This is a genomic window from Streptomyces sp. NPDC057616 (assembly GCF_042800575.1).
Taxonomy (GTDB): Bacteria; Actinomycetota; Actinomycetes; order Streptomycetales; family Streptomycetaceae; genus Streptomyces.
On record NZ_JBHVGU010000009.1, the window covers coordinates 109,178 to 163,865 of the forward strand.

General features: G+C 71.9%; 58 protein-coding genes, 1 tRNA gene and 1 pseudogene (2 of these 60 cut by a window edge). 25 read left to right on the top strand and 35 right to left on the bottom strand.

The window, feature by feature from the left end; translation table 11 throughout:
- Positions 1–48: the start of a TetR/AcrR family transcriptional regulator gene (locus ACFU97_RS13390; protein WP_384254993.1), read on the bottom strand. Its footprint begins 612 nt before the window's first position; 48 of the gene's 660 nt are visible here — the first part of the coding sequence; it begins with the start codon at positions 46–48; its stop codon lies off the left edge, out of view.
- Positions 49–155: 107 nt separating this feature from the next.
- On the opposite strand from ACFU97_RS13390, the gene ACFU97_RS13395 reads away from it, so the two are divergent.
- The 7 genes from ACFU97_RS13395 (at position 156) to ACFU97_RS13425 (ending at position 8,435) form a co-directional block, all read left to right on the top strand.
- A complete protein-coding gene (locus tag ACFU97_RS13395; protein WP_384254996.1) occupies positions 156–1,274 on the top strand; it encodes a serine hydrolase domain-containing protein in 1,119 nt (372 codons plus the stop codon).
- Positions 1,275–1,394: 120 nt separating this feature from the next.
- The gene (locus ACFU97_RS13400) at positions 1,395–3,275 is read left to right on the top strand and encodes a propionyl-CoA synthetase (RefSeq protein WP_384254999.1); all 1,881 of its coding nucleotides are present in this window, start codon (positions 1,395–1,397) and stop codon (positions 3,273–3,275) included.
- A 544-nt stretch (positions 3,276–3,819) separates the two neighbouring features.
- Positions 3,820–4,017: a hypothetical protein gene (locus ACFU97_RS13405; protein ID WP_384255001.1), complete on the top strand. Its 198-nt coding sequence runs from the start codon at positions 3,820–3,822 to the stop codon at positions 4,015–4,017.
- Positions 4,018–4,162: 145 nt separating this feature from the next.
- Positions 4,163–4,360, top strand: coding sequence for a hypothetical protein (locus ACFU97_RS13410; RefSeq protein WP_384255003.1), 198 nt, complete (start codon positions 4,163–4,165; stop codon positions 4,358–4,360).
- 119 nt (positions 4,361–4,479) lie between these two features.
- Positions 4,480–5,067: a hypothetical protein gene (locus ACFU97_RS13415; protein WP_384255006.1), complete on the top strand. Its 588-nt coding sequence runs from the start codon at positions 4,480–4,482 to the stop codon at positions 5,065–5,067.
- Positions 5,068–5,299: 232 nt separating this feature from the next.
- Complete coding sequence (locus tag ACFU97_RS13420; RefSeq protein ID WP_384255008.1) at positions 5,300–5,857, top strand: hypothetical protein; 558 nt, start codon at positions 5,300–5,302, stop codon at positions 5,855–5,857.
- Positions 5,858–6,020: 163 nt separating this feature from the next.
- Positions 6,021–8,435: a hypothetical protein gene (locus ACFU97_RS13425; RefSeq protein WP_384255010.1), complete on the top strand. Its 2,415-nt coding sequence runs from the start codon at positions 6,021–6,023 to the stop codon at positions 8,433–8,435.
- A 200-nt stretch (positions 8,436–8,635) separates the two neighbouring features.
- On the opposite strand, the gene ACFU97_RS13430 is transcribed toward ACFU97_RS13425, so the two are convergent.
- Positions 8,636–9,244 (bottom strand): hypothetical protein, encoded by a 609-nt coding sequence (locus ACFU97_RS13430; protein ID WP_384255012.1) that lies wholly within the window; start codon positions 9,242–9,244, stop codon positions 8,636–8,638.
- Positions 9,245–9,545: 301 nt separating this feature from the next.
- On the opposite strand from ACFU97_RS13430, the gene ACFU97_RS13435 reads away from it, so the two are divergent.
- On the top strand, positions 9,546–12,674 hold the full coding sequence (locus tag ACFU97_RS13435) for a hypothetical protein (RefSeq protein ID WP_384255014.1): 3,129 nt from the start codon (positions 9,546–9,548) through the stop codon (positions 12,672–12,674).
- 196 nt (positions 12,675–12,870) lie between these two features.
- On the opposite strand, the gene ACFU97_RS13440 is transcribed toward ACFU97_RS13435, so the two are convergent.
- Complete coding sequence (locus ACFU97_RS13440; RefSeq protein ID WP_384255017.1) at positions 12,871–13,401, bottom strand: winged helix-turn-helix transcriptional regulator; 531 nt, start codon at positions 13,399–13,401, stop codon at positions 12,871–12,873.
- Between the two features lie 117 nt (positions 13,402–13,518).
- Between ACFU97_RS13440 and ACFU97_RS13445 the strand changes: the two genes are divergently transcribed.
- The 3 genes from ACFU97_RS13445 (at position 13,519) to ACFU97_RS13455 (ending at position 16,270) form a co-directional block, all read left to right on the top strand.
- Positions 13,519–13,830, top strand: a complete 312-nt coding sequence (locus ACFU97_RS13445; RefSeq protein WP_384255019.1) for a putative quinol monooxygenase — start codon at positions 13,519–13,521, stop codon at positions 13,828–13,830.
- Positions 13,831–13,904: 74 nt separating this feature from the next.
- Positions 13,905–14,672, top strand: a complete 768-nt coding sequence (locus ACFU97_RS13450) for an SDR family oxidoreductase (protein ID WP_384255021.1) — start codon at positions 13,905–13,907, stop codon at positions 14,670–14,672.
- 2 nt (positions 14,673–14,674) lie between these two features.
- Entirely contained in the window at positions 14,675–16,270 is a 1,596-nt protein-coding gene (locus ACFU97_RS13455) for an MFS transporter (protein ID WP_384255024.1), read from the top strand.
- 55 nt (positions 16,271–16,325) lie between these two features.
- Here the strand turns inward: ACFU97_RS13455 and glpK are convergent, their stop codons facing one another.
- Together glpK and ACFU97_RS13465 are read right to left on the bottom strand one after the other, a co-directional pair.
- Positions 16,326–17,840 carry a glycerol kinase GlpK gene (glpK, locus tag ACFU97_RS13460; RefSeq protein ID WP_384255026.1) on the bottom strand — a complete coding sequence of 505 codons (1,515 nt, stop codon included), beginning with the start codon at positions 17,838–17,840 and terminating at the stop codon, positions 16,326–16,328.
- Positions 17,841–17,889: 49 nt separating this feature from the next.
- Complete coding sequence (locus tag ACFU97_RS13465; protein WP_384255028.1) at positions 17,890–18,657, bottom strand: IclR family transcriptional regulator; 768 nt, start codon at positions 18,655–18,657, stop codon at positions 17,890–17,892.
- A 142-nt stretch (positions 18,658–18,799) separates the two neighbouring features.
- Between ACFU97_RS13465 and ACFU97_RS13470 the strand changes: the two genes are divergently transcribed.
- Entirely contained in the window at positions 18,800–19,234 is a 435-nt protein-coding gene (locus ACFU97_RS13470) for an ATP-binding protein (RefSeq protein ID WP_384255031.1), read from the top strand.
- Between the two features lie 53 nt (positions 19,235–19,287).
- Here the strand turns inward: ACFU97_RS13470 and ACFU97_RS13475 are convergent, their stop codons facing one another.
- From ACFU97_RS13475 to ACFU97_RS13490, 4 genes are all read right to left on the bottom strand, one after another.
- Positions 19,288–20,523 (bottom strand): RNA polymerase sigma factor, encoded by a 1,236-nt coding sequence (locus ACFU97_RS13475; RefSeq protein WP_384255033.1) that lies wholly within the window; start codon positions 20,521–20,523, stop codon positions 19,288–19,290.
- A complete protein-coding gene (locus tag ACFU97_RS13480; protein WP_384255035.1) occupies positions 20,520–20,873 on the bottom strand; it encodes a YciI family protein in 354 nt (117 codons plus the stop codon). Before ACFU97_RS13480 ends, ACFU97_RS13475 begins: the two co-directional genes overlap by 4 nt.
- A complete protein-coding gene (locus ACFU97_RS13485) occupies positions 20,870–21,361 on the bottom strand; it encodes a VOC family protein (RefSeq protein WP_384255038.1) in 492 nt (163 codons plus the stop codon). Before ACFU97_RS13485 ends, ACFU97_RS13480 begins: the two co-directional genes overlap by 4 nt.
- Positions 21,362–21,521: 160 nt before the next feature.
- A complete protein-coding gene (locus ACFU97_RS13490; protein WP_384255040.1) occupies positions 21,522–21,932 on the bottom strand; it encodes an ATP-binding protein in 411 nt (136 codons plus the stop codon).
- Positions 21,933–22,414: 482 nt separating this feature from the next.
- Here ACFU97_RS13490 and ACFU97_RS13495 point away from each other — a divergent pair, with 482 nt between their 5' ends.
- Positions 22,415–23,611: a protein kinase gene (locus ACFU97_RS13495; protein ID WP_384255043.1), complete on the top strand. Its 1,197-nt coding sequence runs from the start codon at positions 22,415–22,417 to the stop codon at positions 23,609–23,611.
- A gap of 97 nt (positions 23,612–23,708) precedes the next feature.
- On the opposite strand, the gene ACFU97_RS13500 is transcribed toward ACFU97_RS13495, so the two are convergent.
- From ACFU97_RS13500 to ACFU97_RS13565, 14 genes are all read right to left on the bottom strand, one after another.
- A tRNA-Pro gene (locus tag ACFU97_RS13500) sits at positions 23,709–23,782 on the bottom strand.
- Positions 23,783–23,891: 109 nt separating this feature from the next.
- Entirely contained in the window at positions 23,892–25,196 is a 1,305-nt protein-coding gene (locus ACFU97_RS13505) for an MFS transporter (RefSeq protein WP_384255341.1), read from the bottom strand.
- A gap of 143 nt (positions 25,197–25,339) precedes the next feature.
- On the bottom strand, positions 25,340–25,696 hold the full coding sequence (locus ACFU97_RS13510) for an MmcQ/YjbR family DNA-binding protein (protein WP_384255045.1): 357 nt from the start codon (positions 25,694–25,696) through the stop codon (positions 25,340–25,342).
- Positions 25,697–25,726: 30 nt separating this feature from the next.
- Positions 25,727–26,272, bottom strand: a complete 546-nt coding sequence (locus tag ACFU97_RS13515) for a GNAT family N-acetyltransferase (protein ID WP_384255047.1) — start codon at positions 26,270–26,272, stop codon at positions 25,727–25,729.
- Positions 26,269–26,853, bottom strand: a complete 585-nt coding sequence (locus tag ACFU97_RS13520; protein ID WP_384255049.1) for a helix-turn-helix domain-containing protein — start codon at positions 26,851–26,853, stop codon at positions 26,269–26,271. The genes ACFU97_RS13515 and ACFU97_RS13520 overlap by 4 nt, the downstream gene beginning before the upstream one ends.
- Positions 26,854–26,901: 48 nt before the next feature.
- A complete protein-coding gene (locus tag ACFU97_RS13525) occupies positions 26,902–28,275 on the bottom strand; it encodes a B12-binding domain-containing radical SAM protein (protein WP_384255051.1) in 1,374 nt (457 codons plus the stop codon).
- A gap of 70 nt (positions 28,276–28,345) precedes the next feature.
- On the bottom strand, positions 28,346–29,263 hold the full coding sequence (locus tag ACFU97_RS13530; protein ID WP_384255053.1) for a LysR family transcriptional regulator: 918 nt from the start codon (positions 29,261–29,263) through the stop codon (positions 28,346–28,348).
- 221 nt (positions 29,264–29,484) lie between these two features.
- Positions 29,485–30,678: a glycine C-acetyltransferase gene (locus tag ACFU97_RS13535; RefSeq protein WP_384255055.1), complete on the bottom strand. Its 1,194-nt coding sequence runs from the start codon at positions 30,676–30,678 to the stop codon at positions 29,485–29,487.
- A gap of 36 nt (positions 30,679–30,714) precedes the next feature.
- Positions 30,715–31,743, bottom strand: a complete 1,029-nt coding sequence (tdh, locus tag ACFU97_RS13540) for an L-threonine 3-dehydrogenase (RefSeq protein ID WP_384255058.1) — start codon at positions 31,741–31,743, stop codon at positions 30,715–30,717.
- 201 nt (positions 31,744–31,944) lie between these two features.
- A complete protein-coding gene (locus ACFU97_RS13545; protein ID WP_384255060.1) occupies positions 31,945–33,126 on the bottom strand; it encodes a Gfo/Idh/MocA family protein in 1,182 nt (393 codons plus the stop codon).
- A 49-nt stretch (positions 33,127–33,175) separates the two neighbouring features.
- On the bottom strand, positions 33,176–33,547 hold the full coding sequence (locus ACFU97_RS13550) for a YybH family protein (RefSeq protein ID WP_384255062.1): 372 nt from the start codon (positions 33,545–33,547) through the stop codon (positions 33,176–33,178).
- A 32-nt stretch (positions 33,548–33,579) separates the two neighbouring features.
- Complete coding sequence (locus ACFU97_RS13555; RefSeq protein ID WP_384255065.1) at positions 33,580–34,293, bottom strand: SDR family NAD(P)-dependent oxidoreductase; 714 nt, start codon at positions 34,291–34,293, stop codon at positions 33,580–33,582.
- A gap of 170 nt (positions 34,294–34,463) precedes the next feature.
- Positions 34,464–35,450 carry an endonuclease/exonuclease/phosphatase family protein gene (locus ACFU97_RS13560; protein WP_384255344.1) on the bottom strand — a complete coding sequence of 329 codons (987 nt, stop codon included), beginning with the start codon at positions 35,448–35,450 and terminating at the stop codon, positions 34,464–34,466.
- Between the two features lie 86 nt (positions 35,451–35,536).
- Complete coding sequence (locus ACFU97_RS13565; RefSeq protein WP_384255067.1) at positions 35,537–36,139, bottom strand: M15 family metallopeptidase; 603 nt, start codon at positions 36,137–36,139, stop codon at positions 35,537–35,539.
- 86 nt (positions 36,140–36,225) lie between these two features.
- On the opposite strand from ACFU97_RS13565, the gene ACFU97_RS13570 reads away from it, so the two are divergent.
- Entirely contained in the window at positions 36,226–36,921 is a 696-nt protein-coding gene (locus ACFU97_RS13570) for a response regulator transcription factor (protein WP_384255069.1), read from the top strand.
- Positions 36,914–37,987, top strand: coding sequence for a sensor histidine kinase (locus ACFU97_RS13575; protein ID WP_384255072.1), 1,074 nt, complete (start codon positions 36,914–36,916; stop codon positions 37,985–37,987). The genes ACFU97_RS13570 and ACFU97_RS13575 overlap by 8 nt, the downstream gene beginning before the upstream one ends.
- On the opposite strand, the gene ACFU97_RS13580 is transcribed toward ACFU97_RS13575, so the two are convergent.
- A complete protein-coding gene (locus tag ACFU97_RS13580) occupies positions 37,976–38,917 on the bottom strand; it encodes a LysR family transcriptional regulator (protein ID WP_384255074.1) in 942 nt (313 codons plus the stop codon). The two genes, ACFU97_RS13575 and ACFU97_RS13580, sit on opposite strands and share 12 nt — an antisense overlap.
- A gap of 109 nt (positions 38,918–39,026) precedes the next feature.
- Here ACFU97_RS13580 and ACFU97_RS13585 point away from each other — a divergent pair.
- From ACFU97_RS13585 to ACFU97_RS13605, 5 genes and pseudogenes are all read left to right on the top strand, one after another.
- A pseudogene (locus ACFU97_RS13585) lies at positions 39,027–39,074 on the top strand (muconolactone delta-isomerase); the annotation flags it as partial.
- A gap of 172 nt (positions 39,075–39,246) precedes the next feature.
- The gene (locus ACFU97_RS13590; RefSeq protein ID WP_384255346.1) at positions 39,247–39,420 is read left to right on the top strand and encodes a muconolactone Delta-isomerase family protein; all 174 of its coding nucleotides are present in this window, start codon (positions 39,247–39,249) and stop codon (positions 39,418–39,420) included.
- Positions 39,421–39,482: 62 nt separating this feature from the next.
- Positions 39,483–40,628, top strand: a complete 1,146-nt coding sequence (locus ACFU97_RS13595; protein ID WP_384255349.1) for a YbfB/YjiJ family MFS transporter — start codon at positions 39,483–39,485, stop codon at positions 40,626–40,628.
- A gap of 248 nt (positions 40,629–40,876) precedes the next feature.
- The gene (locus ACFU97_RS13600; RefSeq protein ID WP_384255077.1) at positions 40,877–41,476 is read left to right on the top strand and encodes a GPP34 family phosphoprotein; all 600 of its coding nucleotides are present in this window, start codon (positions 40,877–40,879) and stop codon (positions 41,474–41,476) included.
- 40 nt (positions 41,477–41,516) lie between these two features.
- Positions 41,517–41,858, top strand: coding sequence for a DUF1801 domain-containing protein (locus ACFU97_RS13605; protein ID WP_384255079.1), 342 nt, complete (start codon positions 41,517–41,519; stop codon positions 41,856–41,858).
- A gap of 20 nt (positions 41,859–41,878) precedes the next feature.
- Here the strand turns inward: ACFU97_RS13605 and ACFU97_RS13610 are convergent, their stop codons facing one another.
- Entirely contained in the window at positions 41,879–43,039 is a 1,161-nt protein-coding gene (locus ACFU97_RS13610) for a metallophosphoesterase family protein (protein ID WP_384255082.1), read from the bottom strand.
- 217 nt (positions 43,040–43,256) lie between these two features.
- On the opposite strand from ACFU97_RS13610, the gene ACFU97_RS13615 reads away from it, so the two are divergent.
- A complete protein-coding gene (locus ACFU97_RS13615) occupies positions 43,257–43,460 on the top strand; it encodes a hypothetical protein (protein ID WP_384255084.1) in 204 nt (67 codons plus the stop codon).
- A gap of 299 nt (positions 43,461–43,759) precedes the next feature.
- Here the strand turns inward: ACFU97_RS13615 and ACFU97_RS13620 are convergent, their stop codons facing one another.
- Complete coding sequence (locus tag ACFU97_RS13620; RefSeq protein WP_384255086.1) at positions 43,760–44,050, bottom strand: HPr family phosphocarrier protein; 291 nt, start codon at positions 44,048–44,050, stop codon at positions 43,760–43,762.
- Positions 44,034–44,426 (bottom strand): dihydroxyacetone kinase phosphoryl donor subunit DhaM, encoded by a 393-nt coding sequence (gene dhaM / locus ACFU97_RS13625; protein WP_384255088.1) that lies wholly within the window; start codon positions 44,424–44,426, stop codon positions 44,034–44,036. The genes ACFU97_RS13620 and dhaM overlap by 17 nt, the downstream gene beginning before the upstream one ends.
- A 384-nt stretch (positions 44,427–44,810) precedes the next feature.
- Here dhaM and ACFU97_RS13630 point away from each other — a divergent pair, with 384 nt between their 5' ends.
- The 4 genes from ACFU97_RS13630 to ACFU97_RS13645 all read left to right on the top strand — a co-directional run bounded on the left by ACFU97_RS13630 (position 44,811) and on the right by ACFU97_RS13645 (position 49,049).
- Positions 44,811–45,587 (top strand): MIP/aquaporin family protein, encoded by a 777-nt coding sequence (locus ACFU97_RS13630; protein ID WP_384255091.1) that lies wholly within the window; start codon positions 44,811–44,813, stop codon positions 45,585–45,587.
- Positions 45,584–46,582 carry a dihydroxyacetone kinase subunit DhaK gene (gene dhaK / locus ACFU97_RS13635; protein WP_384255093.1) on the top strand — a complete coding sequence of 333 codons (999 nt, stop codon included), beginning with the start codon at positions 45,584–45,586 and terminating at the stop codon, positions 46,580–46,582. Before ACFU97_RS13630 ends, dhaK begins: the two co-directional genes overlap by 4 nt.
- 155 nt (positions 46,583–46,737) lie before the next feature.
- Positions 46,738–47,364 carry a dihydroxyacetone kinase subunit DhaL gene (gene dhaL / locus ACFU97_RS13640; RefSeq protein ID WP_384255096.1) on the top strand — a complete coding sequence of 209 codons (627 nt, stop codon included), beginning with the start codon at positions 46,738–46,740 and terminating at the stop codon, positions 47,362–47,364.
- Positions 47,361–49,049 (top strand): putative PEP-binding protein, encoded by a 1,689-nt coding sequence (locus tag ACFU97_RS13645; protein WP_384255098.1) that lies wholly within the window; start codon positions 47,361–47,363, stop codon positions 49,047–49,049. Before dhaL (ACFU97_RS13640) ends, ACFU97_RS13645 begins: the two co-directional genes overlap by 4 nt.
- Before the next feature lie 31 nt (positions 49,050–49,080).
- On the opposite strand, the gene dhaL (ACFU97_RS13650) is transcribed toward ACFU97_RS13645, so the two are convergent.
- From dhaL (ACFU97_RS13650) to ACFU97_RS13685, 8 genes are all read right to left on the bottom strand, one after another.
- The gene (dhaL, locus tag ACFU97_RS13650; RefSeq protein ID WP_384255101.1) at positions 49,081–49,707 is read right to left on the bottom strand and encodes a dihydroxyacetone kinase subunit DhaL; all 627 of its coding nucleotides are present in this window, start codon (positions 49,705–49,707) and stop codon (positions 49,081–49,083) included.
- 386 nt (positions 49,708–50,093) lie between these two features.
- Positions 50,094–50,876, bottom strand: a complete 783-nt coding sequence (locus tag ACFU97_RS13655) for an IclR family transcriptional regulator (protein WP_384255103.1) — start codon at positions 50,874–50,876, stop codon at positions 50,094–50,096.
- Between the two features lie 183 nt (positions 50,877–51,059).
- Positions 51,060–51,659, bottom strand: coding sequence for a TetR/AcrR family transcriptional regulator (locus ACFU97_RS13660; RefSeq protein ID WP_384255105.1), 600 nt, complete (start codon positions 51,657–51,659; stop codon positions 51,060–51,062).
- Between the two features lie 95 nt (positions 51,660–51,754).
- On the bottom strand, positions 51,755–52,336 hold the full coding sequence (locus ACFU97_RS13665) for a GAF domain-containing protein (protein ID WP_384255108.1): 582 nt from the start codon (positions 52,334–52,336) through the stop codon (positions 51,755–51,757).
- 60 nt (positions 52,337–52,396) lie between these two features.
- Entirely contained in the window at positions 52,397–52,996 is a 600-nt protein-coding gene (locus tag ACFU97_RS13670; protein WP_384255110.1) for an ATP/GTP-binding protein, read from the bottom strand.
- Positions 52,974–53,345, bottom strand: a complete 372-nt coding sequence (locus tag ACFU97_RS13675; protein WP_384255351.1) for a DUF742 domain-containing protein — start codon at positions 53,343–53,345, stop codon at positions 52,974–52,976. Before ACFU97_RS13675 ends, ACFU97_RS13670 begins: the two co-directional genes overlap by 23 nt.
- 2 nt (positions 53,346–53,347) lie before the next feature.
- The gene (locus ACFU97_RS13680) at positions 53,348–53,782 is read right to left on the bottom strand and encodes a roadblock/LC7 domain-containing protein (RefSeq protein WP_384255112.1); all 435 of its coding nucleotides are present in this window, start codon (positions 53,780–53,782) and stop codon (positions 53,348–53,350) included.
- Between the two features lie 62 nt (positions 53,783–53,844).
- Positions 53,845–54,688, bottom strand: the final stretch of a protein-coding gene (locus ACFU97_RS13685) for an ATP-binding protein (protein ID WP_384255115.1). The gene runs 1,355 nt beyond the window's last position; only the last 844 of its 2,199 coding nucleotides appear in the window; the start codon falls outside the window, past its right edge — the gene reads right to left on this strand; the stop codon is at positions 53,845–53,847.

A 54,688-nucleotide genomic window follows, 5' to 3' on the forward strand; every position in this document is an offset into this window, starting at 1 on the left:
CGCCGCATCCAGGATCTCCTCGGTCGACCAGCGCCTGCGACCTGCCATTTCGCTCCTCTCACCAACCTTCAGCGTACCCTATGCACTTGGTGTTGCACGCACTGCGTGCATAATGAGGACAAGAGCACCCCCGGAGATACGGAAGGACGCACGCCATGAAGAACCCACTGGATTCCGCGGGGCTGGATGCCGCCATCGAAAACGTCCACCGCGCCGGGATGCCGGGCCTGTTCGCGCAGGTGCGGGACGGTGACCAGGTCTGGCGCGGCGCCGCCGGAGTCGCCGACGTCACCACCGGCCGCCCCGTCACCGCCGACATGCGGCACCGCGTCGGCAGCATCACCAAGACCTTCACCGCCGCCGCGGTGCTGCAGCAGGTCGAGAGCGGTCGTATCGGTCTGGACACGCCGATCGGCCGGTACCTCCCGCAGCTGGTCCCCGGCGAACGCGGGGACACGATCACGGTCCGCATGCTGCTCAACCACACCAGCGGCCTCGCCGAGTACCTCCCCCACGCCTATCCGTCCCTCAAGGCGTTCCCCGCCCTGGCGGAGACCGGGCCGGAGAGCCTGGAAGACCACCGGTTCACGCACTTCCGCGCCACCGATCTGATCGGGCTGGGGGTCACCGCGCCGGCCGTCGGCGCTCCGGGCACCACCCCCGGGCTGTACTCCAACACCAACTACCTGCTCCTCGGCCTGCTCCTGGAACAGGTCACCGGCACCACGGCCGAGCACTGCATCACGCGCGACGTCATCGAGCGCGCCGGACTCCGGCACACCGGATTCCCCGCCACCCCGTACGTCGACGGACCGCACTCGCGGCTCTACGAGGCATGGTTCGGCATGATCGATCCGCCGCGCGACCACAGCGTCCACGACATGTCCTGGGTGGGACCGTCGGCCTCACTGATATCGACCGTCACGGACCTCAATCGCTTCTACGGCAAGCTCATGGCCGGCGAGATCGTCGGCCCCTCGACACTGGCGCAGATGCAGCGCACCGTCCCGGTCGTCTCACAGGAGGGAAAGGTGATCGACTACGGCCTCGGCCTGCACCCGATGCGGGACCCGGGCAAGGAGACCTTCTGGGGCCATGGGGGCACGGTCTGGGGCGGTGGTGCGCTCGCCATGATCCGCGCCGACGGCAGGCGGCGCCTGGCCGTCGCGGTGAACCTGCAGCGATGGAACGGGCTGGACTCCTCGGGCAGGCCGCGGCCGCATCCCATCGACGATGCACTCGCGACGCTGTTTCGGGTGGCCATGTACGGCTGACCGGGCTCGTGCCGGCCCGCTCGGCCGCAGCACACTGTTCGTGATCGCATCCGCGGCCGACACTGGTGGAGTGGGCGGTCCGTGGCGGCGGGCGTCCGGAGTCGTGGAAAGGATCTCACCGTGGGAGAACATGCGAGCCACTACGAGCGCAGCCTGGCGGATCCGGACGGTTACTGGCTCCGGACCGCCGAGCTGATCGACTGGGACGTCGAGCCGTCCCGCGCGCTCGACGAGACCCGGGCCCCCTTCTACCGGTGGTTCCCCGACGGCCGGCTGAACACCTGCGCCAACGCGCTCGACCGGCACGTGGCGCGCGGCCTCGGCGACCGCACGGCACTGATCTGGGACTCGGCGATGGTGCCCGCGAAGCGGTCGTACACCTACCGCGAGCTGCGCGACGAAGTAGCACGCGTGGCAGGGGCGTTGAAGGCGCTGGGGGTCGGCAAGGGCGATCGGGTCATCGTCTACATGCCGATGGTTCCCGAGGCCGCGATGACGATGCTGGCCTGCGCCCGTATCGGCGCCGTGCACTCGGTGGTGTTCGGCGGGTTCGCGCCGAAGGAGCTGGCGGCGCGCATCCAGGACGCGCGGCCCAAGGTCGTCGTGGCGGCGTCGTGCGGCATCGAGCCCACGCGGGTGGTGGCGTATCAGCCCATCCTCGACGAGGCGCTGGCGATGAGCGACCACCGCCCGGACCACACGCTGATGCTCCAACGCGACACCCTGCGGGCCGAGTTGGGACCCGGATACCTCGACTGGGACGACGTGGTCCCCGGAGCGGACCCGGCCGACCCCGTCTCGGTGGCGGCCACCGACCCGCTCTACATCCTCTACACCTCCGGCACGACCGGAAAGCCGAAGGGCGTCCTGCGGGACACCGGCGGCCACGCCGTCGCGCTCGCCTGGTCGATGGGCGCGATCTACGACGTCCACGAGGGCGACGTCTTCTGGACGATCTCGGACGTCGGCTGGGTCGTCGGCCACAGCTACATCGTGTACGCCCCGCTGCTGGTCGGCGCGACCACGGTCGTCTACGAGGGCAAGCCGGTCGGCACACCGGACGCGGGCGCGTTCTGGCGGATCGTGCAGGAGTACGGGGTCCGGACGATCTTCACGGCGCCGACCGCGATCAGGGCGATCAAGAAGGTCGACCCGAAGGCCGCCGAGGTCGCCGCCTACGACATCTCGTCCCTGGCCGCGCTGTTCCTCGCGGGTGAGCGGCTGGACCCGGAGACCCTCCAGTGGGCCTCGGAGGCGCTGGGTGTGCCGGTCACCGACCACTGGTGGCAGACCGAGACGGGCTGGCCGATCGCGGCGAACCCGCGCGGGCTGGAGCCGATGCCGACGAAGCCGGGGTCGGCCACACTGCCCGTGCCCGGATGGGACGTACGCGTGGTCGACGCGGAGGGCGGGCAGCGGGAGCCCGGTCACGAGGGCGAGATCGTCATCAAACTGCCGCTGCCGCCAGGCGCGTTGGCGACGCTGTGGGGCGACGACGACCGTTTCGTGGAGTCATACCTCAGCCGCTTCCCGGGCTACTACCACACCGGCGACTCCGGATACATCGACGACGACGGCTACCTGTTCGTCATGGGCCGCACCGACGACGTGATCAACGTGGCCGGGCACCGCCTGTCCACCGGGGCGATCGAAGCGGCCCTGGCCACCCACCCCGCGGTCGCCGAATGCGCGGTCATCGGCATCCCCGACCCCTTGAAGGGCCATGTCCCCTTCGGGCTGGTCGTCCTCAAGGCCGGCGCCGCACCGGACGACGACGAACTGCGCACCGAACTGATCGCGGCCGTACGGCGCGACGTCGGCCCGGTGGCGGCCTTCCACGACGTCGCGATCGTGCCGGCCCTGCCGAAGACCCGCTCGGGCAAGATCCTGCGCAGGACGATGAGGGGCATCGCCAACGGCCGCGACGAGGCCGTACCACCGACGATCGAGGACGCGTCGGTACTCGACACCCTGACCCCGATCCTGCGGGACCGGCCCTAGCAGGAACCTGCTCCAGCAGGACCTGACGGCGAGTCACGTGTGCTCCCGTGCGCCCGCCGTCAGGTCGACGAAGGCGACGCCCGTCCGGGCGTCGGCCGCGGACACATCGTCCAGGACTGCCGCCATCAGGTGCTCGGCGGACGGTGCAAGGCCGAGCCCGGGAAACCGAAGTTGCGGCGCCTCTCCGGCAACTCGGCGAAGTCCCCTACCGCCTCGATACGCCAGCCCGGCTAGCGCTGTCCGCCTCCTCCTCAAGAGGGAGGCCGGGCCTCGATCCTCCTGGGCTCCCAGTGCCAGGTCGATCCCGTGGGCGATCCGCGGCGGCGGCACCCGACCCTAGCCTCGAGATGCGAACCGGCCATACGTGAACGGTTCGTGAGCTGTTTCGTGTGCCTGGCACGCCAGCACGATGGTGCCGGAAAGGGCGCGCGGCATGCACACCGAGGCAGACCGCCCTCGACCGTGGTACTCGTGGCGGACGAGGAGTCCCGGCTCGAGCCTTCACAGCCGAGCCCACCAGCCCGTCATCGATCAAGGAGCACCAATGCGCCTGCGCAAGCGAGCAGTTGCCGCCGTGTTCGCGGCCACCGCAGCCTTCACCGCCCTCGCCCCTCAGGCCATGGCCGCCCCCATGCCCTGGGAGACCAGCAAGACCCCCACCACCACTCGCAACACCACCCTCACGCCAGTCGGCGACCATGGCACGGTCACCGTGCTGTGCGGGGACCCCTGCTACCAATAGGCGGTCGCCGGGGTCTAGGAGCCGTGGTCCGGGGTTTGGCCATGCCACGGAACCGAGGATGACGGTCTTCGCCCACCCGATGAGACTCGGCCTGTCCGAACATTGCGCCAACCGCCGAACTCGCTGAATCCATAGAGGAGTCCAGATGCGTCTGCACAGGCGAGCCGTAGCCGCCGTGTTCCTCACCACGGCAGTCCTCACCGCCCTGGGCCCGCAGGCCGTGGCCGCCCCCATGCCCTGGGAGACCAGCAAGACCCCCACAGCCGTCACCCACGCCACCGCCTCTCCGACGGCCGCCGGCGGCACGGTCACCGTGTTGTGCGGGAGCCCCTGCTACCAGTAGGCGGCCCGCCACCGCAGTTCACAGCGCTACACACACCCAGCTGGCAACCGAACCTGAGCAACCATCACCCCACGGTGCCCACGCCGAATCCAAGCATCTCCAGCAAAGGAGTACATCCCATGACCGGACAGCGTCGTAACGGCCGCCGGACATCGCTCTACGGAACGCTGGCGGCGACCGCAAGTCTCGCCACCGTCATGGCGATGGCCGGCACCGCAGGCGCCGAGGCCCGCCACTCCCCCGCCCCCTTCGCCACGCAGGCTCAGGCTTTCGGGCTGAGCACCGGTGAAGCCAGGACGCTGCAGAGCCGAGCCGACACGCTTCTCGCCGAGGAGGGCGGAACCCAGATCGCCGCCAACAAGATCAGGCTCAAAGACGGTTCCGTGCTCGTGCTCGCTCTGCCGGGTGGGCATGCCGCCTACGGCAAGGACAGCAACGGCCGGGCCCTGGCACAGTACCCCTGCGACTTCGGCCACTTCTGCGCGTTCAGCGGCACCAACTTCACCGGCGACGTCAGGGACTATTTCAAGTGCCGAGAGAATCCCATGCCGTTCACGGGGCGCGGATCGTGGGAGAACAACCAGTACACCGGCACCATCGCCAACTTCGAGAGTTCCGACCACGTGTCGCGCTGGCACGACGACGGCGCCTACTCCGAGGACAAGGACGCCGACTGGACCTGGGTCGTCTGGCTACGGAACTGCTGACACCCTCCCTCGCCCTGCGGCCGGTTCTTGAATGCAACTTCGCACCATGCCCACCCGCTCACCTGGTTGCCTGCAGGGCGGTGCAGGCCCCCTCGTTCGACGGCATCAACCATGCGGTGCGGGTGGGCTGCACCGTCGAGCGTTCAACCAACTCGTGTACGGCCAAGTGGGGCGGATAAATTAGGCATTTGGCCGATATGATTCGGATCGTCTGGTCTTCTACCCTCCCGGCATGACGCCCCCCGAGGGGAACCGGGACGACGTCGTCGAGGTCCTCGACAGCAATCGACCGGGGCTGAAGGAACGCTGGCAGGCGCTGCCGCCCCGAGCCCGCGCCACGGTCGCCCTGTCCACCTGCCTGGTCGTCCTGGCCCTGCTCGCGGGCTACTTCCTCGCGCCCCACCCGGCCGCCCCGCAACCCCCGCCGGTGGCCGGCCTCCACGTCCGGATCACCCACATCGGCGTACCGCCCCCGGGCAATCCCTACTTCGGCCTCCGGCTTCGGGCCACCGCCACGTCACTCGTCGCCATTTCAGGGTCGCGGGAGGGCTACCCGGACCTCATCCTCTACGTCCCCCTGCCGGCCAACCCTCTCGCGCCCGGCCAGGTCCGCAGCCTGTACGTCCGGGCCGCCGTCTGCAACTGCTGGCTGCCGCGTCCCCCCTCCGGCACACCGCTGCTGTACCTGACGCTGCACACCTCCCACGGGGAGCGGTACCTCGCTGTCGTGCCCAACAGGGGCCAGTTCGAGCGGCTCAACCGCATCTTGCGGCGCGCGTGCGCGAATTGATGGCCTCATGCAGCAAGACCGCGTGCGCAGGGCCGCCCTCTCGAAGGCCCACCGAAACGGCCACCTCTTGGCCCCCTTTCGCGGCCAAGGACCCGCAAACGCTCGATGTGCAGGCGAAGATGAATCGCGGGCGGACACATGACGGTGGCGGGAGGCCGGTCGGGTGCCGGACGAGCAGACGCAGCGTGCCGCGGCACGGCGCGACGTGCTGGGCGCGGCGCGTCTCGGGCAGCCTGTCGCGCGGTGCAGCCCACTCGATCTGGAGGTGCACCCCGCCGGCTCCCCGACGCGCTACGCCGGCAGCCCAGGCGTGCGGGAGGCGCCTCTCCCCGGCTATGTGGCGCGCGATCACGACTGGGTGTTGGCCAAGGTGGTGAGCGAGGCAGCAGAGGGCCGCAGTCACATGGTGGTGTTGGTCGGTTCATCCTCGACCGGAAAGACCCGGGCGTGCTGGGAAGCGGTCCAAGCGCTGGCGGAGCCAGGGTGGTGGCTGTGGCATCCCTTCGCCCCGGGCCGGGCCGAGGCGGCGCTGGCCGGCCTGCCCGCGGTGCCACCGTGCACGGTGGTGTGGCTGAACGAGGCCCAGCACTACCTCGGTGATCCTCAGCTGGGTGAGCAGATCGCTGCGGGGCTGCATGGTCTGCTGACCGATGTCGGCCGGGGACCGGTTCTCATTGTGGCCACGCTGTGGCCAGAACTCGTACAGCAGTACACCGCCCTGCCCCAGCCGGGCGAGGGAGATCCGCACAGCCGGGTACGGGAGCTGCTCGCCGCGCGGATGTTGTCGGTGCCGGAGGCCTTCGACGACGCGGCGCTGCGCGCGGCTGCCGTATTGGCCAAGGAGGGTGATGTGCTGCTGGCCGGTGCGCTCACCCGGGCCGGGACAAGTGGGCGGATCGCCCAGGATCTGGCGGGAGCACCTGAACTGCTGCGCCGCTACCGGCACGGCTCACCCGCCGCAGCGGCCCTCCTCAACGCGGCGATGGACGCCCGGCGCTTGGGCGTCGGCCCGCATCTACCGCAGCCCTTTCTGGCCGAGGCGTGCGTCGACTATCTCGAGGACGTGGACTACGCCCAACTCGGCGACAGCTGGGTGGAGTCGGCCTTCGCCGAACTCACCCGCCCGGTGCACGGCAAACAGGCACCGCTGTGCCGCATCACCCCTCGGCCGCGGCATCGGTCCCCCACCTCCGCTCCCGCCAACCCCCTGGCGGCGAACACCCCGGCTCTCTTCCAGCTAGCCGACTACCTGGAGCAGCACGGCCGGGCCACGCGCCGCAGACTGTGTCCGCCGGCCTCGTTCTGGGCCGCTGCCGGGCAGCACCTGTCTCGCCCGGACGACCTCGATGCTTTGGCCCGCGCGGCCAGGGCCCGTTACCGCCTGCGGTGGGCCGAGCACCTTGCCCGGCGGGCTGCAGAGGCCGGCCAGGTGCGCTCGCTGCTGGTGCACGCGGCCCGGTGCGAGCAGGCCGCCGACTGGGCGCAGGCCAAAGCGCTGTACCGGCGGGCCGCTGATGCCGGGAAGGCTCGTGCCTGGCCCCTGCTGGCGGAAGTACACGAGCAGGCCGGCGAGCCCCGGATCGCCGAAAACCTGGCCTGGCAGGCGGCCGCGGCCGGTCATGTACGGGGGCTGGCCCGAATCGCGGTACTGCGGGAAGAGACCGGAGACCCCGCCGGGGCGCAGGCTTTGGCACTGCGGGCGGCCGACGCCGGCCACGGTCAGCCGCTGCAACGGCTGACCGCGCTGCGACACACGCTTGGACAGCACGAGGACGCCGAGGCCACCGCCCTGCTCGCCGCCGACCACGGCCACCCGCACGTGCTCACCGTGCTCGGTGAACTGCGCGAAGTTTCCGGGGACTTGGCGAGTGCGCAAGCCTTGTACCGGCAGGCTGCCGAAGCCGGCCACAGCTATGCGCTGGTCTGCCTCGCCATGCTGCGTGAGGAGCTCCACGACCTGGACGGCGCCGACGACCTGGCCCTGCAGGCCACCGCGGCCTGGAACCCACGCGCCGTGGCGCTGCTGAGCGGGCTGCACACCGAAGCCGGCCGCCAGGATCGGGCCGAAGCCCTGTGCCACAGGGCCATCGCGGCCGGCCACAGCCAGGTGCTGCTCGTCCTGGCCGGGCTGCGGCAGCGGGCCGGCGACCTGGGCGGCGCCGAAGCGCTGTACCGGCAGGCCGCCGAGGCCGGCCACAGGCAGGCCCTGCTGTCCGTGGCGCGGCTGCGGGAGAAGGCCGGCGACACCCCGAGCGCGGAGACGCTCTACCGAGCGGCCGCCGACTCCGGTGACATCTCCGCGCTCACGGCGTTGTCCGCGCTGCGGGAGCGGGCCGGTGACCCGGCCGATGCCGAGGCACTGGCCTGGCAGGCCGCTGACGCAGGCGCACCCCACGTCCTCTCCCGCCTGGTTGCGATCCGCCGTCGCGCCGGCCGCCGCCAGGACGCCGACATCCTCGCCGCCCAGGCCATCGACGCTGGTTACACCCCACGGGCCGACTTCCGCCGCAACAGCCCCCACCCGCGTTTCCCGCACGGCCTCGACCCGGACGGCACCCCCACACCTCCCTGGCCCTGAGCTGCCCACGGCCAGCACATCCCCGCTGCGGTCGGCCTCACCGAGCGCCCAGAGCAGCAGCGAACGCCCACGCGCCACCTCACGGCATCTCCCTCACGGCCGTCGCGAGGAAGGCGGGCTCCCCGCTCCGGCCGGACCGCTCGTGGATCACAACTCGCGGTGCAAGGGACAGCATGTGCGCCCGGCCGGCATCGGCAGGGTCATGGTGCGGCGAGGGCGGTGCGTGCGGCGTCGAGGAAGTCGGCATGCGCGGCCTGGTACTGGTCCGCGGAGGCGTTCGCGTCGAGAGAGTTCTCCAGGGCATCGCCGGCGGAGCTGACCGGATCGGGGCCTTCCAGCCGGACGAGCGTAAGGGCCTCGGTGACGGTGCTCAGGGCGGTGCGGTAGCGGTCGCGGCAGCCCGCCGCCTCGGGGCTGCCCAGTGCCTGCTGCCATTCGAGGCGGCGTTGGTGGCCCGCGTCGGTGGCGGCGAGAAAGGCGGCGTAGGCGGTCCGGCGCACCTCACGCTGCGCGGCGAGGTGTTGGGCGGTCAGCGTCTGGCGGGCCACGTCCAGTTGAGCGTCGGCCTGCAGGCGTCCGGCCTCCCACGCGGCGTCCGCCTGCCGGCGTCCCGCCTCCCACGCGGCGTCGGCCTGGCGCCGGCCGGCCGCCCAGGCCGCGTCCGCCTGCCGCGCCGCGGCATCGACCGTGCTCTGCGCCTGCTTGCGGGCGGCCGAAAGCGTGAACCATCCCGTGACCGCACCGCCGGCGAGGGCACCGGCTATCCCCGAGCCGGCGGCGATCCACGCCGTCATCACCGCGTCCGACACACAGCCCCCTGCCATCCCGCATTGCCCCACCGACCCCAGCAGTGTGCCAGTCGGCGCCGGACGCCCGCGTCCACGGCGTTCAGGGCGTCCGCAGCCACTGTGCCCGCTTGCCGTTGCGCTGCGGGTGCTCTGCCGCGCCGATCACCGGTCACGGGTCACCGGTCACCGGTCACCGGTCACCGATGAACTCCTCATCGGCAGAGACGCGTTGAAACCACGTGCGTGCCCTGCAGTGGTTGCCAGGGTTCCCCTGTAGGAGCATGAACTCCGGCTACGGCAGGACGGCCCAAGGGGTGGATGGGTGGCGGAAGAAGCAACAACTCGCGCTGCGGCCCGGCATGAGCTGCACGACAGGCTCAAGGACGGCCTGGCGTCGAGTGGGTTGACCAAGGCTCAGCTTGCCGCCCGGTCGGAGCTGGAGCGCGCCATCGTGTCCGGCGCCTTGCGAGTCGATGGCCCGCTGCCGTCGGCGCAGACGGTGGCGGCGCTCGCCCGCGCACTGGAGCTCCCGGTATCAGAACTCCTGCACCTGCAACGGATCGCGGCCGACGAGACCGGCGCCGCGGTCCTCGACGGCAGACAAATGCTGGGCCGGCCGGTCGAGGCGTGGGAGCCACACGCTTTGGAGGTTCACCCGGCCGGGAGCGCCGCGAACGGACACGAGCCGGGCGCGTCCACAGTCCGGCTGCTGTCGGGTTATGTGCACCGCGAGCACGACCGGATGCTGGCCGAGGCGGTGCGGGAGGCCGAAGCAGGCCACAGCGGGATGGTGGTGCTGGTGGGTGCCTCCTCCACCGGGAAGACCAGGGCGTGCTGGGAGGCGGTGCAGCCGCTCGCCGGAACCGGCTGGCGGCTGTGGCATCCCTTCGATCCGACCCGCGCGGAAGCCGCGCTGGAGGACCTGGGGCGGGTGTCGCCGCGGACCGTGGTGTGGCTCAACGAGGCCCAGCACTATCTCGGCAGTTCCGGCGGTGGCGAACGCATCGCCGCCGCGCTCCACAACCTGCTCACCGATCCGGCGCGCGGGCCGGTGCTGGTCCTGGGAACCCTGTGGCCCGAGTACGCCCGGCAGTACACGGCCTTGCCCAGCTTTGACGGGTCGGACTCGCACAGCCGGGTCCGCGAACTGCTCGCCGGACGCACCCTGTCGGTGCCCGACGCCTTCGACGCCGCCGCCCTGGAACGCGCGACAGCCCTGGCCAACGACGGTGACCGGCTGCTGGCCGATGCCCTCACCCGGGCCGGGGGCGACGGACGTGTGACCCAGGACCTCGCCGGCGCGCCCCAGCTTCTGCACCGCTACCAGCACGGCACCCCGGCCGCTCGTGCGCTGCTCGAGGCCGCGATGGATGCCCGCCGTCTGGGCCTGGGGCTGCACCTTCCCCAGCCGTTCCTCACCGACGCGGCTGCCGACTACCTCACCGATGCCGACTACGACCAGCTCACCGACGACTGGGTCGAGGCCGCCTACGCCGAACTCGCCCACCTCGTCCACGGCAAGCAGGCGCCCCTGCGTCGCGTCAGTCCCCGCCCCGAGCGCCGTCCCCCGAACTCCCCACCGGTGCGCTCCTCCAGCGGCCCTGCGCTGCCGGTCTTCCGTCTGGCCGACTACCTGGAGCAGTACGGCCGTACGGTGCGCCGGCAACAATGCCCGCCGGCAAGCTTCTGGCACGCCGGCCATGCTCATCTCACCCGGGCCGAGGACCTCAGCGCCCTCGCCGACGCGGCCCGGCGACGCCACCGACTGCAATGGGCCCACCACCTCACCTGCCGCGCCGCTGACATCGGCGACGCCGACGCCCTGGTCTACCTCGCCCGCTTCAAGGAGCGCTTTGGACATCACGAGGCGGCCGAAGCCCTGGCCGTGCGGGCGGCGCGGGCCGGCGACACCCGGGCGCTGACTCAGTTGGCCCGGGCCCGGGAGAAGGCGGGCCACCAGGACCGCGCGGCAGCACTCGCCCGCCAGGCGGCCGCTGCCGGGGACGATCGGGCGCTGCTGCGGCTCGCCCGCATACGGGAACAGCTGGCCGACCATGAGGGTGCCGAGCTCCTCGTGCAGGAAGCCGCCGCGGCGGGCAGCACCGAGGCGCTGCTGGAACTGATGCGTATCCGCCACGAGGCCGGAGACACGCGGGGCGCCGAAGCAGCCGCCAGGCAAGCCGCCGTGGCGGGCAGCGAAGCGGCGCTGACCCACCTGGTCAGGATCTGGCACGCGGACGGCCGCGCGCAGCAGGCCGAGGCCCTGGCCCGGCGTGCCGCCGCCACCGGCAGGACGCAGGCCCTCGGCGACCTCGCGCTGAGGTGCGAGAAGGCCGGCGACCGGCAGCGGGCCGAAACCCTTGTCCGGCACGCACGGGACCTCGGCGACGCCGGCGCACTGGCCGCACTGGTCTGGCTGCGCGAGGAGGCCGGGGACCCTGCGGCCGCCGAAACCCTCGCCCGCGAGGCGGCCGTGGCAGGACGCACCGACGTGCTGGTACAACTCGTCGTCCACCGGGAGACGGCCGGCGACCAGCAGACCGCCGAAGCTCTGGCCCGCACCTTCCTCGACCCGCCGCACCCGCCCTTGGCGGGCGACCGGTCGCACGACGGCGCAGCCCGTCCAGCCGGGCAGACGGCAGCCGACACGCCCGCCCCCGCCACCGCCGCCCTGACCGCGCTGGCCCGCCACCGCGAACGAGCCGGCGACGACCAAGGCGCCGAAATCCTCTTCCAGCAGGCCGTCGACTCCGGCGACACCGACGCCCTGGCGCCGCTGGCCCGGATCCGGGCCCGGGCAGGCCACAGCGCCGAGGCGGAAGCCCTGGCCCGACAGGCGGCCGCCGCCGGCGACACCCGCGCCCTCACTCACCTGGCGCGAGCCCGGCGACGGCACGGCCAACTCGAGGCCGCAGCGCTCCTGTTCCAACAGGCCATCGACGCCGGCAGCCGCGCCGCCCGCACCGATCTGGCCCTCCTGCGCGACCAGCTCGGCGACCGCACCGGCGCCGAAACCCTCGCCCTCGACGCCGCCGCCCACACCGGCGACCTCGACCCGCTACGCGAACTGGTCCGCACCCGACACCGTCGCGGCGACCGCACCGGCGCCGAGGCCCTCGCCGTGCGCGCAGCCGACGCCGGCAGCATCCACGCGCTGCTCGACCTCGCCCACGCGCGAGAAGAGGCCGGCGACCACACCGGAGCCGAAGCCCTCCTCCGGCGGGCAGCCGACACGGGCAACGCGCATGCTCTCCTCGAGCTCGCCCGGAAACGAGACGAGGCCTCAGACCACAGCACGGCACAAACCCTCGCCCTGCGCGCAGCCGACACCGGCAGCCTCGAAAGCGTCTCCAACTCCAACACGTTCCGCGCCTACGCCCGCCGCCGATGGCCCCACGGCCTCAACCCCGACGGCACCCCCACCCCACCCTGGACAGAGCCCAGCACGTAACCGCGCACGCATCGCCGCGCAGACCTGACCTGCCCAAGTACGCCTGCCCTACGGCGGGTTGGCGCGCACCGCCGCGAAGTCCTGCCGGACAGTTCTGCCGGCCTGCACCCGATCCGGCTGACCGACGGCGTCCACACAGCGCCCGGCGCGGGACGAGTCGACCGATCGCGCGCCTCGACGCTCACGCCGGCATCACTCACCTTGCCGTCACCATCGGCTCCAGCAGCCGTCGCGGCGCACTCACCGCCCGCGCCACAGCATCGCGCCCGGGACCCGGCGCCGGCTCGAACCCGGGGCCGGGTTCGTGCAGGATCTCCAGGACCGGGACCACCAGGCCGCAGTCGCCGCAGCGGCCCTCGTGGTCGAGAAGACCTCCGTCCCGCTCGTGGCGGAAGACGCGCTTCGCCCCGGTCGGGGAGTAGTGCGCGTCGCCCCAGTTCATCAAAGTGCGCAGGACGGGCCAGAGTTCGATGCCTTTGGCGGTCAGGCGGTACTCGACCGCCCCGCCCGGCTCGTCGTCGCGGCTGAGGACGCCCTCCTGCACGAGGGTCTTGAGGCGGTCGGTCAGGACCGCGCGCGGGATCTTGAGCTGCGTGGCGAAGTCCCCGAACCGGCGCACCCCGAAGAACGCGTCGCGGACGATCAGGAGCGTCCACCGCTCCCCCACCACTTCCAGCGTGCGCGCCAGCGAGCAGTTGCGGTCCGCGTAGGTGCTGGGGAGTGTCATGCGGTCGATTCTACTCCTCCAGTTCAGTCATTGAACTGACTGTGCTACGGTCCTCATCAGTGGCAGTTCAGTCACTGAACTTGCCCCTCTGTCCGCCGAGCCCGCGAAGGCCGCCCCATGTACCAGTTCCTTGTCTCCTTCACCGTCCAGCCCGAGCACCGCGACGACTTCGTCCGGGCTGCCCGCCGCACCGCCCGCGACTCCCTCGCGAACGAGCCCGGCTCCCACCGCTTCGAGGTCATCGCCGACGAGGAGAACGACGACGTCTTCTACCTGAACGAGGTCTACGCGGACGTCGACGCCTTCGACGCGCATGTCGGCGGCCCCTACTTCGCCGCCTTCTTCGCCGAGGCGAGCGCGTACGCCGAAGGCCCGACCTGGCTCATGCGCGGGACGGTCGTCGGCGACCGGGCCGCCACCACCGCGTGACCGGACAACCCGCCCCTCACCAGGGGTGACGCGCACCCGGCGCACCCATCCGCCCACGAACGACGAGGTCCACCATGTCGTCAGTACTCATCACCGGAGCATCCAAGGGCATCGGCCGAGCCATCGCCCTCGAACTGTCGCGGCGGGGCCACCGGGTCGTCGCCACCGCCCGCCGCCCGGAAACCCTGGCCGACCTGCCCGTCGACCAGCGCCTGCGTCTCGACGTCACCGATCAGGAGACCGTCGACCAGGCCGTCAAGGACGCCGGCGACGTCGACGTACTGATCAGCAACGCCGGTGAAACCGTCCGCGCACCCCTGGAGAGCGTCCCGCTCGCCGAGGTCGAGCGGCTCTTCCAGCTCAACACCCTGGGCGCCCTGCGCGTGGCACAGGGCGTGCTCCCGGCCATGCGGGCACGCGGCGCCGGCCGCCTGATCTTCGTCTCCAGCGTCCAGGGACGCCTGGTCCTGCCGATGATCGGCCCCTACGGCGCCAGCAAGTGGGCCCTCGAGGCGCTCGCCGAGACCCTCGCCATCGAGACCCGCCACTTCGGCGTCAAGGTGAGCGTCGTACAGCCCGGCGCCGTCTCCTCGGGCGGCGGCGAGCGTGCCGGCGTGTTCCTGAAGGAGAACGACCCGTACGGCCCCCTGTACGAGCAACTCCCCCTGCTGCGCGGGGAGTCCGTGACGCCTGAGGAGGTCGCCGCCGCGGTGGCCGCCACGGTCGAACACCCCGAGCCGCCGCTGCGCGTGCCGGTCGGCGCACCCGCCGAACGCGCCCTCAAGGCCCGTAAAGAGGCTTCGGAGAACGAGCCCTTCCTGATGACGAAGATCGATTGGTAGCCATGTCCGAGAACAGCCAGCCCCCTGGACCCGGCGTCATGACGAGCCGGCCCGCCGCTCCGCGCCCGACCGTCGTCTCGCACGGCGCGAGCGCGCCGGCGGACACGCCCTCCCGCCCCTGGCCCGGTGTCCTCACCGTGTGTCTCGGCGTGATGATGGCGTTCGTCAACGTCTCCTCCACCATCTCCGCGCTCTCCGCCATCCAGCCGGACCTCCGTCCCACGACGAGCACCCTGGTCTGGGTGACCAGCGCGTACTCCCTGGTCGTCGTCAGCCTGGTGATGTCCGCCGGCACACTCGCCGATCTGGTCGGCCGCCGCGCGGTCTTCCTCGGCGGTGCCGTCGTGTTCACCGCCGGCAGCGTGCTGGCCTTCGCCTCCGGCAGCGCGGGCATGCTGATCACGGCGCAGGCGGTGATGGGCATCGGCGGCGCGGCGGTGCTGCCGTCCAGCCTGTCGATCGTCAGCCACTCCTTCACCGACCCGCACGAACGCACCCGGGCGATCAGCGTGTGGGCCAGTTGTTCCGGGCTCGGCCTGGCCGTCGGACCGATCGGCGCCGGGCTGCTCCTGGGCGGCTTCTCGTGGCACGCGGTCTATCTGCTCAACGTCGTCATCGGCGCTGCCGCCGTGGTCCTGACGCCCCTGCTGGTGACCGAGTCCAAGCACCCGACCCGCCAACTCGACCTGCTCGGCGTCCCGTTGTGCACCGTGGCGATCGCGTCGGCGACGTACGCGATCATCGAGGGCGGCTCCGCCGGCTACACCTCCGGCCGGATCGTCACGGCCTACGCCGTCTTTGCCGTGACCCTGGTGCTGTTCCTGGTGACGGAGGCCCGCCACCACGATCCGATGCTGGACCTGCGACTGTTCCGCAACCGGTCGTACTCCACGGTGATGGGCGTCGCGACGGCCACCATGTTCGGCTTCGTGGGGACCGCCCTGCTGACCGTGCTGTACATGCAGCGCGTGCAGCACCTGTCCGCGCTGGCCACCGGCCTGCGGCTGCTCGCGATGTTCGCGACGTACATCGTGGTCAGCGCGCTCGCCGGGCCGCTCGTCAAGAGGATCGGCTTCACGCTCACCCTGACGGCGGGCCTCGTCGTCATGGGCGCCGGCGCGCTCGCGCTGCTGGCCACCGGCCCCTTCTCCGGCTACGGCACGGTGTGGCCGGGCCTGTTCGTCGCGGGCGTCGGATCGGCGCTGCTGACGGCGCCGTCCACGGCCGCCGCGGTCAACAGCGTGCCCCGGCAGCAGGCGGGCATGGCCAGTTCCTCGGTCAACATGTTCCGCCAGCTCGGCGCGGTCCTCGGCCCCAGCGTGCTCGGCACCGTCGTCACCACCCGCTTCCCGCACTACCTGGACGACCGCCTGACCTCCGCGGGCGTTCCCGCTCCGGCGGCCGCGCACATCACGGACGCCGCGACCCACGGCGGCAGGCCGGCGCAGTCGCCCCTCGCGCACACCATCGCGGACTCGGCGGCCCGCGCCTTCACCGACGCGGTCCACCTCGGGCTCCTCATCGGCGGCATCGCCCTGCTCGTGACGGCGATCCCCACGGCCCTGTTCGTACGGCACCGCAACGAGCCGGCCGGCTAGGGACGACCGGCCCTCATACCCCGGCAACCGCTCCAGGTTGTGAGGGCCTGGTACGTCAGGACGGCTTCGGCTGCCGGACCCACCCCAGGGACCGCTCGACGGCGAGTTTCCAGCTCTCGTACTCCCACTCCCGTCGTTCGGGTTCCATGTCCGGCAGCCACTGGGCGGCGCGGTGCCAGTTGCGGCGCAGGACCTCCAGGTCGGGCCAGTAGCCGGATGCCAGGCCGGCCGCATAGGCGGCGCCCAGGGACACCGTCTCGGCCACCAGGGGCCGTACGACGGGAACGTCGAGCACGTCCGCGAGGATCTGCATGAGCAGGTGGTCGGAGGTCATGCCGCCGTCGACCTTGAGCTGCTTCAGGGCGAGTCCGGCATCGGCGTTCATGGCATCGACGACCTCACGGGTCTGCCAGCCGGTGGCCTCCAGCACGGCCCGGGCCAGGTGCCCCTTGGTGATGTACGAGGTGAGGCCGACGATGACACCGCGGGCGTCGCTGCGCCAGTGCGGTGCGAACAGGCCGGAGAACGCGGGGACGATGTAGCAGCCGCCGTTGTCCTCGACCGTGCGCGCCAGGGTCTCGATCTCGGGTGCGCTGTGGATCAGGCCGAGCCGGTCGCGGAACCACTGGACCAGCGAACCGGTGACGGCCATCGGGCCTTCCAGCGCGTAGACCGTGGGCTGGTCGTCGATCTTGTAGGCGACCGTGGTGAGCAGCCCGTGCTGGGAGCGCACGAGGTCGGTGCCGGTGTTCATCACCAGGAAACTGCCGGTCCCGTACGTGCACTTGGCCTCGCCCGGCGAGAAGCAGGTCTGCCCGAACAGGGCCGCCTGCTGGTCACCGAGCGCGGCCGTGATCGGCACCCCCGGGAGCAGCGCGCGGGCCTCGCCGTACCTCTCCGCCGAGGAGCGGATCTCCGGCAGCATCGAGCGCGGTGCGCCGAAGAAGTCCAGCAGCTCTTCGTCCCAGGTCAGCGTGCGGATGTCCATGAGCATGGTGCGGCTGGCGTTGGTGGCGTCGGTGATGTGCACGCCGCCGTCCGGGCCTCCGGTGAGGTTCCAGACCAGCCAGCTCTCCATGGTGCCGAACAGCACCTCGCCGTCCCGGGCGCGCCGCTCCAGCCCGTCGACATGGTCGAACAGCCAGCGGATCCGGGGCGCGGAGAAGTAGGTCGAGGGGGGCAGGCAGCAGCGTTCGAGGAAGTACTCGTCCCCGGGGTGCTGCCGCAGTTCGTCGACGAGGGGGGCGGTGCGGGTGTCCTGCCAGACGATCGCCTTGCCGAGCGGGACTCCGGTCCGCCGGTCCCACAGCACCGTCGTCTCGCGCTGGTTGGCGATGCCCATGGCCGAGATCTGCGACGCGTCGATCTGGGCGTTCGACAGGGCCTCCGGTACGACGCGCTGGAGGTTGCGCCAGATCTCGACGGCGTCGTGCTCGACCCATCCGGGCCGGGGGAAGTACTGCTGGTGCTCCCGCTGGGCGACCGACACCAGCCTCCCGCCGTGGTCGAACAGGATGCATCGCGTGGAGGTGGTGCCCTGATCGATGGACATCACATACCGCTCAACCATGATCGGCCCTGCCTTCCGGTCTGTCGCGGAGGTGCTGGGGGCTGGGGGCCTACCAGCGGGCCGCACCCAGGTCTCTGGAGATCGCGCGTGCCGCTTCCCGCAGCACGGTGATCAGGGCCGGCTGAGGCCGGCCTTTGGTGTCGCAGATCCGCTCGACGGCGCCGGACACCCCGATCGCACCCACCACCAGACCGCCCTGCCCCCGGATCGGTGCGGCGACCCCGGCCTCGCCCATGCTCATCTCCTGCACCTCGGCGCCCCAGCCCAGATCCCGTATCTCGGCCAGCGCCCGGTTGAGGCTCTCCGGGTGGACCAGGGTGTGCCGGGTGTACGCCTCCGGTTCGGCCTCCAGCACGGCGTCGACGGGCGTGACGCCGTAGGCGAGGAGCACCTTGCCCAGCGAGGAGGCGTGCAGCGGCAGCAGCGCGCCGACGTCCAGGGTCTGCAGCGTGTCGTCCGGCCGGAAGACGTGGTGGATGACGAGCACCCTGCCCTCCAGGGGCGTGCCCAGCCGTACGGCCTCCCCGCTGCGGGCGGCCAGCGCGTCGGCCCAGTTGATGGAGCGCGAACGCAGTTCGTTGACGTCGAGGTAGCTGGTGCCGAGGTGCAGCAGGGCCGCCCCGAGCTGGTACTTCCCGGTCTCCGGGTCCTGCTCCACGAAGTCCACGTGCTGCAGGGTGCGCAGGATTCCATGGGCGGTGCCCTTGGCCAGGCCGAGCGACGACGCCACCTCGCCCAGCCCCATGCGACGGGATCCGCCCGCGAGCAGGCGCAGAATCGCCGCGGCTCGTTCTATGGACTGGACCGGGCCTGCCATGACGCGATGGTAGTCCGGGTTTTCACGATTTGGGACTGCCGTTCGGTAATGCCGACCGGGATTCGTTGACCCGTCGCAATTCCCTCCCTAGCGTGCCATCACGCCCGGCACACGACACTCAGCGCTCCCCCGAGGAGGACACATGACGACAGCGCAGCTCACCGCCGCGCCTCGGGGGGAAGCCGAGCACGTCTTCACGCTCCCGCACGACCCAGGGGCCGTCTCGGCCGTACGCCGAAGCGTGCGTACGGTCCTCTGCGACTGGCACCTGGACGCAGACAGCACGGAGGACGTACTGCTCCTGGTCTCGGAGCTGCTCACCAACGCCATCGTGCACGCCCTGCCCCCGGCGACACTCAGACTTTCGCGCACCGAGCTGGACGGCTGCGGCGCCGTACGTGTCGGGGTCACCGACCGTGGGCCGGTGGCCCCGGCCGGCCTGTCGCCCTGTCCCGAAGACCCGGACGAACACGGCCGCGGCCTCGACATCGTCACCGCACTGGCGACCCGCTGCGGCGTGGACGCCCAGTCCGGCGAGACCAACCGGTGGGCCGAGCTGCAGGTCGGCAGGGCGTAAGCGGAACCGGGGACGAAGGGCAGCACCCCCGCTCGTTATGCCGAGCGGTCGTGTCAGGTGATGCGCTGGTGAAGTACCGCTTGCTCCGCGGGGTTGTCGGTCAGGTCGAGTGCGCGGCGGTCCGCGGTACGGGCCTCTTCGACGCGCCCGAGCGCGCGCAGCAGGTCGGCGCGCGTCGCGTGGAAGAGGTAGTAGCGGTCGAGGTCCGGGGCGAGGTCGTCCACCTCGGCCAGGGCGGTCTCGGCGTCCACGGCGTAGCGCAGCGCGACGACCCGGTGCAGGCGGGTGACGGGCGACGGCGCGAGGTGCAGCAGCATGTCGTACAGCAGCACGATCTGCTCCCAGTCGGTGTCCTCCCAGCGTGCCGCCTCCGCGTGGCAGGCCACGATCGCGGCCTGGAGCTGGTACGGGCCTGGTTGTCGCCGGCGGATGGCGCGTGTGAGCAGCCGGGTCGCCGCGTCGATGGTCTCGCGGTTCCACAGGGAGCGGTCCTGGTCCTGCAGCTGCACCAGGGTGCCCTCGGGAGTGAAGCGGGCGGCGGCGCGGGCGCGGTGCAGCCGGATCAGCGCCAGCAGGCCCGCCACCTCGGTTTCGGCCGGCATCAGCCGGTGCAGGAGCGTGGCCAGCCACTCGGCGTCGTCGGCCAGGTCATGCGACTGCGCCTGCTCGGCGGTGGCCAGATACCCCTCGTTGAACACCAGATAGATCACCGCGAGCACCTGGGCCAGGCGGTCGGCCAGCTCCTCGTCACCCGGAACGCGGTACGGGATACCCGCGTTGGTGATCTTCTGCTTGGCGCGGGTGATGCGCTGGGCCACGGTGCTCTCCCGCACCAGGAACGCCCGGGCGATCTGCGCGGTGGTCAGTCCGCACACCACCCGCAGGGTGAGCGCGATCTGCGCCTCCTGCCCCAGTGCCGGGTGGCAGCAGGTGAAGATCAGACGCAGTCGTTCGTCCGGCTGCGACGGCTCGCCCCGCTCCGGTTCCCGCAACTGGGCAAGTTTCGCCCGGTAGTTCTCCTGGCGGCGCAGCAGATCGAGACCGCGGCGCCGGGCCACGGTGAACAGCCAGGCATCCGGCCGCTCCGGGACACCCTCGGCCGGCCAGTGCTTCAGCGCCGCGAGCACGGCGTCCTGCACCAGGTCCTCCGCGGTGGCGAAGTCGCCGGTGAGGTGGATCAGCGAGGCGGCCAGCCGGCCCGCGTGCTCTCGCATCACGCGGGCCAGCTGCTCGTGCGACGCTGCGGTCCCGGCCACCTCGGGCGATGGGTCCGTCACAGCCCTGGTCATCCCATCGGGGTGATTTCCACCGGGCGGATCTCCACCACGGGGCAGGCGGGCCAGGTGGCGACCATGCGCAGGGCTTCGTCCAGGTCGGCGACATCGATCTCGGCGTAGCCGCTCACGACCTCCTTGCCCTCCACGAACGGGCCGTCGACCACGATCGGCTTTCCGCCCTCCAGGCGCACGGTCGTCGCCGTCTCGGGCGCACGCAGCTTCTGCCCGCCGGTGATCTTTCCGGCGTGGGTGGCGAACCACTCGTTCACCCGCTCGTACGCCCGCGCCCGCTCGGCCGGGCTCATCGCCCGCAGTTCACCGGCGAACTCCTCGGTGTCCACGAACAGCAGTACGTACTTCATGCATCGCTCCCCTGGTTCTGCGGCGCGTCCATCCGCCGCTGCGCCTCTTGCGGGGACACGTCCTCCACGTGCGTGGCCACGGTCCAGGTGTGCCCGAACGGGTCCACGACGTGGGCGTCCCGGTCGCCGTAGAACTGATTCTGCGGCTCCCGCCGGACGGTCGCCCCGAGCTGCGCGGCGCGGGCGACGACCGCGTCCACGTCCGACACGTAGAGGAACAGGAAGACCGGGCTCCCGGCCAGACCCGCGGCCGGTGGTGCCTGCGTACCCATCCACGGCGAAGGGTCCTCGACGATGACGACCGCGTCCCCGATCTCGATCTCGGCGTGCACGATTGTCCCGCCGGGCCCCGGGAAACGCATCCGCTCGGTCGCGCCGAAGACCTCCGCGTAGAACTCGAGTGCCTTGGCAGCGCCCTCCACGACGAGGCAGGGCGTCACACGGCGGTAGGTGTCAGGGATCGGCTGCGGGCTGGCTGTCGATGTCATGGGATCGTCCTCTGCTCGGTTCGCTGCGCAGTGCCGATCGGCGCTGCTACCAGGAAGACGGTCGGCGGAACGCCCGATACGACAGGCTGCGGAAGATCTTGCCTGTGCGCGGCGCTCGGCACCGGACACCGCCCTGGAACGCCGGCGCTTCCCTCCTCCGTCACATGATCGGGCGACCCGCGACGCCGCCTGTGGGCTCGTCGGTCAGGACCACGGCCGCCCGGATGCGTTTGCCGACCGGCTCGCGGTGCATCCCGAAACCGCGGCTCACCGCCATGACGATCTCCAACCCGTGCCGGCCGACCCGGCGCGGGTCCGGTGCCAGGATCAGCGGCAGCCTCGTACTGCTGTCCCACACGGCCACCTCGACGGCCCCCTCGCTGACCTCCAGTGTCAACAGACACGGTCCCGGAGCGTATTTACGGGCATTGGTCACCAGCTCACTCACCACCAGCTGGACCATGCCCGTCGCCCGCTTCGACACCGGCAGCCCGTGGACAACCTGCAACGACGTCAGGAAATGGTCGGCCATGTCCCGGGCGGCAGCGATCTCCTCGCTGCCCTCGAACACGGCAGAGACCGTGATCGGACGATCCGCAGGCGGCTGCCGGCCCTCGTTGTCCCCAGCAGCTCCGTACAACCGCCTCACCTCCGAAGCGCCGCCACGGCGGACCCGGTCACCCTCCACCGTCGGCCCCTCCGCACACCACACCGTCCGACTCCCCGGCCCGAGAACGAGGGAGGGGCCGTTTCGACCTCCCCAGGTGTCACGGCCCCTCCATGCACAGCACGGTCCCGGTTACCCGGAAGATCCGTGCTCATGTCCGGCCGCCAGCAGTTTCTGAGCGAACACCGACAAGGGCTTCTGACACGGAGTGTGACGCCGTGCTGCGGTGCTGCGCTGTACCGGGTGGACCCAGGGGTTCCCGGCTGTCCCGGACAACGCCCGGAGCGCCCGATAACCTGGCAGACTGCCGACCAAACGATCATTGATCGTGAGAATTCGGGTTTGCGGCAGCCAGGTGTTGTCGTCGTTCGGGGTGGGTGCAAAAGGTGCTGTTGGCGGACCGCTATCACCTGGAAGAGCTGCTGGGGCGTGGCGCGATGGGCGAGGTGTGGCGGGCGGCCGACCAGCTGCTCGGGCGTCCGGTGGCGGTCAAGTTGATGCGGGCGGAGGAGGCTACGGACGCCCAGCGGTTCCGGCTGGAGGCGCAGACAGCGGGACGGCTGAACCACCCCCATGTCGTGGGTGTGTACGACTTCGGCTCCCATGCGGGCCAGTCCTACCTGATCATGGAACTGGTCGACGGTTGGACACTCGCCCAGGAACGCTCCCTGCGCGGCGCCCTGGCCCCCCACGAAGCCGCGGACATCGCGGCGCAAATGGCAGCGGGTCTCGCCGCCGCGCACCGTCAAGGAGTGATCCACCGGGACATCAAGCCCGCCAATGTGATGCTCTCCACCGATCGCACCGTGAAGATCACCGACTTCGGCATCGCCCGCTTCGCCGACGAGGCCGCCAGCACCCTGACCGCCACCGGCAAGATCCTGGGAACCGCCGACTACCTGGCCCCCGAACGGGCCCTGGGACGCCCCGCGCTCCCGGCCTCCGACGTCTACTCGCTGGGCTGCGTGCTGTACGAACTGCTCACCGGCAGGCCTCCGTTCCGCGGCGCCACCTCGCTGGCCGTCGTCCAGCAACATGTCGACGCCGCCCCGCCCCCGCCCGCCCAGCTGCGCCCGGAGATACCACCGTCGCAGTCCGAGTACGTGTTGCGCCTGCTGGCCAAGGACCCCGCCCACCGGCCCACCGCCGAACAGGCCGCCTACTGGCTGGGCGGGCAGGAACGGACGCCGTCCTCCCCTGCCGCGCCGGACGGCACCGCCCACCTGGCGGCGCCTCCCGTCTCCTCCCAGCCGACACCGCCACGCCCCGCCGAGGCCGGTACATCGCACTCCCGCCCACGCCGCAGTCGCAAGGCGGCCCCGAAAGCCCTGCTCGGCGGCGCGGCCGTCGCCCTGTTCGCGGGGGCCGCGGCCTTCGGCGCGTCACTGAACTCCGGGGCCGACGGCCCTTCGTCCCCCACGACGCCCACCCCGACGGCCATCACCTCCGCTCCGGCCGACGCCACGCCGTCGGTTGCGGCTCCGTCGACGGCGCCGCCGTCACCACACGACCAGGGACACGAGGAGGGTCACGAAGGGAAGGGCAAGCACGGCAAGGGGAAGGGGCGGAAGTCCGACGACTGAGCCAGGGAGCGGGATCGTTCTCCCCTCGGCGAGCATCGGCCGTCCACACGCAAGAAGGGCCCTCCCAGGCTTTCGCCTGCGAAGACCCTTCGCACCGTCGGGACGACAGGATTTGAACCTGCGACCCCTTGACCCCCAGTCAAGTGCGCTACCAAGCTGCGCCACGTCCCGGTGCCTGTCTGACCTGGGGTTTCCCCGGGCCGGACGTGCACAGAAACCATACCGCACTCGGGTCGGTGGTCGTGCATGGCTTTTCGGCGGCGGCGCCTCTCGCCGCGGGTCAGGCCGTCGGCTCGGCGCAGGGCCGCTCGCGCAGTGCGCCCGGTGCCGAGATCGGCTTCGGGGCGTCGGCGCGGATCAGGTTACGGATCGCCGGGACCGCGAGCAGGGCGACGGGTATGGCAAGGCTCATCGCTCCGGAGACGAGCAGGACGTGGCCGGCACCCAGGACGCCCGCCGCAGGGCCGGCCAGGGCCTGGCCGACCGGCATCATCGCCAGGGAGCCCGCGACGTCGTAGGCGTGGATGCGGTTGAGGACGTCGGGCTGGACCTGGGTCTGGACGCTGGTGGCCCACATGACACCCCAGAAGGACATGCCGGCACCGGCGGCGGCCGCTCCCGCCGCCATCAGCGGGACGCCGAGCCCCGCGCCGACCGCAGCCGGGAAGCCCGCGAAGGCGAAGAGGGAGATCGCGCCGGCGCGGAGCATGCGGCGGGGGCGCAGGCGCAGGGCGAGCAGCCCGCCGACCACGGTGCCGGCCCCGAGGGCGGAGTTGACCAGGCCGTAGGCGCGGGGGCCGTGCTGCTGGACGACCTCGGTGGCCACGAGCGGGACCGTCGGCCCCCAGACGGCGATCATGTAGACGCACCAGACGGCTATGACGCCCCAGAGCCAGGTGCGGGAGCGGAATTCGCGCCAGCCTTCGGCCAGGTCGGCGCGGAAGGCGCCGGAGCCGCCGTGGTTCGCCGCGTTGCCGGGGGTGAGTGGGGGCAGGCGCAGCAGCAGGAGGCACAGGGCGCTGATCGCGTAGGTGGCGGCGTGGGCCGCGAAGACGCCGCCCGGTGAGGCGAAGCCGACCAGGAGGCCCGCGGCGGCGGGGCCGGCGAGCTGGGCGGCGGACTCGGCGATGCGTATCGCGCCGTTCGCGCCCTGGACGTCGGAGGCGAGCCGGGGCACCGTGCTGGCGACGCCGGGCTGGAAGACGGCGCCCGCGACGCCGTTGGCGAAGCCGATGGCGCAGATCTGCCAGAGCACGACATGGCCGGAGTAGAACAGCGCGGCGGCGACGGACTGCGTGCCGAGGCGCACCAGATCGGCGCCGATCATCAGCTTGCGGGTGCTGAAGCGGTCGGCGATGACGCCGCCGAAGACGACCAGGCCGGCGAAGGCGGCGGCCGTCGCGGCCATGGCGAGTCCGACCGCGCCCGCCCCGTAGCCGTGCTGCAGCAGGCCCGCGGCAAGGGCCACGGGAAGCATCGTGTCGCCGAGCCGGGCGACGGCGCGCGCGACGAAGAACAGGCCGAAGTCACGGGACCACACCGGGCGTTCCTTCGCCGGGCGCCTCACCCTCGTGTCGGCAACGATGTCAAGGCTGTCCTGACCCGCGCTCACCCCGTACGTCCCCTCCCCTCCCGCTGCCCGGGGGACCCCTCAACCCCGGCCCCCACTCCCGTCCCCGCTCCTGTCTCCGAGCATGCCACGCAGCACCGACAACGCTCGACGCGTTTTCATTCCCGCGCAATCCCCAACTCCGGGTAGGCGTCGAGCAGTCGGGACGGGGCCGCCTGGCGCCAGGAGTCGGCGAGGATGTCGCGCAGTTCCGCCTCGTCCTCGATGGCTGAGAGGCGGGCCCTCACCCAGGCGAACATCGCCTCGTGCTCGGCGATCCAGAACTTCTTCGGTTCGGCCAGCACCAGTTCGTCGCGCTCCTCCTTGGGGCAGCGCACGGCGATGGACGTCTCGTCCTCGGGCAGCGTGGCGAACATCTTGCCCGCGACCCGGAAGGTGGGCATGCTCCAGGCGATCTTCTCCGTCGTGTCCGGCAGGGAGAGGCAGATACGGCGTACGTCTTCGGCGTCCGGCATGCCCAGAACCGTAGCCGCTGCCACTGACAATCACCTGGTGAGAGCGGCCGGGCTCAGTTTCTTGAAGTAGATCGACGTGGGGCGCAGGACGCCGTCCGGCGCGGCCGCGTAGTCGGGTATCGCGCCGATCCGGGTCCAGCCGGCCGCACCGTAGAGGCGCTCGGCGGGGCTGTCCGTCTCGGTGTCCAGGTGCAGCAGCGTGATGCCGGCCGCGGCGGCCGCCGCCTCGGCGGTGGCCAGGAGGCGGCGGCCGAGTCCTCGGCCCCGCGCGTCCCGGTGCACCATCAGCTTGACCAGTTCGGCGCGGTGGCGGCTGTTGGGCTTGTCCGGGAAGGCCAGGGTGACGGTGCCCAGTACCCGGTCCCCGTCCTGCGCCGTCCAGACGGCGAGCTGGCCTGCGGCGACGCCCGGCACGCGCTCCTTCCACCAGGCGAGCGCGTCCGTCCAGCCGAGCGGGGCGAGGAAGCCGATCGAGGCACCGCTCGCCACGGTGTCGACGAGCAGATCCGCCAACCGCTCCACGCGCGCGTGCAGTTCATCGGCGTCCAGCCGGGTCACGGTCACGTCCGCGGTCATGGCAGCACCACCGCCAGCACGTAGCGCACGTCCTCGTCCCCCGCGCACCGGAACCGCGTCGGCCCCCACACCCGCAGCCGCAGGCAGTCCCCGGTGGCGAGGTGGTGCTCCACGTCCTGCGCGGTCACCGCGAGCGCTCCCTCCAGGACCCAGATGTGCTGTTCCAGGCCGGGTACGGGCGGGCGGTCGTAGGAGATGTCCGCCCCCGCGGACAGCCGTCCCTCCACCAGTTCGCCGCGCAGTCCGGCGTGCGGGGGCGAGACGGACCGCCGAACGAAACCGGAGGCCCGGTCCTGCCACACCTGCTGTTCGGCGGCCCGCACCAGTTGGGCGGGCTCCGCCTCGACCTCGCTGAGCAGCTGGGACATGGTGCGTCCGTAGACGCCGCACAGGCGGTTCAGGAGGGATGCGGTCGGGCTGATCTCCGCGCGTTCGGCGCGGGAGAGGGTCGAGCGGCTGACGCCGCTGCGCTCCGCCAACTCGCCCAGGGACCAGCCCCGTTCGGCCCGCAGCTCGGCCAGGCGGGTGCCGAGCCTGGCGTCGACGGCGTCAGGCCCGGTCTCGGCAACGTCCTGTTTCATATTGGGGATGCTATCCCGTATCAGGGATGGGCGTCCCGGTGGTTTCCGTCACTCCCGGCCTCCGAACGCCGCCAGTGTCCGCTCCAGCGCCGGCAGCGCCCGTACCACCCGCTGGGAGCGGATCAGCAGGTCCCAGGCCGGTTCGAACTTCTTCCAGCCGCCCGCGTAGGCGAGGTGCCGCAGCCGTTCGGGGCGGCCCGGCTGGGCGGCGGAGCCGCGCCAGATGTTGGACCAGCGGTAGAAGTCGCGGTACGCGCGCCAGTAGCCCTCCTCCAGCTGCTCGGGGGTCATGTTCTTGGGGCGGTACACGACGTGGCGGGTGTCGTAGAGGTCCCAGTCGCGGTGCACGATGCGGTCCTCGGACTCCAGCTGGCGCCACAGGCCGGTCGTCGGGTACGGCGTCATGATGTGGAAGGTCGCCGTCTCGATGCCCTGCTCGACGGCCCAGGCCACGGTGCGGTCGAAGACGTCGGGGCCGTCCTGGTCGAGACCGAAGACGAAGCTGGCGTTGACCATGACGCCCGCGTCGTGCAGCCGCCGTACCGCTGCCGCGTAGTCGGTGCCGATGTTCTGGTTCTTGCGGCGCTCGGCGAGGTTGGCGTCGTTGACCGTCTCGAAGCCGACGAACAGGCTGCGCAGGCCCGCGTCGACCGCCCGTTCCAACAGGTCAGGTTTCAGGACCGAGTTGACCGTGCCCGCCGCCTGCCACAGTCTGCCCATGCCCTTCATCCCGTCGAACAGGGCTTCCGCGAAGCGGCGGTTGCCGAGCAGGTGGTCGTCGAGGAAGTACAGGTGCCGGCCGGGCAGGCGGTCGATCTCCGCGAGGGCGTCGTCGACGGTCTGTGTGTAGAAGGACTTGCCGCCCTCGAAGAACGCGTCCTTGTAGCAGAAGTCGCAGTGGTGGGGGCAACCGCGGGAGACGACGATCGAGTTGGGGACGAGGTACAGGTGCCGCTTGATCAAGTCCCGTCGCACCGGCGGCAGTCCGGCGAGGGTGCGCAGGGTGGAGTCGTAGCGGCGGGCGGGTACGCCGTCGCGGAAGTCCTTCAGGAACAGCGGCCAGGTGTCCTCTCCCGGGCCGGTGAAGATCGTGTCGGCGTGGGCGGCCGCCTCGTCGGGGAGCGAGGTGACGTGCAGGCCGCCCATCGCCACGTGCACGCCGCGGGCCCGGAAGTGGTCGGCTATCTCGTAGCTGCGCCGGGCCGAGGTGATGTACGGCTGGATCACCAGCAGGTCGGGGGTGCCGAGGGCTTCGAGGTCGAGGCGCTCCACGTGCTCGTCGTGGAGGGTGACCTCGTCGTCGGGGTCGAGGTAGCCGGCCAGGGTCGCGAGGCCCAGGGGCGGGAACAGCGAGTACTTGATGGGCCGGAACAGCGGGCTCGTCGCCTCGGTCAGGGCCGGAAGGATCATCGTCACGCGCATGACAGCCCAGACTGCGGGCGACGGGTGGCCGGTTCCCGACGGTTGGCTCAGACGTGCCGACGCGGGACTTCTACGGTTGCGCCGCCTCACCCGGTGCGGCCTCGCTCAGGGCCGTCAGCACGGGGCGGATCAGCGGGTGCTCCTCCGCGCCGCGCCGTACCGCCGCGAAGACCCGGCGCGTGGGTGCCACCCCGTCGACGGGCCGTACGACCACGCCTGTGAGGTCCATGCCCCGCAGGGCCGAGCGCGGGACCAGGGCCACGCCGGCGTCGGCGGAGGCGAGCGCCACGACCGCGCGGAAGTCGTCCGAGGAGTGCTCCAGGCGGGGCTGGAAACCGGCGGCCTCGCAGGCCAGCACCACCACCTCGTGGCAGGGGTTGCCGGGGTAGGGGCCGATCCACGGGTCCTTGGCGAGCTCGGCCAGCGGCACCTCGACGGTGTCGGCCAGGCGGTGGGTGAGCGGGACGACGGCGTCGAAGGGCTCGGCGTAGAGCGAGACGTGGGTCAGGCGCGGGTCGTCGGCCGGCGGCGCGCCCCGGTACTCGACCGCGACCGCGACGTCGACCTGCCGGTCCAGCACCATCGGCAGGCTGGCGTCGCCCTCGGCGTCCTGGACGCGGATGCGGATGCCGGGCGCGGACTCGGCGAGGTGGGCCACCGCGGGGGCGACGACCTGGGCGATGCCGGTCGCGAAGGCGGCGACGGTGACCGTGCCGGCGGCGCCCGAGCCGTACGCGGCGAGCTCCGCCTCGGCCCGCTCCAGCTGGGCGAGGACGGCGTTGGTGTGGCTGAGCAGGATCTCGCCGGCGGGGGTCAGCCGTACGCCCTTGGCGCCGCGCTCGACCAGGCGGTGGCCGGTCTCCTGCTCCAGCGCCGTCAGCTGCTGGGAGACCGCGGAGGGCGTGAGGTACAGCGCGGCGGCAGCCGCCGTCACCGTACGGTGGTCGGCCACCGCACGGAGGATGTGCAGCCGCCGCGCTTCGATCATGAGACCGATTATCGCAAGCCCCGCGAGAAACCCGGCCCTCCGGTCACCGGGACGTCAACCACCCCCGCACCGGGCCCCCTCCTCCGCCACCGCGGCACGCACCGGGAGCCCAGCCCGCCACCCTTGCGGCACTTGCCGGGGCGCGCACCGCGGAGATCGCCGAGCCGAGCCGCCGCTGGGCCCACGGGGGCGCAGCCGGCCCTCGCCGCAGCCACCCCGGCTCAGCCCTCCAGCTCAGCCCGCGCCGCGACGAACGCGTCGACCGCGCGGTTCACGTCCGCCGTCGAGTGGGCTGCCGACAGCTGGACGCGGATGCGGGCCTGGCCCTGGGGGACGACCGGGTAGGAGAAGCCGATCACGTACACGCCGCGCTCCAGGAGCAGCTCCGCCATGCGGCCGGCCACCGTCGCGTCGCCGATCATCACGGGGGCGATGGCGTGGTCGCCGGGCAGGATCTCGAAGCCCTCCTCCACCATCCGGCGGCGGAACAGCACCGTGTTCTCGGCGAGGCGGACCCGCAGGTCGTCCGCCGACTCCAGGAGGTCGAGGACCTTCAGGGAGGCCGCGGCGATCACCGGGGCCAGGGTGTTGGAGAACAGGTACGGCCGCGAGCGCTGGCGCAGCAGCGCGACGATCTCGGCACGCGCGGCGACGTAGCCGCCGGAGGCGCCGCCGAGGGCTTTGCCCAAGGTGCCGGTGATGATGTCGACGCGGTCCATGACGCCGTGCAGCTCGGGGGTGCCCCGGCCGCCGGGGCCGACGAAGCCGACCGCGTGCGAGTCGTCGACCATGACCATGGCGTCGTAGCGGTCGGCGAGGTCGCAGATCTCCGCCAGCGGGGCCACGTAGCCGTCCATGGAGAAGACGCCGTCGGTGACGATCAGGCGGCGCCGGGCGTCCGACGCGTCCTTCAACTGCTTTTCCAGGTCGGCCAGATCACGGTTGGCGTAGCGGAAGCGGCGGGCCTTGGACAGGCGGATGCCGTCGATGATCGACGCGTGGTTGAGGGCGTCGGAGATGACCGCGTCCTCGGGGCCGAGCAGCGTCTCGAAGACGCCGCCGTTGGCGTCGAAGCAGGAGGAGTAGAGGATCGTGTCCTCCTGGCCGAGGAAGGCCGACAGGCGCGCCTCCAGCTCCTTGTGCACCTCCTGGGTGCCGCAGATGAAGCGGACCGAGGCCATGCCGTAGCCCCAGCGGTCCAGCGCCTCGTGCGCGGCGGCGACGACCTCGGGGTGGTCGGCCAGACCGAGGTAGTTGTTGGCGCAGAAGTTGAGGACCTCGCCGGGGCGGCCGCCCGCGGTGACGTTCACGGTCGCGGACTGCGGGGTGCCGATCACGCGCTCGGGCTTGTGCAGGCCGGCGGCGCGGATCTCGTCGAGGGTGGCGCGCAGGTCGTCGCGCACGGAGTCGAACATGGGGGAAGCTCCTAAAAAGCCGTCGCCGAAAGGGAGTTACGCGGTCCAGTCGAGGATGACCTTGCCGCCGCGGCCGCTCGCCGCGTCGGCGAACGCCGCCTCGAAGTCGCGGTGGCCGTACCGGCCGGTGATCACGGGCGACAGGTCGAGGCCGCCTTCCAGCAGCACCGACATCGCGTACCAGGTCTCGAACATCTCCCGGCCGTAGATGCCCTTGATCGTGATCATCGAGGTGACGATGCGGGCCCAGTCGACCGGGAATTCCTGCGCGGGCAGGCCGAGCATGGCGATCCGGCCGCCGTGCGTCATGTTGGCGATCATGTCGCGCATGGCCTCGGGGCGGCCGGACATCTCCAGGCCGATGTCGAAGCCCTCGCGCAGGCCCAACTCCCGCTGTCCGTCGGCGATCTCGGCCTGCGACACGTTCAGGGCGAGGCTCACGCCGATCTTGCGGGCGAGCTCCAGGCGCTCCTCGCTGACGTCGGTGACGACGACGTTGCGGGCACCCGCGTGGCGGGCCACGGCGGCGGCCATCAGGCCGATCGGCCCGGCGCCGGTGATCAGCACGTCCTCGCCGACCAGCGGGAAGGAGAGCGCGGTGTGCACGGCGTTGCCGAACGGGTCGAAGATCGCCGCCACATCGAGGTCGACGGGCACCCGGTGCACCCACACGTTCGACGCGGGCAGGACGACGTACTCCGCGAAGGCACCGTCCCGGCCGACGCCGAGCCCGATCGTGGACCGGCACAGATGGCGCCGCCCGGCCAGGCAGTTGCGGCACTTGCCGCACACCAGGTGGCCCTCACCGCTGACCCGGTCGCCGACGGCGATGTCCGTGACGTCCCGGCCGGTCTCCACGACCTCGCCGACGAACTCGTGCCCGATCACCAGCGGGGTGCTGATCGCCTGCTGCGCCCAGCCGTCCCAGGCCCGGATGTGCAGGTCGGTGCCGCAGATACCGGTACGCAGCACCTTGATCAGTACGTCGCCGTGTCCGACCGCGGGCTCCGGAACGTCCGCGAGCCACAGCCCCGGCTCCGCCTTCTCCTTGACCAGCGCCTTCACGTACGGCTCCTGTGCTCGAGGGTCCGGATGCGGGCACGCCGAAGCAGCCCGCATCCGGGGGTGGGGGGTGGAATCACCCAGCAATCTGCCGCACCGCACCACCCCGGGTCCATCGAGGATTTCTTAAGCCGCGCCCCAGATCCGCTTCACACCCGCCCCGTCGCCCCTGGCCCGCCGCCTCCGGCCCGTCAACCCTGCCCGTCACCCCTGCCCCCGATCGAAGTAGGCCACCAGAGCCGGGTCGAGGGGCGGCACCTCCTGCACGGCGCCTCCCGCGCGCAGCGACGCGGTCGCCCCGTAGCCGGCCGCGACGGCCATCCGGGCGGCCACCGGTGAGGTGTCGGTGACCCCGCCCTCGCGTACGAAGCGCAGGAACTCGTCGATGATCAGCGGGTCCGCGCCGCCGTGCTCGGTGTCGTCCACGGGCTCGGAGACCCGGTACTCGGCGTCGGGCTCGGCGCGGTGGCCGGAGCGGCGGGCGTTCCACACCCGCACCGCTCCCCCGGGTATGTCACCGAAGTTCTCCAGGCGGCCCGCGTCGCCGATGACGGTGTAGTTGCGCCAGTAGTCGGGGGTGAAGTGGCACTGCTGGTAGGCGGCCAGCACCCCGTTGTCCAGGCGCATGTTGACCAGCGACACGTCCTCGACGTCGATCACCGGGTTGAGGGCGCGCTGGGTGTGCGGCGGCCAGCGGCCGTCCTCCGTGTACCAGTCGGCGCTCTTGGGCTCGCCGGGGGCGCGGCGGTGCGGGTTGTCGCCGTAGACCATGAGGTCGCCGAAGGCCTGCACCTGGCGGGTCCAGCCGCCGGCCAGCCAGTGCAGCACATCGAGGTCGTGGGCGCCCTTCTGCAGCAACAGGCCGGTGGTGTACCGGCGTTCGGCGTGCCAGTCCTTGAAGTAGAAGTCGCCGCCGTGGCCGACGAAGTGGCGCACCCAGACCGTCTTGACGGTGCCGATGTCGCCGCGCTCGATGATCTCCCGCATCCGGCGGATCACCGGCATGTGCCGCATGTTGTGGCCGACGTAGAGGCGTGTGCCGGTCTCGCGGGCCGTGCGCAGGATGCGGTCGCAGCGCTCGACGGTGATGTCGAGGGGCTTCTCCACGAACACGGCCTTGCCCGCGCGCAGGGCCGCGCAGGCGAGGTCGGCGTGGGTGTGGTCGGGGGTGAGGACCAGCACGGCGTCGACGTCCGGGTCCTCGATCACCTTGCGGTGGTCGTCGACCGTCCGCACCCCTTCGATCCGCTCGGCGGCCCGTTCGCGGCACGCCGGGTCGTGGTCCGCGACCACGGTCACGCGGGCGCCCCCGCCGGGCCGGTGGGCGACCCGGGCGAGGGAACCGCGCAGTCCGAAGCCGAGGACACCGAGGCGCAGGTCGGTCATGGTGGACCCTTCCTTGGCCGTGCGCCCCGGGCTGCTCGCGTGGACCGGGCTAGTCGAGGCGGGAGACCTGGTAGTGGCTGATGAGCCAATCGTCTCCCACCCGGGTGACCAGCACCGAGAGCTTCACGGGCAGGGCGGGCCGGTCCGTGAAGGTGAACTCGACGTCCAGGTAGCCGAGGACGAGGCCGTCGGCGGGCCGCCTGGTCTCCAGGATGCGGTACGCGGCCTTCATCCCCAGGGGCTGGGAGTCGTAGTAGGCGGCGACGCCCGGCCGTCCGACGCTGTAGGGGTGCAGGCCCTGGAAGAGGGCGTCCTCGGTGAACGTGGCGGCGACGTGCTCGGGCTGGTGCGCGTCGACCCCGGCCTTCCAGCGGTCGAGTACGGCACTGAGGATCTTTTCGTCGTCGGCTGTGGTGGTCATGTCCGCTCCTTGTTCGCCTGCTGGACGGGGGGTCAGTGTCCGGCGCTCATACCGCCGTCGACATGCAGGATCTCGCCGGTGACGAACGGCGCCGTCTCCAGGAAGAGCACCGCGTCCACGATGTCGCTCACTTCGCCCATCCGGCCCACCGGGTGCAGCCCGGCGAGGAACTCGTGGGTCTCCTGCGGGTGCATGGGCGTCTTGATGGTGCCGGGCGACACGGCGTTGACGCGCAGTCCGCGGGTGGCGTACTCGATGGCGAGGGACTTGGTCGCGGACTGCAGCCCGCCCTTGGTCAGCGAGGCCAGCGCGGAGGGGACGTTGGCGTCCGCGTTGTCGACCAGGCTGGTGGTGACGCTGACGATGTGGCCGCCGCCCTGGGCCAGCAGGTGCGGCACGGCCCGCTGGGTGATGTGGAAGAAGCCGGCGGTGTTGATGCCGGTGACGGCGGCGAAGTCCTCGGCCGTGTAGTCCGTGAACGGCTTGGCGACGAAGATGCCCGCGTTGTTGACCAGGGTGTCGATCCGGCCGAACCGTTCGACGGCGGCCGCGACCACGCGCTCCGCGGTGGCCGGGTCGGCGATGTCGCCCTGGACGGTCAGGACGTCCGCGTCGTCGACGGGGGCGATGGTGCGCGAGGTCGCGACGACCGCGTAACCGAGCTTGCGGTAGCCCTCGACGACGGCGGCGCCGATGCCCTGCGAGGCGCCCGTGACGATCGCGACCTTCTGGTTCTGCGTGCTCATGGTGACCTTCTCCGAATGAGGGACCGGTCTACTAGACGACCGGTCGACTATTTGGAAGGTAGGTCGCCGGACCTGCGGCGTCAAAGGCCAAAGGGGGTTCGCACGGGACCGGTTTCCTCCTGCCTGCGAGGCTGAGCCTCGCAGTGCAGATCACAGGCGTGCGTGGCCGGTCACCAGCTGATCGCGGCCGCCACCGGCAGGTGGTCGCTGCCCGTCGCCGGCAGCACCCACGACCGCTCCGGCCGGACGCCGCGTACGAGGACCTGGTCGATCCGCGCCACCGGGAACGTCGCCGGCCAGCTGAAGCCGAAGCCGTCCCCGGCCACGTCCTGGGCCGAGCGCAGCCGCGAGGTGAGGCCGGCGAACGCACGGTCGTCCAGCGTCCCGTTGAGGTCGCCGAGCAGCACCACCCGCTCGTTCTTCTCGGCGGCGACGGCCTGGGCGAGCGCCTGCGCGCCCCGGTCCCGCTGGGCCGTGGAGAAGCCCGCCCGGGGATTCACGCGCACCGAGCCCAGGTGGGCCACGTACACCGCGAGCGGACCCTGCCGTGTGGTGACCGTGGTGCGCAGCGCCCGGGTCGAGGCCGGCTTGACGTCGGCCGGCTTCGTGGCCGCCAGCGGCCCGTAGTCCATGCCGTCGTCGACCGGCCGGCTGTCCGACAGCGGCAGCCTGCTCCACAGCCCGACCGTGCCCAGCACCACGTGGTGCGGGTACGCCTTCGCCAGCGCCCTCTCGTACACCGGCTTCGCCCGCTCGCTCAGCTCCACCAGAGCCAGCACGTCCGCCCCGGAGCCGGCCAGGTCGCGGGCGGTGGCGGCCGGGTCGGGGTTGCCGGCGTCGACGTTCTGACTGACGACGGTGAGGTCGCCGCCCTGGTGGGACCGGTCGCCGAGCAGCCCGCCGAAGAGGTTCAGCCACACCACGGCCGGCAGCAGCAGCGCGGCCACCGCCGAGGCGGAGCGGCGCCACAGCGCCGCGGCCAGCAGCACCGGGACGAACAGGCCGAACCACGGCAGGAAGGTCTCCACCAGGCTGCCGAGGTTCCCGATCCGGTTCGGGATCCGCCGGTGCAGGACCATGAGCAGGCCGAGCAGCAGGGCCAGCGCCGCGAGCAGCGGGCCGCGTCTCCAGGGCCCGGGGCGGGAGGCGGCGTGGATCGCGCGGCCGAGGCGCGCGCGCCACCTCCCGGCTCCTCGCCCGTTCGCCCGCTCGCCGGCGGTGGTGTCCTGGTGGAAAGTGCTGGTCACTGCTGCATCCTCGGGTCCTGGGTGGGGTCGGCGTACGGGGGCGGGCAGCCACGGTCGTTCGCGTGGGCGCGCAGTTCGTAGTGCCAGGGTTCGTTCCGGTAGATCCGGCACAGCCCGTAGGCGGCGCCGTGTGCGGACAGCCACGCCGTCGCGTCGGCGGGCCCGACGTCGACCGCCTCGCCCGACACGTGCGGGGACGTGGCCGCGGTGGCGACCCAGCGGGCGGCCTCCTGCGCGGAGCCGTACCGGGCGACCGCCTCGCGCAGCAGCTGATCCTGGTAGGCCGCGGAACGCCAGCCGCTGTTGACGTGGATCGCGACACCGTCGTCGGCGGCGGCCGTCGCGGCCCGGCGCAGGGCCTTGAGCAGATCGGGATCGAGGCGGGCCACGGCCGGAACCGTGTAGTCGAAGACCGTCACGCCGTCGGGGACGGCGCCGTCCGCCTCGCCGAGCGCATCGTGGCGCGGGTCGCGATGGAGCGTCGCGAGTGCTGAGGCCCCGGACGACGAGGCCTTGGGTAACGCGTAGACGAGGGCGGCGATGATCGCTGTCAGCGCGACGAGCAGGCCGGCGACGAGGAGTGGGCGGGTTCGCGTCATGCCGCCAGTCAAGGCGGCACGGTGTTGCCGGCACGTATGCGGATTTCGATACGCCCGCGATATGCGCCGCCTCGTAGCGTTGAGGCATGCGTGTGCTGATTGTCGAGGACGAGCCCTATCTGGCGGAGGCGATCCGCGACGGCCTGCGGCTGGAGGCGATCGCGGCCGACATCGCGGGCGACGGCGACACCGCTCTGGAACTGCTGGGCGTCAACGCCTACGACATCGCCGTCCTCGACCGCGACATCCCCGGGCCGTCCGGCGACGAGATCGCCAAACGCATCGTCGCCTCCGGCAGCGGGATGCCCATCCTCATGCTCACCGCGGCCGACCGTCTCGACGACAAGGCCTCCGGGTTCGAACTCGGCGCCGACGACTACCTCACCAAGCCCTTCGAGCTGCAGGAGCTCGCGCTCAGGCTCCGGGCGCTCGACCGCAGACGCGCCCACAGCAGGCCCCCCGTGCGGGAGATCGCGGGGCTGCGGCTGGACCCGTTCCGCCGCGAGGTCCACCGCGACGGCCGCTATGTCGCGCTGACCCGGAAGCAGTTCGCGGTGCTCGAAGTCCTCGTCGCCGCCGACGGCGGTGTCGTCAGCGCCGAGGAGCTCCTGGAACGCGCGTGGGACGCCAACGCCGACCCGTTCACCAACGCCGTACGCATCACCGTCTCGGCCCTGCGCAAGCGTCTGGGCGAACCCTGGATCATCGCCACCGTGCCCGGTGTCGGATACCGCATCGACACGGCACCGCGGGCCGGGAGTGAGGGCGGGGGCCGTGGATAGGCAGCCCGGGCTGAGCGTCCGCCTCAAACTCACCCTCAGCTACGCAGGGTTCCTCGTGCTGGCCGGCATCCTGCTGCTCGCGGCCGGGTGGGTGTTCCTGAACCGTGTGCCGCACGTCGGGCTGATCATGGTGCCCAACTACCGGCTCGCCGTCGTGCGTGAGTTCGCCCCGTTCGCGGCCGTCGCGCTGGCCTTCCTGCTGCTGTTCGGCCTCGTCGGCGGCTGGCTCCTCGCCGGCCGGATGCTCGCCCCGCTGACCCGCATCACGGACGCCACCCGCATGGCCACCGGCGGATCGCTCTCCCACCGGATCCGGCTGCCGGGCCGCGCGGACGAGTTCCGCGAACTCGCCGACGCCTTCGACACGATGCTCGCGCGGCTCGAGGCGCACGTCGCCGAGCAGCAGAGGTTCGCGGCCAACGCCTCGCACGAGCTGCGCACCCCGCTCGCGATCTCGAAGACGCTCCTCGACGTGGCGCGCACCGACCCGGACCAGGACACCCGCGAGATCATCGGCCGGCTCCACGCCGTCAACACCCGGGCGATCGACCTCACCGAGGCGCTGCTCCTGCTCAGCCGCGCCAACCAGCGGTCCTTCACCCGGCAGCCGGTCGACCTGTCCCTGCTGGCGGAGGAGGCCACCGAGACGCTCCTTCCGCTCGCGGAGAAGCGCGGCGTCAAGATCGAGACGTCCGGCGACATCTCCCCCACCGCCGGATCGCAGGCGCTGCTGCTGCAGCTGACCATGAACCTCGTGCACAACGCGATCGTCCACAACCTGCCCGAGCAGGGCACCGTGTGGGTCCACACCGGCACCCGGCCCAGGCGGGCGGTGCTCACCGTCGAGAACACCGGCGAGCGGCTCACCCCGTGGGTGGCCGCGACCCTCACCGAGCCGTTCCAGCGCGGCACCGAGCGCGTCCACACCGATCATGTGGGCGTCGGCCTGGGCCTCGCCATCGTGCGGACCATCGCCGAGGCACACGACGGAACCCTCACGCTCACCCCGCGCACCGACGGCGGGCTCCGCATCACCGTGGAGCTGCCGGCCCCGTCAGGGATCTGACCGGGTGTGCGGGTCGTCCGCCGGGAGCCAGGCGTCCGCGGCGTGGATGCCGAGGTCGCCGATCCCCTCGCACAGGGCGTCGACGACGCCGAGGACCGCCTCGCGCCGCTCGCTCTCGCGCCACACCAGCGACCAGGTCCAGTAGACCTTCGGACCGACGATCTCGCGGCGCACCAGATCCGAGGGCAGCAGATCCGTCTGCCCCTTGGGGCAGTTGACGACCGGGCGGGTACAGCGGCGCACGTGGTCGAAGAAGGCGGGGCCGGTGACCGCGCCGTCGGAGATGCGGACCGTACGGGCCCCGGTGGTGTGCGCCAGTTCCTCGCCGTAGACGTTCCAGGACGCCCAGGAGGTGACGTCGTCGTCGATGAGGACGTCGGTGTCCCGGGCCGCCACGTCCGGTACGTCGCCGCTGTCGCCGCCCTTGGCGACGGCGTACAACCGGTCCGCGCCGATCAGATGGGCGCGCAGCTTGAGGCGGGCGAGGTCCTCGCCGCGCACCCAGCACACCGCCAGGTCCAGGCTGCCGTCGGCGACCCGGGCGGCCTGGGTGTGCGAGGGGGCGACCCAGGCGTCGAGGTGCACCCGGGCCACCGCGGCCGTACGTGAACTCAGGTCGGGCGGCAGCCAGTTGACGTAGCCGAGACGGACCGCCTGCGAGCCCGACAGCCGGCCGGCCCGCCGCTTGAGGTCGTCGGCGCCCTCCAGCAGGGCACGCGTCTGCGGGAGCAGGGCGGCACCGGCCGGGGTGAGCGAGACCGAGCGGCGGTCCCGGTCGAACAACCGGACCCCCAGGTCCCGTTCGAGGGCCTTGATCTGCTGGGAGAGCGAGGGGCCCGCGATGAGAAGCCGATCGGCGGCCCGGCCGAAGTTCAGCTCCTCGGCGACCGCGACGAAATACCGCAGCTGGCGCAGTTCCACGCGCGCCATGCTACGCGCGCTGAGAGGCTGCGCCTCCCAGCAGCGAGAAAGCCGGTCGTGGCATCGGTGCTGGTGACGGGCGCACGATGAGGACACGTCACCGAAGATCGGAGGAGCCGTGCGAGAGTTCCTGGTCGAGATCACCACCACCGTCCCCGAGGGCACCAGCCAGGAGGAGGTCGACCGGCGGCGCGTCACCGAGGACGTCCGCGGCAGGGAACCGGCCGCGACGGGGCAGCTGGCACGACTGTGGCGCCCAGCCGGGGAACTCCACCCCCCCCCCCCCCCCCGAGGCCGTCCGCGCCAGGGAACTGGCCGCGACGGGACATCTGGCCCGGCTGTGGCGCCCGGTCGGCGAACTGCGCAGCATCGGCGTCTGGCGGGCCGCCGACGAGGAGGAGTTGCACGAGAAGGTGCTCGGCACCCTGCCGCTGCGCCCGTGGATGACCCTCACCGTCACCCCGCTGGAGTCCCACCCCAACGACCCGGCCCGGGCCGACGGCGCCCGATGAGCGCCACCTCCCCCTCCCCCTGGCGGCACGTCGCCCAGGCCGCCGCGGCCCTCGCGGCGGGCATGGGCGTCGGCCGCTTCGTCTACACCCCGATCCTGCCCCTCATGCACTCCCAGGCGGGCCTGTCCGCCGGCGCCGGCGCGAACCTGGCCACCGCCAACTACGTCGGCTATCTCGTCGGCGCCCTGGCCGGCATCCTCTCCCCCGCCCTGATCCGCTCACGCACCGTCCTGCGCGGCTCGCTGCTGGTGCTGACCGCCACGCTCGCCGCGATGCCGCTCACCCACAGCGTGCCGCTGTGGGGCGCGCTGCGGCTGCTGGCCGGGGTGGCGAGCGCGCTCGTCTTCGTCGTCGCGGCCGGCTCGCTCCTGCACCATCTGCGCGAGCACCCGCCGCACCTGCCGGGGTGGGCGTTCGGCGGTGTGGGCGCCGGGATCGCTCTGTCCGGGCTGCTGGTCCTGGCGCTGCGGTCGGCCGCCGACTGGCGGGCCGCCTGGTGGTCGGCGGCCGCCCTCGCGGCCGTGCTCGCCTGCGGCTGCTGGAATCTACGACCGGAGGACGCACCCGCCGGGAGGCCGGCCCGGAGCGGCGGCAGCGGCCCCCGCACCCATCGCTGGTTCGGCGCGCTGTTCGTGAGCTACACGCTGGAGGGCGTCGGCTACATCGTCGCCGGGACCTTCCTGGTCGCGGCGATCGGCCAGGGCTCCCCCGGCTGGGTCGGCAGCGGTGCCTGGGTGCTGGTGGGCCTGGCCGCCGTCCCGTCCTCGGCGCTGTGGGCCCGGCTCGGGCGCCGGTTCTCCCGGCCCGGCCTGCTGCTCGCCGCCCTGGTGGTCCAGGCGGCCGGCATCGCCCTGCCCGCGCTGACCGGGACGACGGCCGCCGCGCTGGTGTCGGCGGTCCTGTTCGGCGCCACCTTCCTCGGCGTCAGCACCCTCGCCCTGGCCACCGGCGCCCATCTGCGCTTTCCCCGCTCGGTGGCGCTGCTGACCGCCGGCTACTCGGTCGGCCAGATCCTGGGCCCGCTGGCCGTCGCCCCGCTGCTGCACCACGGCTACCACCAGGCGCTGCTGCTGGCGGCCCTCGTGGTCCTCGCCGCGGCCGGGGCCGCCGCCGTGCTGCGGATCGGCTTCCCGCACCACATGGTCGTAGTACGACACACAGAACCGCGACGACAGCGAGAATCGACCCCGGACGCCCGGCCCGCCTAGCACCGCGGCCCCGACGCCCAGCCCTCACACTGCGCCGGACCACCGTCCCAAACTGCTCCTGACCGCCCCCGTCCTCCCCACCGCGGCCGCGGCCGCCGCCGTGCTGCGGATCGGCTTCCCGCACCACATGGTCGTAGTACGACACACAGAACCGCGACGACAGCGAGAATCGACCCGGGACGCCCGGCCCGCATAGGGCCGGACCCCGACGCCCGCCCCGCACCCGGCCGAAGGACGTGGAGCCGCTCATGAACACCGCACGGGACCTTGCGATCGCCGCCCTGTCCGCGGCACCCGACCGCCCGGTGGAACAGGGCGATCTCTCCCTCGCGCTCGCCGGAGCCGAGATCTTCGACCTCGTCGAGGCCAAGGCCCTCGTCCTGGACGGCGACCGCATCCTGCCCAACGCCCAGGCGCCCACCGGCGACCGCCTGCTGGACGAGGCCACCGCCGCCCTCGTACGGCGGGAGCCGTACGAGTCGGTCGAGGACTGGCTGTGGCGCCGGGGCCGCGGACTGGCCGCGGCCTACGTCGACGACCTGGAGCGGGTGGGCCTGACGACCCGCTCGCGCAGTCGCCGGCTGCCGGTGAAGTCCTGGCGCACGGAGCTCGTCGACTCGGCGGCGCGCAGCCGGGCCACCGGACGCCTGGCGGAGGGCGAGCCCGTCCTCACGGCCCTGGCGGCCGCCGCCGGCCTGCGCGACGAGCCCGCCGAGCAGGACTTCGGCGACGACGCCGTCGCGACCGTGCTGGCCGCCGTCGGCGACTCCGTGATGGAGCTGGAGGCGGTGCGCCAGCGCAAGCAGATCGAGGACGCGGCGTTCGACAACGTGTGGCGCGGCTACTAGGCCGGCCACGCCCCAGGGACGCCCGGCCGGAAGGAGTCGTATGGACGCCGCGGTGCAGAGCTACGTCGACGGGATCGCGCCCGAGCACCGGCCGCTGTTCGACCGGGTGCACGGGCTGATCCTGCGGACGTATACGGAAGCGGACGTCGTGCTGTCCTACGGCATGCCGACGTACCGGGTCGGGGACCGGAAGCTGCACGTGGGGGTGTGGCAGCACGGGGTCTCGTTCTACGGGTGGAACAAGGACCGGGCCGCGGGCTTCCTCGCCCGCCACCCGGACCTCGTCAGCGGGAAGGGGACCATCCGGCTGCGCTCGCGGGAGGCGGCGGACCTCTCCGACGAGGAGCTGGGCGATCTCCTGCACGCTTCGCTGGACGCCTGACAACCGCCGGGCCCAGAGCCCTACTTGCAGGTGCCGCTGCCCGTGTCGCCGTAGTTGAGCGCCGAGTTGTCGAAGCCGGGCCCGGGCAGCACGGGCTTGTAGTCCCAGCTGTAGCCGTGGGGCTTGAGCGTGAACTTCATGACGCCGAAGGCGCCGGCCTGGGCCGTGACGACGTTGGGGTTGTCGTAGGCGCCGGGCGTGCCGGCGAGGGTGTCGAGGGCCTCGCCGCCGGAGCCGACGATGAACTCCGGGATGCCGTGGGCCGGGTCGTACTCGCCCGCCGGGTCCATCGCGCGCAGCCGGGCGTACGCGTGCTGGTGGCCGTTGAGGACGAGCGTGGCGTGGTGCCGGTACAGGAGCTTCCACCACGCGTCGGCCGCCGCGCCCTCGATGCCGTCGGCGCCCGGCGCGGACGCGGGCACCGTCGCGGTCGAGGCCGTGGTGGCGCTGAAGGTGGGCTGGTGCCAGTAAGCGATCGTGCACGGGCGCCTGTTGGCGGCCAGATCCTGAGCGAGCCACCGGGTCTCCCGGCCGAGCAGGCCGTCGTCCGTCGTGGAGCAGTCGTGGCCGAACGCGTCGGAGTCGCACTCGGCGTTGAGCGAGACGATGTGCCAGTTGCCGAGGTCGTAGGAGTACCAGCCCTGCGTGGCGGCGGTGTCGTCGCCCGCCTGGCCCTGGGAGTTGGGGGTGCCGGACTGGTCGTGGCCGTTGAAGTAGCCGAAGTAGCCGACGCCGTTCTGCCCGGCCTCGTTGTCGCCCTTCTTGGTGTACGGGTAGTACTCGTGGTTGCCCGGCGCCGGACGCTCCAGCATCCTCAGGCCGCCCCACGCCTGCTCGAAGGACTTCTCGAAGTCGGTCAACTTGCCTACCTGGTACTGCTCGTCGCCCAGCAGGGCCACCGCGTCGGGGTGCATGCCGGTGGCCTGCTTCGCCGTGGCGAACTCGGCGCTCATGCCGCCCAGCGTGGGACTGCCGCACTTGAGCGACGCCGGGGTGCCGGCGTTCTCGTCGTCGTCCGGCTCGCAGGCGACGTCACCGACGGCCGCCAGGGTGTAGGAGGCCGCGCCGTGGTGGGCGTACGGCCAGTCGACGCCGCCCTGGTTCGCGGCGACGGCGGTGCCGGCGACCGCGAGGACGGCCAGTCCGAGGGCTGCGGAGGAGATCTTGGTGGCGCGTCTCATGTGCGGTGTCCTTTTCGGTGGGAACGGCCACCGCACGCTAAGCAGCCGGAGGGCCGGTTGACACCAACACGCGCTGACGGCTGCGTGAACTCCAGGCGCAGAAAGGTGAGTTCAAGGGGACGTCACACGAATGGCCCTGCCCGAAATGAAACCTCCCGCGCGGGCAGGCAGATTGGTCCACATGAAGCACACACACCGAACCCGACGGGAGATACCCATGCCTCGTGCATTCGCGATCAGCGCCGCCCTCGGCCTCGCTCTCGCAACCGGATTGGCCACGGCCGGATACGCGGTGGCCGCGCCCTCCGCCCCGCACCACGCGACGGTCCAGTCCCGCACCGTCTCCGCCGCCGACCACGACGGCTGGGGCTGGGACGACGACGGCGGCGACTGCAACGGCACCGGCAACATCTGTGCGTGAGACCCATCTCGCATGAGCCGGGGGTAGGCAGAGGAGGAGGGCCGACGGCCCGTTCCTCCTCCGCCTCCCTGACTTCTCTCCTTCGGCCGTACGCCCAGGGGGACTTGTGCGAAACCGGCCACGTTTTTGATCTTTGCTCGTCAGGTGTGGGGGGGGACGCGACCCACGAATGGGGAACACCTGATCCTGTACGGGGGATGAACAGACGCCCCATGGGCCCCAGGCCGAGCCGGGGCCGCCACCGTGCGCCCCGCTGTCCGGAGCCGTGCGAACACACGCGGAGCCGATGAGCGGCGGGGCTACTCGGCGGTGGCGAGGATGTCCGCCAATGCCGCGACGGCCTGTTCGGCGTCGGGGCCTTCGGCACGTACGGTCACGGTGCTCCCGACGGTGGCGCCCAGGCCCATCACAGCCAGCACGCCTGTCGGGTTGACGGTCCGGCCGGCGTGTTCGAGCTGTACGGCACTGGTGAATCCGGCCGTGGCGCGGGCGAGTTGGCCTGCCGGGCGGGCGTGCAGGTTGGCGGGCAGCACGACGGAGATTTCGTGGCCTGCCGTGGTCGTGGCGGTGAACTCAGAGCTTGTGGACATTGCGTGCCTCCTTGGCGGCGTCGGCGACGGTCTCGAGGTCGGCGCCGGATGCGGCTACGACGACGGCGGCGACGGCCCCTTCGACGAAGGGCGCGTCGACGAGGGTGACGTCGGGGCGAGGGTGGTCTTCCAGGACGGTGCGGGCGGTCAGGACCGAGCTGCCGAGGTCGGGAAGCACGACGACGCCGCCTCCGCGGTCTGCTTCCTTGATCGCGCTGAGCACCAGGTCGTAGCTGGTGCCGATCCGGCCGTCGTCGGTTCCTCCTGCGGTGGCGAGGGGGACGTCCTCCGAGCCGATCTGCTCCACCAGCAGGCGAAGGCCCGAGGCGAGCTCGGCGCTGTGGGACACAAGGACGATGCCAACAGGTGCGTTCATGAACAGCAACGTTAATTGTCAGAATGCTGTTCATCAATACGGAACGCGCACAGAATACTCCGACTCGGCAGGCGCGCACACCGCAGGCCGCCCGAGATCTCCCCTTCGAGCAGGCAGATCGCCGAGAGGCTGCAGCGTCCCGCGGCTCAGCCGCAGGCACACGAGGGCTGCGGAACCCCTTGACAGCCGCGAAACCCGGTCCTAATTTCTCGGAACATCGTTCATCGATGATGAACACGTTACCCGGACGCCGCTGGCTTTCCGGTTTCACCTGAGCCGGCCGCCGGGTTGCCCGACCCCGACCACCTGGCGGCCCCCTCCCTTCACAGCCCGCTCATGCGGAGGAGGTGAGCGCCCCGTGCAATGTGGCATGGGCGCCCAACTATGGAAGAGAACACGTACCCGCAGAAACTTCTCGCCGAGATGCTGGGCACCGCCGTGCTGGTCTTCATCGGCGTCGGCTCGGTACCCGCGACACTCATCGTCGGCGGCAATGCCCCGTTCACCATGGCTCAACTGGGAATGATCTCGCTCGCGTTCGCCACCGCGGTCATCGCGATGGTCTACTCGATCGGCCACATCTCCGGGTGTCAGATCAACCCGGCCATCACTCTGGCGCTCGCCGCCACGAAGAAGATGCCCTGGCGGGACGTCCCCGGCTACATCGCGGCGCAGGTGGCCGGAGCGGTGCTGGGCGCGCTCGCGATCGTGGGGGTCCTGGGGAAGAAGGCGGTCGACGTCGGCCTCGGTATCGCCGCCTACGGCACCGGTGTCGGAGCCGGGCAGGCCTTCTTCGCCGAAGCGGTCGGCACGTTCCTCCTCGCGTTCGTCGTGTTCGGTGCCATCGACCGGCGCTCGGCCGGTGGCTTCGCGGGCCTGGCCATCGGCCTCGGCGTCTTCGCGATCATCCTCCCCGTGGCGCCGGCCACCTCGGCATCCATCAACCCCGCCAGGACACTCGGCCCCATGATCACGGGAGAGCTGTTCGGGGGCACCGTCCACTGGAGCCAGCTGCCGGTCTACCTGGCCGCCGAGTTCATCGGCGCCGTCGCCGCCGGTTTCCTCTACGTCGCCCTGAACGCCGGGCGCACCGCAGTCGCCGCACCCCCCGCCGAGAAGCCGGCGGCCCAGCCCGCCACCGTCGAAGGAGCCCTGTCATGAAGAAGCTCATCAACGCTCCCGAGGCGGTTCTCGCCGACGCCCTGTCGGGTGTCGCCGCCGCCCACCCCGGGCTGAGCGTCGACACGGACAACAGGGTGATCACCCGAGCCGGCGGCACCCGCGCGGGCAAGGTGGCCCTGCTGTCCGGGGGTGGTTCCGGGCACGAGCCGCTGCACGGCGGCTTCGTGGGAACGGGCATGCTCGACGCGGCCTGCCCCGGCGAGGTGTTCACCTCCCCGGTCCCCGGCCAGATGCTCACCGCGGTCCAGGCCGTCGACGGCGGCGCAGGCGTCGTGTTCATCGTGAAGAACTACACCGGTGACGTCCTCAACTTCCAGATGGCCGCCGAACTCGCCGCCGAGGAAGGCATCACCGTGGAGACCGTCCTGGTCGACGACGACGTCGCCGTCCAGGACTCCACCTACACCGCCGGCCGCCGCGGCACCGGAGCCACCGTCTTCGTCGAGAAGATCGCCGGTGCCCTCGCCGAGCAGGGCGCCGACCTCGCCGCCGTGGCGGAGATGGCCAAGCGGGTCAACGCCTCCTCACGGTCCTTCGCCGTGGCCCTGACCGCCTGCACCACGCCCGCCTCCGGCAAGCCCGGCTTCGACCTGCCCGAGGACGAGATGGAGGTCGGTGTCGGCATCCACGGCGAGCCCGGTCGCCGCAGGGAGAAGCTGCGCACCGCCAAGGAGATCGTGGCCACGGCCCTGGACGCGATCCTCGACGACCAGCCGCCGGCCGCCGGGGACGACACCATCGTCATGGTCAACGGCCTGGGCGGCACCCCGCTCATCGAGCTGTACGTGGTGTTCAACGAGGTGGCGCAGGTGCTCGCCGCGAAGAACGTGACCATCGCCCGCAGCCTGGTCGGCAACTACGTCACCAGCCTGGACATGGCGGGCGTCTCCATCACGGTGTGCAAGGCCGACGCCGACATGCTCGCCCTGTGGGACGCGCCCGTGAACACCCCCGCCCTGCGCTGGGGCGTCTGAACCGAGCCGGGGGCCGGCCGCCCGGCCCGCGAGGGCCGGGGCCGGAGCCTCCCCGCAGCCGGCTCTCCCCGGACCGCACCCCCACCGCATGCGGCCGCCGCCCCCGGCTCATCTCCCGCACAACCCCGCCACGCACGTATCGAACGGAGCATTCCGTGGACATCGACCTCGCCCGCACGTGGGTGCAGGCCATCGGCGCCGCCGTGGAACAGCACGAGGACCACCTCACCCAGCTCGACTCGGCCATCGGCGACGCCGACCACGGCGTCAACATGCATCGCGGCTTCTCGGCCGTCACCACGGCCCTGGACGACGTCGCCCCGGACACCGTCGGTGCCCTGCTGGTGAAGGCGGGCACCACCCTCATCTCCAGCGTCGGCGGCGCTTCCGGCCCGCTGTACGGGGGCGCCTTCCGCGCCATGGGCAGGACGCTGGACAGCCCCGAGGCCACATCCCGGGAATTCGCCCACGCACTCGCCGCCGGCCTGGCCGCCGTCCAGAAGCTCGGCGCCGCCTCACCGGGTGACAAGACGATGATCGACGCCTACGCGCCCGCGCTGGCCGCCTTCCGGCAGCGGGCCGATGCCGGAGCCGGCCTCGCCGCGGCCGCCCTGGCCGCGGCGGACGCCGCCGAGGACGGCATGCGTGCCACCACCCCGATGCAGGCTCGCAAGGGACGCGCCTCCTACCTCGGTGCGCGCAGCGTCGGCCACCCGGACCCCGGTGCCGCCTCCACCGCCCTGATCTTCCGTGCCCTGGCCGAGACGGCGGTGGCCCGATGAGCGACCGCCTCACCTTCGCAGGGCACGCCGCGGCAGCCGGCACCGCGTTGGGCTTCCTGCGCCGCACCGACCGCCCCACCCCGCGCGGCACGCTGCCGCAGCGCACCCATGGCGACGGCCCGCAGCAGATCACCGACGCCTTCGACGCCGTCGCCGCCCGCCTGCTCGAACTGTCCGCCTCGCTGCGCGAACAGGGCAAGGACGAACAGGCCGACATCATGGAGGTCAACGGCTACATCGCGCAGGACGCGGATCTGCGCGAGCAGGCCGTCAAGCGAGCGCACGAGGGCCGGCCGGTGGCCGTCGCCGTGCGGCAGGCCATCGACGCCTACGCCTCGGTCATCGCCGCCCTGGACGACCCGACCCTCGCCGACCGCGCAGCCGACGTACGCCAGGTCGGCCGCCGCGTCCTGGCCCACCTGTACGGCGAGACCGGCCCCGCACCCGACCAGCCCCTGATCCTGGTCGCGCACGAGATCGGGGCCGCGGACCTGCTGGAACCGGGTCAGACCGTGACCGGCGCCCTCTCCGTCACCGGCGGACCGAACGCCCACGCCGCGATCGTCGCCCGCTCCCAGGGCATCCCTCTCCTGCTCGCCGTCGACCCGCGGCTGCTGGAGTTGCCCGACGGCCAGGAGATCCTCCTCGACGGCGCACACGCCACCGCCGTCGTCCATCCCGGCGACGACGAACGCACCACCGCTCAGCAGGCCGTCGACGCGGCACGGCGCCGAAGGTTCGCGCTCGCGCAGGAACGCGACCTGCCGGCCCGGACAATCGACGAGCACGACATCATTCTGCGGGCCAACGTGGCCACACCTGCCGAGGCCCGGACCGTCCTGACCGCCGGCGGCGACGGGGTCGGGCTACTGCGTACCGAACTGCCCTTCCTCAACCACACCGCCTGGCCCACCCGCAACCAGCACGCGGCCGCCCTCGTCCCCGTGATGCGCGCCCTCTCCGGGCAGACCGTCACCGCCCGGACCCTCGACTTCGCCGACGACAAACTCCCGCCGTTCCTCGCCGAGGGACGTGAGGGCGAGCGGCTCGGCCGCGGCCTGCCGCTGATGCTCGCCCAACCCGACGCCTTCACCGACCAGTTCCGCAGTCTGCTCAGCGCCGGAGCCGACACCGACCTGCGCATCATGATCCCCATGGTCGCGAGCGTCGACGAACTGCGCGCCTGCCGTGCTCTCCTCGATGCCGCGGCCGCCGAACTCGGCGTCAGCGCACCGCCGCTGGGCATCATGGTGGAACTGCCCGAAGCCGTCGCCGCGGCTGATGAACTCGCCCGCGAAGCGGCCTTCCTCTCGATCGGCAGCAACGACCTCACCAGCCAGATCGTGGGCATCGACCGCCGCGACCCGGCTGCCACCCCGGCCATGGCCGCGCACCCTGCCGTCCTGCAGGCCATCGCCGAGGTCGTCACCGCCGCGCACCGCCATCGCCGTCAGGTCTCCGTCTGCGGTGACGCCGCCGCCCACCCCCTCGTGATCCCCCTGCTCATCGGCCTCGGCGTCGACATCCTCTCCGCAGCCCCCTCCGCGCTCGACGAAGTCCGCGCCCGCATCCGCCGCCTGCGCCACGACGCCTGCTCCTCGCTGGCCGTCGGCGCCCTCACCCGCGACAGTCCCGAGGAGGTATGGCGGCTGGTGCAGCAGACGTGCATGCCGTCGCTGCCCTGACACCGATGCCTGGTGCGGGTGGGGCGGTCGGTCAGGCTTTGGCCGCCGTGTCGGCCAGGGCACGGAAGATCAGGGCCGTCGAGGTCGCTCCCGGGTCCTGGTGGCCGACGCTGCGCGGCCCGAGGTAGGAGGCGCGGCCCTTGCGTGCCTGCAAGGGCGTGGTGGCGCGCATGCCCTCCTCGGCGGCGTCGGCGGCTGCCGCCGCCGCGTCGGCGAGGCCGGTGCCCTGACGGGCCTGCTCCGTGAAGGCCGCCACGGCGGGCGCGTAGGCGTCGATCATCGTCTTGTCGCCGGGGACGGCCGCGCCCAGCTTCTGGATGCTCTCCAGACCGGCGGCGAGTGCCCCGGCGAACGCGAGCGGATCGGCGGCAGGGACGTCCAGGGCCTTGCCCAGTGCGCGGAACGCACTCCCGTACAGCGGCCCCGAGGCACCCCCGATGGTGGAGATGAGGGTGGTGCCGGTCTTGATGAAGACGGCTCCGACCGTGTCCGGGGCGAGGTCCGCAACGGCGGCGGCAGCGGCGGTGAACCCGCGGTCCAGGTTGGTCCCGTGGTCGGCGTCACCGATCGCCGAGTCGAGTTGGGTGAGGTGATCCTTGTGCCGGCCCACGGCGACGGTGATGGCCTGCACCCACGCTCGGGCGAGGTCGATGTCCATGGGGGTCTCCGTTCGATGATCGGTGCATACGGGGTCGGTGGTGGGAGGAGCCGGGGACGCGGACGGTCAGCCCGGCCCCGAACCGGTTCAGGAGACCCGTCGCGGGGTGGAGGCGTTCACGGGCACGTCCCGCAAGGACAGGATGTCGGCATCCGCCCCGCGCACGCCCGGCTGCGTTCTCGGCCATCCGACGGTGCGCACCGGGCCGATCCCGGCACGGACGCTTCACCTCCTGCGCGCGATGCCTGTTGCGAACGTGGCGCTGTTCATCATCGATGAACGTGGTTCCGGAAGTTAAGCCCGCATTTCACGCCTGTCAAGAGGGGGTGCGCCAGCCGTCCGCCCACCGCGGCGTGGCGGGCCCGCCACGCCAGGAACGGGCACGCTCAGATGCCGGTGGTGAACGCGCCGCGGCGCGGGGCACCCAGGTCGCGGGAGAGGTTGCGGGCGGTCTCACGGACCGCGACGGCGAGTTCCCGGCGCTCCGGTTCGCCCAGAACGCGCTCGACCGGGCCGACGATGCCGATGGCGCCCACCACCTCGCCGGAGCGGTCGAACACCGGCGAGGCGATACCCGCGTCCCCGATGGCCGACTCCTGGTCCTCGACGGCGTACCCCACCTTGACGACGTCCTCCAGGTGCCGCTCCAGGTCCTCCCGGCCGGTCATGCTGGCGCCGGTGAGCACGGTCAGGTCCCCGGCCAGCAGGCGGTCGCGGTCCTCCGCCGGCAGCGACGCCACGATGGCCTTGCCCAGGGCGCAGGTGTTCCACGGGATGTTCGCGCCCACCTCGAGAATCTGCACCGCCCCCTCGGGACGGAAGGCGTGGTGGACGATCAGCACGTGGTCACCCGTGAGGACTCCCACCCACACGGCTTCCTTCGTCCGGTTGGCCAGAGCGTCCGCCCAGGTCAGCGACCTTGTCCGCAGCTCCTGAGTGTCCAGATAGGCGTTGCCCAGATGCACCAGGTTCGGTCCGAGCTGGTACTTCGAGCTGTCCCGGTCCTGCGAGACCAGGCCCTCCATCTCCAGCGTGCGCAGCAGCGCGTGCACCGTGGGCTTGGCCACGCCCAGCCGGTCGGCCAGTTCCGTCACACCCAGCCGGGGCCCACCGGAGGCGAGCTCCCGCAAGATCTGCACTGCTCGATGGACGGCCTGGACCATGGACATCTCCGATTCGGTATTCCTGAACAGCGTTCTGAGATCTGATGTGACTGTTCATGGGTGCACCCGTCGGCATGGTACTCGCGTCCCGCAGCGCCGAACTCGCCACAGGCCTGCGCCTTCTCGTACAGCGGATCGGCGGCGCTCGACGCCGGTGCACGCGGCCGGGGCGGGCATGCGAGCCCACCCTCAGGCGGCGGTCGCCCCCAGCAGCGTCCGGCAGTTGTGCCACAGCGGGCTCAGCCGGCCGGTGTTGTTGTAGAGCTTGGCGAACAGGACCTGGCCCTCCAGCTGGGCCACCACCGCACGCGCCGCCTCTCCCGTGTCCGCCACGGTGATGTCACCGCGCTCGCGCGCCTCGGCGACGACCGACTCGACCATCGCGACCTGCGCCTCGAAGATCTCCTGAAGACGCTCGCGTACGGACTCGGTCTGGTTGCTCAACTCCAGCGTGAGATTGCCGAACAGACAGCCCGCGACCGTGCCGCAGGCCTCCTGCGCGGCATGCTGCGCGGCCTCCGTCTCCTCGAACAACCGCCGCAGCCGCTCCAGCGGTTCGGCGTCCCCTCCCAGTGCGCGCGCCCAGTCGCGCTGCTGGGCCGCCCAGTGCTCGTCCACGACGGCGAGCGCGAGGACTTCCTTGGACTCGAAGAAGTGGTAGAAGCTGCCCTTGGGCACACCGGCCGCCGTGCAGATCTCGGCCACGCCCAGCGCGGAGTAACCACGCGCCTCGATCAGCGAACGGGCGGCGGCGAGGATCTTCTGCTTGGCGTCACTGGTACGTCCCACGCGTTCATGGTACGTGATTACTAGACCGGTCGGCTAGCCAGTCCGGCCGACCCACGGCCCGGATCGAGCCGACACGGCGCCCGACGCCCGACGCGTCACAGCACCGGCAGCCCGTCCGCCTCGCGCCGCTCCAAGCGCGCCACCAGCTCCGCCGCCGACGCCTTGATCGTCTCCAGGCCGGGCCGCCCCCACGGCCGCGGTTCCACGTCGACCACGCACACGGTGCCCAGCACCATCCCGGTGCTGTCGATGAGCGGTGCGCCCAGGTACGAGCGGATGCCGAACTCGTCGACCACCGGATTGCCCGCGAACCGCGGATAGTCGCACACGTCCTCCAGGACCAGCGCCTTGCGCCGCACCACCACATGCGGGCAGAAGCCGTGGTCGCGAGCCAGCTCCCGGCCCAGCACGGGCGTCGTCCCGTCCGGCCTCACCACCGGGAACGGCACGTCCGACAGATGCAGGCCCGCGAAGAACTGCCGGTGCTCGTCGATGAAGTTGACCATGGCGTACGGCGCCCCGGTCAGCTCGGCGAGACGGTCCGCGTAGCCGTCGAGGGCCGGGTCGGCGCACTCCCCCAGACCCAGTCTGCCCAGGCGCAGAGCACGCGCGGGGGCCTCCTTGTCCTCGGGGGTCAGCAGCAGACGACCTGCCGGGCGCGACGGGTCGTACGTCATGGGCGGGCTCCGTCACTGTGGACGTGGGTCATATACGGGCTCCGTGGCGGTGTGCGGGGATCACATGTGGGCGCCGTGGCTCGGCGCGTGCGCCGGGGCGTAGGCGATGAGGTGCCGTACGAGCGTCAGCAGCGTCTGCACCCCGGAACTGGAGATGCGCGCGTCGCAGCGCACGATCGGGATCTCCGGGGGCAGGTCGATGGCGGCGCGGACCTCCTCGGGGTCGTAGCGGTAGGAGCCGTCGAACTCGTTGATCGCGACGATGAAGCCGAGGCCGCGCTGCTCGAAGAAGTCGACGGCCGCGAAGCACTCCTCCAGGCGGCGGGTGTCGGCGAGGATGACCGCGCCGAGCGCGCCCTCGGAGAGCTCGTCCCACATGAACCAGAACCGCTCCTGGCCGGGCGTGCCGAACAGATACAGCACATGCTCCGGATCGAGGGTGATGCGGCCGAAGTCCATGGCCACCGTCGTCTCGACCTTGTTCTCGATCCCGTCGAGACTGTCGGTCGCGGCGCTGACCGTGGTGAGCAGCTCCTCCGTGCTGAGCGGCGCGATCTCGCTGACCGCTCCCACGAAGGTCGTCTTGCCGACTCCGAACCCTCCCGCCACCAGGATCTTCAGTGCGGTCGGGAAGGGGTCAGAGCTGTCGTCGTAGTCCATCGAGCACTGCCTCCAGAAGGGCCCGGTCAGTCGGGTTGTGGTGGAACTCGGGGGGCTTGGTGGTGAGCGCCCCGCAGTCGACGAGGTCCGACAGCAGCACCTTGGTGACCACCGCCGGCAGCTTCAGATGGGCGGCCACCTCGGCGACCGAGACGGGCGCGCGGCACAGGTCGAGCGCCAGCGCGTGCTCGGGGCCCAGATAGCCGAGCGGGGTGGCGCCGGTGGCCATCACGTGCGACAGGAGGTCGAGCGCGATGCTGGGCCGGGTACGACCGTTGCTGACCGTGAACGGGCGTACGAGCCGGCCGGCCGCGTCGTCGAGCCAGGGCCCGTCGCCGACCGCCGCCACGCTCAAGGCCTCATCGCCGGCGGTTCGACGGCGTGCTGCCGGGGGGCGGTGACCAGGTAGGGGCGGACGCTCTTGACCAGCATCGCCATCTCGTAGCCGAGCACCGCCGCGTCCGCCTCGCGGCCCGCGAGGACGGCCAGACAGGTCCCGGAGCCCGCGGTGGTCACGAACAGCAGGGTCGAGTCGAGTTCGACGACGACCTGGCGTACGTCGCCGCCGTCGCCGAAGCGGACTCCGGCGCTGCGGCCCAGGGAGTACAGGCCGGAGGCCAGTGCGGCCATGTGGTCGGCACTGTCCGGGTCGAGGCCGTGGACCGACTTCACGAGTCCGTCGCAGGACAGGAGCACCGCACTGGTGGTGTGGGGTACGCGCTGCACGAGGCCGCTCATCAGCCAGTCGAGATCGGATACATGGCCGGTCGGCACATCGCTCGCCATGATGGATCGACTCCTTGAGGTACGAAGGTCTGCGGGAGCGGTGGGGGTGAGGGCTGAGGTGGTCATCCGGCCGGCGCGCTCCCGTCGTGCCGGGTGGGATGGTCGATGCCGCGCGCGGAGGCGGGGCGCGCCTGCGCTATGTGGGACGGGTCCATGGGGTTTACGTCCATGGGGTGCGGCGTGTGAAGCGAGGTGGCGCCCGCGCGGTGCGCGTCGAGGGCCGAGTGCGGGAATGTGGAGGTGGATGCGGAGGGGGACGTGGAGGGGGACTCCCGGTGCGCCGGGTGCGTCGGGTGCGTCGGGTGCTCCGGCACGATGTGGGTGGCGCCGGTGTGCTCGGACTCCAGGCTCTGCTGGGCCTCCGCGAGGCCGATGCCGCGCTGGAAGGCCGCCATCAGACCCGGGTCGTGGCCCGCGAGGTAGTCGGTGTCCTGCCGCGGCGCCGGGCCTTCCCGCAGCTGGGGCACGATGTGCTCCTGGGCGCGGCGGCGCGGCAGTTGGGGCTTGCCCATGGTGCCGCGGACGGTCCCCAGGCGGGGAGCGGGCGCCTCGGCCGTGTTCTCCGCGACGCGCCGCCGCTCGTCGGGGCGGATGCCGGGCAGGGCCTCGGCCGGGTTGGCGCGGTCCTCATGGGTACCGCGCACGGGCAGCGGTCCGCCCGCGCCCGGTGAACCGCCGTTGAGGGGGCTGCCGTTGAGCGGGGTGCCGTTGGGTGCGGCGTCCGACGGCCGCGGCCCCTCCTGCTGCTGCGCACGCCGCGAGGACCGAGGCTCGGGCACGACGTGGAACCCGGTTGTCTCGGATGCGGATGCGGATGCGGGGGTGGAGGGGGATGTCGGGACGGAGGCGGACGGGGTCAACGGGTGTGGCTGGAGCGGCGGTTGCCCTTGTGCCTGCCCGTGCACT

Coding starts and splice junctions, on each gene's coding strand:
- ACFU97_RS13395 (WP_384254996.1), top strand. CDS start 156: ATGAAGAACCCACTGGATTCCGCGGGGCTGGATGCCGCCATCGAAAAC.
- ACFU97_RS13405 (WP_384255001.1), top strand. CDS start 3,820: ATGCGCCTGCGCAAGCGAGCAGTTGCCGCCGTGTTCGCGGCCACCGCA.
- ACFU97_RS13410 (WP_384255003.1), top strand. CDS start 4,163: ATGCGTCTGCACAGGCGAGCCGTAGCCGCCGTGTTCCTCACCACGGCA.
- ACFU97_RS13415 (WP_384255006.1), top strand. CDS start 4,480: ATGACCGGACAGCGTCGTAACGGCCGCCGGACATCGCTCTACGGAACG.
- ACFU97_RS13420 (WP_384255008.1), top strand. CDS start 5,300: ATGACGCCCCCCGAGGGGAACCGGGACGACGTCGTCGAGGTCCTCGAC.
- ACFU97_RS13440 (WP_384255017.1), bottom strand. CDS start 13,401: ATGACACTCCCCAGCACCTACGCGGACCGCAACTGCTCGCTGGCGCGC.
- ACFU97_RS13445 (WP_384255019.1), top strand. CDS start 13,519: ATGTACCAGTTCCTTGTCTCCTTCACCGTCCAGCCCGAGCACCGCGAC.
- ACFU97_RS13450 (WP_384255021.1), top strand. CDS start 13,905: ATGTCGTCAGTACTCATCACCGGAGCATCCAAGGGCATCGGCCGAGCC.
- ACFU97_RS13455 (WP_384255024.1), top strand. CDS start 14,675: ATGTCCGAGAACAGCCAGCCCCCTGGACCCGGCGTCATGACGAGCCGG.
- glpK (WP_384255026.1), bottom strand. CDS start 17,840: ATGGTTGAGCGGTATGTGATGTCCATCGATCAGGGCACCACCTCCACG.
- ACFU97_RS13465 (WP_384255028.1), bottom strand. CDS start 18,657: ATGGCAGGCCCGGTCCAGTCCATAGAACGAGCCGCGGCGATTCTGCGC.
- ACFU97_RS13470 (WP_384255031.1), top strand. CDS start 18,800: ATGACGACAGCGCAGCTCACCGCCGCGCCTCGGGGGGAAGCCGAGCAC.
- ACFU97_RS13475 (WP_384255033.1), bottom strand. CDS start 20,523: ATGACCAGGGCTGTGACGGACCCATCGCCCGAGGTGGCCGGGACCGCA.
- ACFU97_RS13480 (WP_384255035.1), bottom strand. CDS start 20,873: ATGAAGTACGTACTGCTGTTCGTGGACACCGAGGAGTTCGCCGGTGAA.
- ACFU97_RS13485 (WP_384255038.1), bottom strand. CDS start 21,361: ATGACATCGACAGCCAGCCCGCAGCCGATCCCTGACACCTACCGCCGT.
- ACFU97_RS13510 (WP_384255045.1), bottom strand. CDS start 25,696: ATGCCGGACGCCGAAGACGTACGCCGTATCTGCCTCTCCCTGCCGGAC.
- ACFU97_RS13515 (WP_384255047.1), bottom strand. CDS start 26,272: ATGACCGCGGACGTGACCGTGACCCGGCTGGACGCCGATGAACTGCAC.
- ACFU97_RS13520 (WP_384255049.1), bottom strand. CDS start 26,853: ATGAAACAGGACGTTGCCGAGACCGGGCCTGACGCCGTCGACGCCAGG.
- ACFU97_RS13525 (WP_384255051.1), bottom strand. CDS start 28,275: ATGCGCGTGACGATGATCCTTCCGGCCCTGACCGAGGCGACGAGCCCG.
- ACFU97_RS13530 (WP_384255053.1), bottom strand. CDS start 29,263: ATGATCGAAGCGCGGCGGCTGCACATCCTCCGTGCGGTGGCCGACCAC.
- ACFU97_RS13535 (WP_384255055.1), bottom strand. CDS start 30,678: ATGTTCGACTCCGTGCGCGACGACCTGCGCGCCACCCTCGACGAGATC.
- ACFU97_RS13545 (WP_384255060.1), bottom strand. CDS start 33,126: ATGACCGACCTGCGCCTCGGTGTCCTCGGCTTCGGACTGCGCGGTTCC.
- ACFU97_RS13550 (WP_384255062.1), bottom strand. CDS start 33,547: ATGACCACCACAGCCGACGACGAAAAGATCCTCAGTGCCGTACTCGAC.
- ACFU97_RS13555 (WP_384255065.1), bottom strand. CDS start 34,293: ATGAGCACGCAGAACCAGAAGGTCGCGATCGTCACGGGCGCCTCGCAG.
- ACFU97_RS13565 (WP_384255067.1), bottom strand. CDS start 36,139: ATGACGCGAACCCGCCCACTCCTCGTCGCCGGCCTGCTCGTCGCGCTG.
- ACFU97_RS13570 (WP_384255069.1), top strand. CDS start 36,226: ATGCGTGTGCTGATTGTCGAGGACGAGCCCTATCTGGCGGAGGCGATC.
- ACFU97_RS13580 (WP_384255074.1), bottom strand. CDS start 38,917: ATGGCGCGCGTGGAACTGCGCCAGCTGCGGTATTTCGTCGCGGTCGCC.
- ACFU97_RS13595 (WP_384255349.1), top strand. CDS start 39,483: ATGGGCGTCGGCCGCTTCGTCTACACCCCGATCCTGCCCCTCATGCAC.
- ACFU97_RS13600 (WP_384255077.1), top strand. CDS start 40,877: ATGAACACCGCACGGGACCTTGCGATCGCCGCCCTGTCCGCGGCACCC.
- ACFU97_RS13605 (WP_384255079.1), top strand. CDS start 41,517: ATGGACGCCGCGGTGCAGAGCTACGTCGACGGGATCGCGCCCGAGCAC.
- ACFU97_RS13610 (WP_384255082.1), bottom strand. CDS start 43,039: ATGAGACGCGCCACCAAGATCTCCTCCGCAGCCCTCGGACTGGCCGTC.
- ACFU97_RS13615 (WP_384255084.1), top strand. CDS start 43,257: ATGCCTCGTGCATTCGCGATCAGCGCCGCCCTCGGCCTCGCTCTCGCA.
- ACFU97_RS13620 (WP_384255086.1), bottom strand. CDS start 44,050: ATGTCCACAAGCTCTGAGTTCACCGCCACGACCACGGCAGGCCACGAA.
- dhaM (WP_384255088.1), bottom strand. CDS start 44,426: ATGAACGCACCTGTTGGCATCGTCCTTGTGTCCCACAGCGCCGAGCTC.
- ACFU97_RS13630 (WP_384255091.1), top strand. CDS start 44,811: ATGGAAGAGAACACGTACCCGCAGAAACTTCTCGCCGAGATGCTGGGC.
- dhaK (WP_384255093.1), top strand. CDS start 45,584: ATGAAGAAGCTCATCAACGCTCCCGAGGCGGTTCTCGCCGACGCCCTG.
- ACFU97_RS13645 (WP_384255098.1), top strand. CDS start 47,361: ATGAGCGACCGCCTCACCTTCGCAGGGCACGCCGCGGCAGCCGGCACC.
- dhaL (WP_384255101.1), bottom strand. CDS start 49,707: ATGGACATCGACCTCGCCCGAGCGTGGGTGCAGGCCATCACCGTCGCC.
- ACFU97_RS13655 (WP_384255103.1), bottom strand. CDS start 50,876: ATGTCCATGGTCCAGGCCGTCCATCGAGCAGTGCAGATCTTGCGGGAG.
- ACFU97_RS13665 (WP_384255108.1), bottom strand. CDS start 52,336: ATGACGTACGACCCGTCGCGCCCGGCAGGTCGTCTGCTGCTGACCCCC.
- ACFU97_RS13670 (WP_384255110.1), bottom strand. CDS start 52,996: ATGGACTACGACGACAGCTCTGACCCCTTCCCGACCGCACTGAAGATC.
- ACFU97_RS13680 (WP_384255112.1), bottom strand. CDS start 53,782: ATGGCGAGCGATGTGCCGACCGGCCATGTATCCGATCTCGACTGGCTG.